The 55,955-nt window shown below is 70.8% G+C and carries 50 protein-coding genes (1 of these 50 running past the window's edge); 27 read left to right on the top strand and 23 right to left on the bottom strand.

All coding sequences use genetic code 11. The annotated features are described in order from the left end of the window. The first annotated feature begins 3 nt into the window (after positions 1-3). The gene (locus tag V4F39_RS25890; RefSeq protein ID WP_332293129.1) at positions 4-291 is read left to right on the top strand and encodes a hypothetical protein; all 288 of its coding nucleotides are present in this window, start codon (positions 4-6) and stop codon (positions 289-291) included. On the opposite strand, the gene pgeF is transcribed toward V4F39_RS25890, so the two are convergent. The 3 genes from pgeF to V4F39_RS25905 are packed head-to-tail and all read right to left on the bottom strand — an operon-like array spanning position 223 to position 2,319. Next, positions 223-981: a peptidoglycan editing factor PgeF gene (pgeF, locus tag V4F39_RS25895; protein WP_332293130.1), complete on the bottom strand. Its 759-nt coding sequence runs from the start codon at positions 979-981 to the stop codon at positions 223-225. The genes V4F39_RS25890 and pgeF overlap by 69 nt on opposite strands. Continuing rightward, positions 971-1,609: a maleylacetoacetate isomerase gene (maiA, locus tag V4F39_RS25900; protein WP_332293131.1), complete on the bottom strand. Its 639-nt coding sequence runs from the start codon at positions 1,607-1,609 to the stop codon at positions 971-973. Before maiA ends, pgeF begins: the two co-directional genes overlap by 11 nt. 17 nt (positions 1,610-1,626) lie before the next feature. Further along, positions 1,627-2,319: a fumarylacetoacetate hydrolase family protein gene (locus V4F39_RS25905; RefSeq protein ID WP_332293132.1), complete on the bottom strand. Its 693-nt coding sequence runs from the start codon at positions 2,317-2,319 to the stop codon at positions 1,627-1,629. 72 nt (positions 2,320-2,391) lie between these two features. Between V4F39_RS25905 and V4F39_RS25910 the strand changes: the two genes are divergently transcribed. Next, complete coding sequence (locus V4F39_RS25910) at positions 2,392-2,943, top strand: NUDIX hydrolase (RefSeq protein WP_332293133.1); 552 nt, start codon at positions 2,392-2,394, stop codon at positions 2,941-2,943. Here V4F39_RS25910 and V4F39_RS25915 read toward each other — a convergent pair. The 5 genes from V4F39_RS25915 to aceE form a co-directional block, all read right to left on the bottom strand. Then, positions 2,940-4,859, bottom strand: coding sequence for a bifunctional diguanylate cyclase/phosphodiesterase (locus V4F39_RS25915; RefSeq protein ID WP_332293134.1), 1,920 nt, complete (start codon positions 4,857-4,859; stop codon positions 2,940-2,942). The genes V4F39_RS25910 and V4F39_RS25915 overlap by 4 nt on opposite strands. 42 nt (positions 4,860-4,901) lie before the next feature. Beyond that, positions 4,902-5,579, bottom strand: coding sequence for a transglutaminase-like cysteine peptidase (locus V4F39_RS25920; protein ID WP_332293135.1), 678 nt, complete (start codon positions 5,577-5,579; stop codon positions 4,902-4,904). Positions 5,580-5,749: 170 nt separating this feature from the next. Further along, the gene (lpdA, locus tag V4F39_RS25925; protein WP_332293136.1) at positions 5,750-7,579 is read right to left on the bottom strand and encodes a dihydrolipoyl dehydrogenase; all 1,830 of its coding nucleotides are present in this window, start codon (positions 7,577-7,579) and stop codon (positions 5,750-5,752) included. 18 nt (positions 7,580-7,597) lie between these two features. Then, complete coding sequence (gene aceF / locus V4F39_RS25930; protein WP_332293137.1) at positions 7,598-9,274, bottom strand: dihydrolipoyllysine-residue acetyltransferase; 1,677 nt, start codon at positions 9,272-9,274, stop codon at positions 7,598-7,600. Between the two features lie 24 nt (positions 9,275-9,298). Beyond that, complete coding sequence (gene aceE / locus V4F39_RS25935) at positions 9,299-12,016, bottom strand: pyruvate dehydrogenase (acetyl-transferring), homodimeric type (protein ID WP_332293138.1); 2,718 nt, start codon at positions 12,014-12,016, stop codon at positions 9,299-9,301. 177 nt (positions 12,017-12,193) lie between these two features. Between aceE and V4F39_RS25940 the strand changes: the two genes are divergently transcribed. From V4F39_RS25940 to V4F39_RS25960, 5 genes are all read left to right on the top strand, one after another. Beyond that, positions 12,194-14,755, top strand: a complete 2,562-nt coding sequence (locus V4F39_RS25940; RefSeq protein WP_332293139.1) for a PAS domain-containing sensor histidine kinase — start codon at positions 12,194-12,196, stop codon at positions 14,753-14,755. After that, the gene (locus V4F39_RS25945; protein ID WP_332293140.1) at positions 14,752-15,375 is read left to right on the top strand and encodes a response regulator transcription factor; all 624 of its coding nucleotides are present in this window, start codon (positions 14,752-14,754) and stop codon (positions 15,373-15,375) included. The genes V4F39_RS25940 and V4F39_RS25945 overlap by 4 nt, the downstream gene beginning before the upstream one ends. Positions 15,376-15,466: 91 nt before the next feature. Beyond that, complete coding sequence (folD, locus tag V4F39_RS25950; RefSeq protein WP_332293141.1) at positions 15,467-16,321, top strand: bifunctional methylenetetrahydrofolate dehydrogenase/methenyltetrahydrofolate cyclohydrolase FolD; 855 nt, start codon at positions 15,467-15,469, stop codon at positions 16,319-16,321. A 25-nt stretch (positions 16,322-16,346) separates the two neighbouring features. Beyond that, on the top strand, positions 16,347-18,377 hold the full coding sequence (locus V4F39_RS25955; RefSeq protein WP_332293142.1) for a M3 family metallopeptidase: 2,031 nt from the start codon (positions 16,347-16,349) through the stop codon (positions 18,375-18,377). Between the two features lie 115 nt (positions 18,378-18,492). Further along, positions 18,493-19,212, top strand: a complete 720-nt coding sequence (locus V4F39_RS25960; RefSeq protein ID WP_332293143.1) for a glutaredoxin family protein — start codon at positions 18,493-18,495, stop codon at positions 19,210-19,212. On the opposite strand, the gene V4F39_RS25965 is transcribed toward V4F39_RS25960, so the two are convergent. Together V4F39_RS25965 and V4F39_RS25970 are read right to left on the bottom strand one after the other, a co-directional pair. Beyond that, positions 19,209-20,426 carry an MFS transporter gene (locus tag V4F39_RS25965; RefSeq protein ID WP_332293144.1) on the bottom strand — a complete coding sequence of 406 codons (1,218 nt, stop codon included), beginning with the start codon at positions 20,424-20,426 and terminating at the stop codon, positions 19,209-19,211. The genes V4F39_RS25960 and V4F39_RS25965 overlap by 4 nt on opposite strands. After that, positions 20,419-21,894, bottom strand: coding sequence for a DNA recombination protein RmuC (locus tag V4F39_RS25970; protein ID WP_332293145.1), 1,476 nt, complete (start codon positions 21,892-21,894; stop codon positions 20,419-20,421). Before V4F39_RS25970 ends, V4F39_RS25965 begins: the two co-directional genes overlap by 8 nt. Before the next feature lie 89 nt (positions 21,895-21,983). Here V4F39_RS25970 and V4F39_RS25975 point away from each other — a divergent pair, with 89 nt between their 5' ends. From V4F39_RS25975 to V4F39_RS25990, 4 genes are all read left to right on the top strand, one after another. Further along, positions 21,984-24,194 carry an ATP-binding protein gene (locus V4F39_RS25975; protein WP_332293146.1) on the top strand — a complete coding sequence of 737 codons (2,211 nt, stop codon included), beginning with the start codon at positions 21,984-21,986 and terminating at the stop codon, positions 24,192-24,194. Positions 24,195-24,275: 81 nt separating this feature from the next. Then, positions 24,276-24,755, top strand: coding sequence for a VOC family protein (locus tag V4F39_RS25980; RefSeq protein ID WP_332293147.1), 480 nt, complete (start codon positions 24,276-24,278; stop codon positions 24,753-24,755). A gap of 21 nt (positions 24,756-24,776) precedes the next feature. Continuing rightward, positions 24,777-25,718: a YihY/virulence factor BrkB family protein gene (locus V4F39_RS25985; RefSeq protein ID WP_332293148.1), complete on the top strand. Its 942-nt coding sequence runs from the start codon at positions 24,777-24,779 to the stop codon at positions 25,716-25,718. After that, positions 25,696-26,280: a response regulator gene (locus V4F39_RS25990; RefSeq protein WP_332293149.1), complete on the top strand. Its 585-nt coding sequence runs from the start codon at positions 25,696-25,698 to the stop codon at positions 26,278-26,280. Before V4F39_RS25985 ends, V4F39_RS25990 begins: the two co-directional genes overlap by 23 nt. A 43-nt stretch (positions 26,281-26,323) precedes the next feature. Here the strand turns inward: V4F39_RS25990 and V4F39_RS25995 are convergent, their stop codons facing one another. Genes V4F39_RS25995 through V4F39_RS26010 form a run of 4 tightly spaced genes read right to left on the bottom strand, consistent with a single transcriptional unit; the run spans position 26,324 to position 29,241 of the window. Further along, positions 26,324-26,797, bottom strand: coding sequence for an OsmC family protein (locus V4F39_RS25995; RefSeq protein WP_332293150.1), 474 nt, complete (start codon positions 26,795-26,797; stop codon positions 26,324-26,326). Next, positions 26,794-27,771 (bottom strand): 2-hydroxyacid dehydrogenase, encoded by a 978-nt coding sequence (locus tag V4F39_RS26000; RefSeq protein ID WP_332293151.1) that lies wholly within the window; start codon positions 27,769-27,771, stop codon positions 26,794-26,796. Before V4F39_RS26000 ends, V4F39_RS25995 begins: the two co-directional genes overlap by 4 nt. 58 nt (positions 27,772-27,829) lie before the next feature. Beyond that, positions 27,830-28,279 (bottom strand): acyl-CoA thioesterase, encoded by a 450-nt coding sequence (locus tag V4F39_RS26005; protein WP_332293152.1) that lies wholly within the window; start codon positions 28,277-28,279, stop codon positions 27,830-27,832. Beyond that, positions 28,276-29,241, bottom strand: a complete 966-nt coding sequence (locus V4F39_RS26010) for a histone deacetylase family protein (RefSeq protein ID WP_332293153.1) — start codon at positions 29,239-29,241, stop codon at positions 28,276-28,278. The genes V4F39_RS26005 and V4F39_RS26010 overlap by 4 nt, the downstream gene beginning before the upstream one ends. Before the next feature lie 200 nt (positions 29,242-29,441). Between V4F39_RS26010 and V4F39_RS26015 the strand changes: the two genes are divergently transcribed. Beyond that, a complete protein-coding gene (locus V4F39_RS26015) occupies positions 29,442-29,999 on the top strand; it encodes a phasin family protein (protein ID WP_332293154.1) in 558 nt (185 codons plus the stop codon). Between the two features lie 171 nt (positions 30,000-30,170). Here V4F39_RS26015 and V4F39_RS26020 read toward each other — a convergent pair whose 3' ends face one another. Then, a complete protein-coding gene (locus V4F39_RS26020) occupies positions 30,171-31,037 on the bottom strand; it encodes a patatin-like phospholipase family protein (RefSeq protein ID WP_332293155.1) in 867 nt (288 codons plus the stop codon). A gap of 160 nt (positions 31,038-31,197) precedes the next feature. Between V4F39_RS26020 and V4F39_RS26025 the strand changes: the two genes are divergently transcribed. The 9 genes from V4F39_RS26025 (at position 31,198) to V4F39_RS26065 (ending at position 39,434) form a co-directional block, all read left to right on the top strand. After that, the gene (locus V4F39_RS26025; RefSeq protein WP_332293156.1) at positions 31,198-31,965 is read left to right on the top strand and encodes a sulfite exporter TauE/SafE family protein; all 768 of its coding nucleotides are present in this window, start codon (positions 31,198-31,200) and stop codon (positions 31,963-31,965) included. A 7-nt stretch (positions 31,966-31,972) separates the two neighbouring features. After that, on the top strand, positions 31,973-33,661 hold the full coding sequence (locus V4F39_RS26030) for a nitrite/sulfite reductase (RefSeq protein WP_332293157.1): 1,689 nt from the start codon (positions 31,973-31,975) through the stop codon (positions 33,659-33,661). A gap of 4 nt (positions 33,662-33,665) precedes the next feature. Next, complete coding sequence (locus V4F39_RS26035) at positions 33,666-34,148, top strand: DUF934 domain-containing protein (RefSeq protein WP_332293158.1); 483 nt, start codon at positions 33,666-33,668, stop codon at positions 34,146-34,148. Positions 34,149-34,151: 3 nt separating this feature from the next. Further along, on the top strand, positions 34,152-34,952 hold the full coding sequence (locus V4F39_RS26040) for a phosphoadenylyl-sulfate reductase (protein ID WP_332293159.1): 801 nt from the start codon (positions 34,152-34,154) through the stop codon (positions 34,950-34,952). Then, the gene (cysD, locus tag V4F39_RS26045) at positions 34,949-35,917 is read left to right on the top strand and encodes a sulfate adenylyltransferase subunit CysD (RefSeq protein ID WP_332293160.1); all 969 of its coding nucleotides are present in this window, start codon (positions 34,949-34,951) and stop codon (positions 35,915-35,917) included. The genes V4F39_RS26040 and cysD overlap by 4 nt, the downstream gene beginning before the upstream one ends. Further along, positions 35,918-37,195, top strand: coding sequence for a sulfate adenylyltransferase subunit 1 (locus V4F39_RS26050; RefSeq protein ID WP_332293161.1), 1,278 nt, complete (start codon positions 35,918-35,920; stop codon positions 37,193-37,195). Positions 37,196-37,202: 7 nt separating this feature from the next. Further along, positions 37,203-37,967: a uroporphyrinogen-III C-methyltransferase gene (gene cobA, locus V4F39_RS26055; RefSeq protein WP_332293162.1), complete on the top strand. Its 765-nt coding sequence runs from the start codon at positions 37,203-37,205 to the stop codon at positions 37,965-37,967. 77 nt (positions 37,968-38,044) lie between these two features. Next, on the top strand, positions 38,045-38,368 hold the full coding sequence (gene fdxA / locus V4F39_RS26060) for a ferredoxin FdxA (RefSeq protein ID WP_332293163.1): 324 nt from the start codon (positions 38,045-38,047) through the stop codon (positions 38,366-38,368). Positions 38,369-38,372: 4 nt separating this feature from the next. Next, a complete protein-coding gene (locus tag V4F39_RS26065; RefSeq protein ID WP_332293164.1) occupies positions 38,373-39,434 on the top strand; it encodes an NAD(P)/FAD-dependent oxidoreductase in 1,062 nt (353 codons plus the stop codon). Positions 39,435-39,464: 30 nt separating this feature from the next. Here V4F39_RS26065 and V4F39_RS26070 read toward each other — a convergent pair whose 3' ends face one another. The 3 genes from V4F39_RS26070 to V4F39_RS26080 form a co-directional block, all read right to left on the bottom strand. Further along, positions 39,465-40,703, bottom strand: coding sequence for an NAD(P)/FAD-dependent oxidoreductase (locus V4F39_RS26070; protein ID WP_332293165.1), 1,239 nt, complete (start codon positions 40,701-40,703; stop codon positions 39,465-39,467). After that, complete coding sequence (locus V4F39_RS26075; protein ID WP_332293166.1) at positions 40,700-41,053, bottom strand: RidA family protein; 354 nt, start codon at positions 41,051-41,053, stop codon at positions 40,700-40,702. Before V4F39_RS26075 ends, V4F39_RS26070 begins: the two co-directional genes overlap by 4 nt. Before the next feature lie 113 nt (positions 41,054-41,166). Further along, positions 41,167-42,111, bottom strand: a complete 945-nt coding sequence (locus V4F39_RS26080; RefSeq protein WP_332293167.1) for a LysR family transcriptional regulator — start codon at positions 42,109-42,111, stop codon at positions 41,167-41,169. Between the two features lie 115 nt (positions 42,112-42,226). Between V4F39_RS26080 and V4F39_RS26085 the strand changes: the two genes are divergently transcribed. From V4F39_RS26085 to V4F39_RS26100, 4 genes are all read left to right on the top strand, one after another. Further along, positions 42,227-43,246, top strand: a complete 1,020-nt coding sequence (locus V4F39_RS26085) for a Bug family tripartite tricarboxylate transporter substrate binding protein (protein ID WP_332293168.1) — start codon at positions 42,227-42,229, stop codon at positions 43,244-43,246. Positions 43,247-43,271: 25 nt separating this feature from the next. Next, the gene (locus V4F39_RS26090) at positions 43,272-44,804 is read left to right on the top strand and encodes an amidase (RefSeq protein WP_332293169.1); all 1,533 of its coding nucleotides are present in this window, start codon (positions 43,272-43,274) and stop codon (positions 44,802-44,804) included. Between the two features lie 384 nt (positions 44,805-45,188). Further along, entirely contained in the window at positions 45,189-46,346 is a 1,158-nt protein-coding gene (locus tag V4F39_RS26095) for an acyl-CoA dehydrogenase family protein (protein WP_332293170.1), read from the top strand. 22 nt (positions 46,347-46,368) lie between these two features. Next, entirely contained in the window at positions 46,369-48,471 is a 2,103-nt protein-coding gene (locus V4F39_RS26100; RefSeq protein WP_332293171.1) for an acetate--CoA ligase family protein, read from the top strand. Between the two features lie 15 nt (positions 48,472-48,486). Here V4F39_RS26100 and gcvA read toward each other — a convergent pair whose 3' ends face one another. Further along, the gene (gene gcvA / locus V4F39_RS26105; protein ID WP_332293172.1) at positions 48,487-49,386 is read right to left on the bottom strand and encodes a transcriptional regulator GcvA; all 900 of its coding nucleotides are present in this window, start codon (positions 49,384-49,386) and stop codon (positions 48,487-48,489) included. Positions 49,387-49,516: 130 nt separating this feature from the next. Between gcvA and V4F39_RS26110 the strand changes: the two genes are divergently transcribed. After that, positions 49,517-50,449 (top strand): SDR family NAD(P)-dependent oxidoreductase, encoded by a 933-nt coding sequence (locus V4F39_RS26110; RefSeq protein WP_332293173.1) that lies wholly within the window; start codon positions 49,517-49,519, stop codon positions 50,447-50,449. A gap of 19 nt (positions 50,450-50,468) precedes the next feature. Continuing rightward, positions 50,469-51,326, top strand: a complete 858-nt coding sequence (locus V4F39_RS26115; RefSeq protein ID WP_332293174.1) for a MaoC/PaaZ C-terminal domain-containing protein — start codon at positions 50,469-50,471, stop codon at positions 51,324-51,326. A gap of 18 nt (positions 51,327-51,344) precedes the next feature. Here V4F39_RS26115 and V4F39_RS26120 read toward each other — a convergent pair whose 3' ends face one another. The 4 genes in view from V4F39_RS26120 to V4F39_RS26135 are tightly spaced (at most 10 nt apart) and all read right to left on the bottom strand, a layout consistent with a single transcriptional unit that may run on beyond the window. Next, positions 51,345-52,121 carry an enoyl-CoA hydratase/isomerase family protein gene (locus tag V4F39_RS26120; protein WP_332293175.1) on the bottom strand — a complete coding sequence of 259 codons (777 nt, stop codon included), beginning with the start codon at positions 52,119-52,121 and terminating at the stop codon, positions 51,345-51,347. Between the two features lie 5 nt (positions 52,122-52,126). Further along, positions 52,127-54,307 (bottom strand): acetate--CoA ligase family protein, encoded by a 2,181-nt coding sequence (locus tag V4F39_RS26125; protein ID WP_332293176.1) that lies wholly within the window; start codon positions 54,305-54,307, stop codon positions 52,127-52,129. A 6-nt stretch (positions 54,308-54,313) separates the two neighbouring features. Then, on the bottom strand, positions 54,314-55,279 hold the full coding sequence (locus V4F39_RS26130) for an NAD(P)H-dependent flavin oxidoreductase (protein ID WP_332293177.1): 966 nt from the start codon (positions 55,277-55,279) through the stop codon (positions 54,314-54,316). Positions 55,280-55,289: 10 nt separating this feature from the next. Further along, a protein-coding gene (locus V4F39_RS26135) for a Bug family tripartite tricarboxylate transporter substrate binding protein (RefSeq protein WP_332293178.1) crosses the window boundary here: on the bottom strand, positions 55,290-55,955 show its 3' portion. It continues 333 nt past the right edge of the window; only the last 666 of its 999 coding nucleotides appear in the window; its start codon lies beyond the right edge, outside the window; the stop codon is at positions 55,290-55,292.

Consider the following 55,955-nt stretch of genomic DNA (forward strand, 5'->3'; position numbering starts at 1 on the left):
TCCATGTACCTCGTCGCCATTGCCTGGATCTATGTTGTTCTGATGATGGCCCTGGCCGAGGCCACCAGCCCGCAGGGCAGCGTGCTGGGCGCGCTGATCACCTTCGGGCTCTACGGCCTGCTGCCGCTGTCGATCGTGATGTACCTGCTGGGCACGCCAATGCGCCGGCGCAAGCGCCGTGAGCGTGAAGCGCAGGAGGCGGCCGGGGCAGCGGCGGCGGCGTCAGTCCCGCCAGACGGCCGCGGCCAGCCGGCCGGTGACGCCGTCGCGCCGGTAGGAAAAGAACCGTGACCGGTCCTCCACCGTGCACCAGGTGCCGCCGCTGACGGTGGCCACGCCCAGGCCGGCCAAGCGGTCGCGGGCCAGGCCCGGCAGGTCCGCGAGCCACGCGGCGCTGCCATCCGCCCGGGCCCTGGGCACGAAGCGCGCATCGGGGCCGTGGGCGGCGAACGCCGCGACCACCTCGGCCCCCACCTCGAACTGCCGCGGACCGATGCACGGACCCAGCCAGGCCTGAACCTCGGCAGGCGCGCAACCGGCCGCCGCGCACAGCGCCTCGAGCGCCGCGTCGAGCACGCCGCCGGCCAGGCCCCGCCAGCCCGCGTGCGCCGCCGCGACGGCCCGCCCCGCCGGCGCGGCGAAGAGCACCGGCAGGCAGTCGGCCACCTGCACCGTGCAGGCCACGCCGCGCTCGGTCGTGACGCAGGCGTCGGCTTCCAGCGGCTCGGTCCGCGCGGCATCCGCGGCGACCACGCGCACGACCCGCGCGCCGTGCACCTGGCGCAGGAACACCGGTTCGGCCCCGATCGCCCGCGCGAAGCGCCGGCGGTTCTCCTGCACCGCCGCGGGCTCGTCGCCGACCGCCGTGCCGAGGTTCAGCGACGCCCACGGCCCGGTGCTGACGCCGCCGTCGCGGGTGCTCATCCAGGCGCCGACGCCCGCCGGCGCCGCCCAGCCGGGCGTCAGGCCGTCAGGCCGCATCCGGGCACTTCGACGGTTGGGTCTCGCTGAAGGCCGGCAGCTTCATGCAGGCATCGAAGACGCGCATGACGGTCGGCACGTGGTCGAGCCGGCATTGCAGGCGTTGTGCATTGAAGATCTGCGGCACCAGCGTGCAGTCGGCCATCGTCGGCGCGTCGCCATGCGCGTAGATGCCCGTCTGCGGCTGCGAGGCAAGCTGCTGCTCCACCGCCAGCAGGCCCGTCTCGACCCAATGGCGGTACCAGCGGTCCTTGTCCTCGTCCGACACCTTCAGGTCGCGCACCAGGTAGCGCAGCACGCGCAGGTTGTTCAGCGGATGGATCTCGCAGGCCACGTCGAGCGACAGCGCACGCACCCGCGCCCGGCCCAGAGCATCGCGCGGCAGCAACGGCGGCTCGGGATGCGTCTCGTCGAGGTACTCGATGATCGCCAGCGACTGCGCGATGACGGCATCGCCGTCGCGCAGCGAGGGCACCAGCCGCGACGGAGCGACCGCCGCATACGACTCGGACTGCTGCTCGTTCTTCAGGAGGTGGATGGCCTTGTAATCGTAGGCCAGGCCCTTGAGCGCGAGCGCGATGCGCACGCGGTACGAGGCCGACGAGCGGAAATAGCTGTAGAGCTCCATCTGCACCGCCCCTGCGTTCAGCGCAGCGCGACGCGCAGCGAGCCCAGTCCTTCGACCGAGCCCTCGAGCACGTCGCCGGCGACCACCGCACCGACGCCCGCGGGGGTGCCGGTGAAGATCAGGTCGCCCGGCTGCAGCGTCCAGGCCTTCGACAGCGTCTCGATCGTCTCCGCGACGCTCCAGATCAGGTCGGCCAGGCGGCCCTGCTGGCGCAGCTGGCCGTTGACCGACAGCGTGATCGCGCCCGCCAGCAGTTCGCCCGTGCGGGCGATCGGGTGGATCGGGCCGATCGGCGCCGACTGCTCGAACGCCTTGCCGATGCACCACGGGCGGCCCTGCTTCTTCATCTCGTTCTGCAGGTCACGGCGGGTCATGTCGAGGCCCACCGCGTAGCCGTAGATGTGCTTGACGGCATCGGCCGCCGCGATGTTCGTGCCGCCGGTGCCGATGGCGACCACGAGCTCGATCTCGTGGTGCAGGTTGCCCGTCAGCGGCGGGTAGTCGATCAACCCGGTTTCGCCTTCCGCCACGGGCACCACCGCATCGGCCGGCTTCATGAAGAAGAACGGCGGCTCGCGGCCGGTGAAGCCCATCTCCTGCGCATGCTCGGCGTAGTTGCGGCCCACGCAGTAGATGCGGTGGACCGGAAACAGCCCGCCGCCGGCCACGGGCACGGCCGCTGTGGCCGGGGGTTGCACGACAAATTGCATGGGTGTCCTTGCTTGCTGGAACGACAGTGGAGCCGGCGATGATGCCACCGGCCACGGCTAAACTCTGCCGCCATGCTGCTGACCGAGCGCGACAAGATCAAGCACTGCCGCGCCTGCGGCAACGCGGTGGCGTACCGCATCCCGGCCGATGACAACCGCGAGCGCGCGGTATGCCCGGCCTGCGGCACCATCCACTACGAGAACCCGCTGAACGTCGTCGGCACAGTGCCCTGGTGGGACGACCAGGTGCTGCTGTGCAAGCGCAACATCGAGCCGCGCTACGGCTTCTGGACGCTGCCGGCAGGCTTCATGGAACTGGGCGAAACCACGGCCCAGGGCGCCGCCCGCGAGACCGACGAAGAGGCCGGCGCCCACATCGAGATGGGCCCCCTGTTCAGCGTGATGAACGTGATGCGGGTCGGCCAGGTGCACATGTACTACCTGGCCCGCCTGCTCGACACCGAGTTCGATCCGGGCCCGGAGAGCATCGAGGCCCGGCTCTTCCGCGAGGACGAGATCCCCTGGGACGAGATCGCCTTCCGCACCGTGCGCGAGACGCTGCGCCGCTACTTTGACGACCGGCGCGCGGGCCGGTTCGGCGTGCACACGGCCGACATCGGCTAGCGCTGGCTGGCCCAGGGGCCGGTCACCGCATCGACGCCGCATTCCCACAGCGTACGCACGTCGGCGTCGTCGGCGACGCCCTCGACCTGCACCGACACCGACAACGCGTGCAGCAGGGCCACCGTGCTGCGCAGGAACTCCTGGCCCGCCGCGCTGGCGGCCACGCCGGTGCAGACGGCGGCATCGAGCTTGACGTAGTCCAGGCCCAGCTCGAACAGCCGATCGATGCGGTGCAGCCGCTCGCCGGCATGCTCCAGCCCGAAGCGCACGCCCAGCGGACGCACGGCCCGGCCGAAGGCCTGCACCGCCTCGAAATGATCGGCCGCCGCGGCCTCCGGCACCTCGAGCCACAACGATCCCGCCAGGCGCGGCCGGTCCTCGAGCCATTGCCGCAGGTGCGCCACGAAGCCGCTGTCCACCACGGATGCCGGCGCGATGTTGACCGCGCGCGGGGCGCCGTCCACCTCGATGGCGCCCAGCGCGAGCGCGACCGCCTCCGCGTCGAACAGCGCCGTCAGCCGGTTGCGCATCGCCAGCGGCAGCCAGCGCGCGGCCGGCTCGAAGGCGCCGCCCGGCTGCAGCTGTACGCGCAGCGGCGATTCGAGGTGCAGCTGCTGGAGCTGCCTGTCCACCACCGGGAAGTCCACCAGGCGCAACCGGGCCGCCTTGTCCTCGATGGCCGACAGCAGCTGCACACGCCAGGCACGCTCGCCCTCGCCGACCGAGCTGTCGCCCGGCGTGCCGTCGAGCACCTCGGCGCTGTAGGGCTTGCCGGCCTCGGCCTGCGCAAGTGCCAGGTCGGCCTGGGCCATCAGCACGCCGGGCGCCGCGTCGCGCGCCCATTCGACCGCGCCGACATAGGCCCGCACGCCCGTGCTGAAGCTGGGCAGGCTGCTGCGCAGCGCCAGCGCGATGGCGCTCGCCGTCTCCGCCGCCAGGCCCGGCGTGGGCAGGGCCAGCGCGAAGTCCGCACCGTTGAGCCGGCCGGCCAGGCAGCCCGCCACGCGCTCGGGATAGGTGCTCAACACCTGGGCGACGGTCTGCAGGATGTGGTCTGTCGTCTCGCGGCCGACGGCGCGGTTGAGCCCGGTGACGTCGGCCAGCCGCACCAGCACCAGCCCGCCGCCGACCACGCCGTCCTCGCGCTGCTGCAGCGCGCCCAGCTGACCCAGGAAATGCGCGCGGTGCGACAGGCCCGTCAGCGCGTCGCAATGCGCCTGCCGCCGCAGCGCCTCCGCGTGCGCGGCCTGCGCCTCGAACAGCGTCTTCATGCGCACCACCATGCCGTTCATCGCCGAGGCCACGCGCCGCAGGTCGGGCATCGCGGGTTCGTCGACGATGACGTAGCGCCCCTGCTCCAGCGCCTGGGCCTGGCGCACGGTGGCCTCCAGCGGCGCCCGGATGCGGCGCACGACCACCAGCGACAGCAGCGCCGCCACCAGCCCCACCCCCAGCATCACCCAGGCTGCGCGGACGCCGCCGCGCCAGAGTTCGTCATACGCATAGGTGTCCTGCGACACCACGGCCACCTGGCCCAGCGAGCGCCAGCCGTCGGAGACCTGCGCGATGCCGGGGGGCGAATCGATCGGCAGCAGCGCCACGAACCACTGCGGAGCCCGCAGCGGCACCGCCGGCCCCTGCTGCTCGATGCCGGGGCGCCCGTCGCTGCGCGTGAAGCGGATGCTGCGGTAGAAACCCGTGTCAGCCTGCGCGGCGACGACCAGCCGCATCAGCTCCTCTTCGCCGCGCTGCTGCGACAGCACCAGCGCGAGCGCCTGTGCACTGTCGTTGTTCTTCACCGCCAGCTGCGTCTGCAGCACGGCGCGGGTCGACAGCAGGTTGACGCTCACCGCTCCCACGATCGCGAGCGCCAGTACCGCGGCCAGCAACAGCCAGAGTTGGCGTATCAACGACATCGAACGATCCTCATCCTGTTGGTGGTTCGCCAGTGTGCATGCTCAGAACCCCTCGGCCCGCGCCTTGGCGAGCACTTCCCGCCAACGGGACAGGCGCGCCACCGGATCCCCTGCGCTCTGCGAGCCGACACCTTGCCACAGGCCTTCACCGTTGAAGCTGAAAACAGGCACGAGATCAGGGCGGCGCGCGGCGGGGCGGACCTCGCCGACCAGGTTGTCCAGGATCAGCGGCTCGGCATCGGGGGTGCCGTAATAGGCCAGCACCATGTGGGCCTGCGGGCCGGGCTGGCCGCGCAGCTGCGCCCGCACGTAGACGAGCCGCAGCCGCTCCACCGGCGTGCCGGCGGCGACGAGGGTGAAGTACTTGGCGATGGCGTAGTCCTCGCAGTCCCCCTCGCCTTTCGACAACGCCTCCAGCGGGCTGGCCCAGTAGTCGACCTGGCCCCACACCGGCAGGTCGTCGCGGAAGCGGATGCGGCGGTTGAAGAAGTCGTTGACGTAGTGCAGCCGATCGGCCTCCGCCAGCTCCGACGCCTGCACGAGCGCCGGCCGCAGCCCCTGCAGTTCGCCCACCGCGCGCGGGCCCAGGCGCTGCGCGGCGGCGGCCATGCGTTCATCGTCCCAGGCCGAGGCATGCAACGCGGCCACCAGCATCGGCACCAGCAGCGCGCGCCCGAGCCCGCGCAGCCGCCGCGGCGGCCGGGCAGGCGCCGCGGACACGCGGTGGCAGGGAGGGGGCAAGGCAGGCACGGGAACGGACGACGCAGGCGGCCGCCCGAGGCGGGCGGCTCGTCCGTGTAGTTTCGTCCTCGCCGGGGGCTGACTTGAGCGGCGCCGGCACATAAAAAAGCCGCCCGAAGGCGGCTTCAGCAGGGAACCACGCCCGCTCTTCAGCGCTTCTGCGGCGGCAGGTCCGTGCAGGTGCCGTGCGCCACCTCTGCCGCCATGCCGATGCTCTCGCCCAGCGTGGGGTGCGGGTGGATGGTCTTGCCGATGTCGACCTCGTCGGCGCCCATCTCGATGGCCAGCGCCACCTCGCCGATCATGTCGCCGGCGTGCGTGCCGACGATGCCGCCGCCCAGGATGCGGTGCGTCTCGGCATCGAACAGCAGCTTGGTGAAGCCTTCGTCGCGGGTGTTGGCGATGGCGCGGCCGGAGGCCGTCCAGGGGAACAGGCCCTTCTTCACCTTGACGCCGCGCGCCTTGGCCTCGTCCTCGGTGAGGCCCACCCAGGCCACCTCGGGGTCGGTGTAGGCCACGCTGGGGATCACGCGGGCGTCGAACTGCGCCTTGGTGTCGCCTGAAGCCACCTCGGCCGCCACGTGCGCCTCGTGCACCGCCTTGTGCGCGAGCATCGGCTGGCCGACGATGTCGCCGATGGCGAAGATGTGCGGTACGTTGGTGCGCATCTGCACGTCGACCGGGATGAAGCCGCGGTCGCCGACGATCACGCCGGCCTTCTCGGCGCCGATCTTCTTGCCGTTGGGTACGCGGCCCACGGCCTGCAGCACCAGGTCGTAGAGCTGCGGCTCGGCCGGCGCGCCTTCGCCCTCGAACTTCACGCGGATGCCTTCGGTGGTGGCCTCGGCCCCCACGGTCTTGGTCTTCAGCATGATGTTGTCGAAGCGCGGCGTGTTCATCTTCTGCCACACCTTCACCAGGTCGCGGTCGGCGCCCTGCATCAGGCCGTCGAGCATCTCGACCACGTCCAGCCGCGCACCGAAGGCGGACGAGTACACCGTGCCCATTTCCAGGCCGATGATGCCGCCGCCGACGATCAGCATGCGCTTGGGCGTCTGGCGCATTTCCAGCGCGCCGGTGGAATCGACGATGCGCGGATCGTCGGGCAGGAACGGCAGGTGCACCGCCTGCGAGCCCGCGGCGATGATGCACTGCTTGAAGCGGATGACCTGCGACTTGCCGGTCTTCTCCTGCGCGCCGCCGGTGGTCTCCTCGACCTGCAGGTGGTGCGGGTCGAGGAAGGTGCCGTTGCCGCGCACGGTGGTGACCTTGCGCATCTTGGCCATCGCCGACAAGCCGCCGGTGAGCTTGCCCACCACCTTGTTCTTGTGCGCCAGCAGCTTGGCGGCGTCGACCTGCGGTTCGCCGTAGCTCACGCCCAGGTCGGCGAAGTGCTTCACCTCGTCCATCACCGCGGCCACGTGCAGCAGCGCCTTGCTGGGGATGCAGCCCACGTTCAGGCACACGCCCCCCAGCGTCGCGTAGCGTTCGACGATCACCGTCTTCATGCCCAGGTCGGCCGCGCGGAAGGCGGCCGAGTAGCCGCCGGGGCCGGCACCGAGCACCAGCATGTCGCACTCGAGGTCGACGGTGCCGGTGTAGGTGTTGGGCACGGGGGCCGGGCCGCCGGCCGGCGCGGGGGCCGGTGCCGCCGCGGCAGGCGCCGGGGCGGGTGACAGTGCCGGCGTGGGAGCGGGAGCCGGCGCCGCCGGAGCCGGCGCGGCAGCCGGGGCCGCGGCGCCCTCGGCCTCCAGCGACAGGATCACCGAGCCTTCGTTGACGGTGTCACCCACCTTCACCTTGAGCTCCTTCACCACGCCGGCGGTCGACGAGGGGATCTCCATCGAGGCCTTGTCGCTCTCCACCGTGATCAGGCTCTGCTCGGCCTTCACCGTGTCGCCGGGCTTGACCAGCACCTCGATGATGGCCACGTCCTTGAAGTCGCCGATGTCCGGCACTTTCACTTCGATCAATGCCATGTGCGTGCTCCTCGGGGCTCAGAGCACGATGCGGCGGAAATCCGCCAGCAGCGATGCGAAGTAGACGTTGAAGCGCGCGGCCGAGGCGCCGTCGATCACGCGGTGGTCCCACGACAGCGACAGCGGCAGGATCAGGCGGGGCGCGAACTGCTTGCCGTCCCAGCTCGGCTCCATCGTGCTCTTGCACACCCCCATGATCGCCACCTCGGGCGCGTTGATGATGGGCGTGAAGTACTTGCCGCCGATGCCGCCCAGCGAGCTGATCGAGAAGCAGCCGCCGGTCATGTCGGCCGGGCCGAGCTTGCCGTCGCGCGCCTTCTTGGCCAGTTCGCTCATCTCCTGGCTGATCTGGAAGATGCCCTTCTTGTCGGCGTCCTTGATCACCGGCACGACCAGGCCGTTGGGCGTGTCCGCCGCGAAGCCGATGTGGAAGTAGTTCTTCAGCACGAGCTGCTCACCGTCGAGCGAGCTGTTGAACTCGGGGAACTTCTTCAGCGCCGCGACGGCCGCCTTGATCATGAAGGCGAGCATCGTGACCTTGACGCCCGACTTCTCGTTCTCCTTGTTCAGCTGCACGCGGAACGCTTCCAGCTCGGTGATGTCCGCGTCGTCGTGGTTGGTGACGTGCGGGATCACGACCCAGTTGCGGTGCAGGTTGGCGCCGCTGATCTTCTTAATGCGCGAGAGGTCCTTGCGCTCGACCGGGCCGAACTTGGCGAAGTCGACCTGCGGCCAGGGCAGCAGACCCGGGAACGCACCGCCGCCGGCCGCCGCGGCCGCCGGCTTGGCCGCTGCGGCCGCCTGGGTTTGCGCGGCGCCCGACATCACGCTCTTGACGAACGACTGCACGTCGTCCTGCGTGATGCGGCCCTTGGGGCCGGAGCCCTTCACTTCGTCCAGCGGCACGCCGAGTTCGCGCGCGAAGCGGCGGATCGACGGCGATGCGTGGGGCAGGTTGCCCTTGGGCGTGGTCGGTTCGTGCGCGGGCAGCGCAGCCGTGGGCGAGGCGCGCTCGGCGGCGGGCGCGGCAGCGGCAGCGGCAGCGGCAGGCGCCGGTGCTGCCGCGGCAGGCGCGGGTGCGGGGGCAGGCGCGGCGGCGGCGCCGCCTGCACCTTCGAGGATCGCGACCAGGGAGCCCTTCGAGACCTTGTCGCCGACCTTGACCTTCAGTTCCTTGACCAGCCCGGCGTGCGACGACGGGATCTCCATCGACGCCTTGTCGCTCTCGACGGTGATCAGGCTCTGCTCGACCTTGACGGTGTCGCCGGCCTTGACCATCACCTCGATCACGGCCACTTCGTCGAAGTCGCCGATGTCGGGCACGGTGACTTCCACGGTGCCGCCCGAGGCGGCGGGCGCTGCGGCCGGTGCCGCAGCCGGCGCGGCGGCAGCGGGTGCCGGCGCGGGGGCTGCGGCGGCAGGTGTCGGCGCAGGTGCGGGTGCCGAAGCGCCGGCATCCGCGGTTTCCAGCATCAGCACCAGCGTGCCTTCGCTCACCTTGTCGCCGACCTTCACCTTCAGCTCCTTGACCACGCCGGCGTGCGACGACGGGATCTCCATCGAGGCCTTGTCGCTCTCGACCGTGATCAGGCTCTGCTCCGCCTTGATGGTGTCGCCGGGCTTGACCATCAGCTCGATGATCTCGACTTCCTTGAAGTCCCCGATGTCGGGCACTTTCACTTCGACCAATGCCATGTTGTGCGTCTCCGTGAGCGTTTGTTATGCGTACAGCGGGTTGATCTTGTCGGGGTTGATGCCGTACTTCTGGATGGCCTCGGCCACCTTGGCGGCCGGCACCGTGCCTTCGTCGGCCAGGGCCTTCAGCGCCGCGACGACGACGTAGTGGCGGTTGACCTCGAAGTGCTCGCGCAGCTTGCTGCGGAAGTCGCTGCGGCCGAAGCCGTCGGTGCCCAGCACGCGGTAGGTGCGGCCCTTCGGGATGAACGCGCGGATCTGCTCGGCGTAGTTCTTCATGTAGTCGGTGCTGGCGATCACCGGGCCCGCGTGCGGCGCGAGCTGCTGCGCCACGAACGGCACGCGCGGCGTGTCGGTCGGGTGCAGCAGGTTCCAGCGGTCGGCGTCCTGGCCGTCGCGGGCCAGCTCGTTGAAGCTCGGGCAGCTCCACACGTTGGCGGCCACGCCCCAGTCGGCGGCCAGCAGCTCGGCGGCGGCCTGCGACTCGCGCAGGATGGTGCCGCTGCCCAGCAGGTTGACGCGCGGCGCGTTGGCGGCGGGCGCCTTGGCCTCGTCCAGCAGGTACATGCCCTTGATGATCTCTTCCTCGGTGCCGGCCTTCAGGCCGGGCATCGGGTAGTTCTCGTTTAGCAGGGTCAGGTAGAAGTAGACGTTGTCCTGGTTCTCGACCATGCGCTTCAGGCCGTGGTGCAGGATCACGCCCACCTCGTGCGCGAAGGTCGGGTCGTAGCTGATGCAGTTCGGGATCGTGCCGGCGAGGATGTGGCTGTGGCCGTCCTCGTGCTGCAGGCCTTCGCCGTTCAGCGTGGTGCGGCCCGAGGTGCCGCCCAGCAGGAAGCCGCGCGCCTGCATGTCACCCGCGGCCCAGGCGAGGTCACCCACGCGCTGGAAACCGAACATCGAGTAGTACACGTAGAACGGCACCATGATGCGGTTGTTCGTCGAGTACGACGTCGCCGCTGCGATCCAGCTGCTCATGCCGCCGGGCTCGTTGATGCCCTCCTGCAACACCTGGCCGGCCTTGTCCTCCTTGTAGTACATGACCTGGTCCTTGTCGACCGGGGTGTACTGCTGGCCTGCCGGGTTGTAGATGCCGATCTGGCGGAAGAGGCCTTCCATGCCGAAGGTGCGGGCCTCGTCGACCAGGATGGGCACCGCGCGCGGGCCGAGGTCCTTGTCGCGCAGCAGCTGCGTCAGGAAGCGCACGAAGGCCTGCGTGGTGCTGATCTCACGGCCTTCCGCGGTGGCTTCGAGCACGGCCTTGAAGGTCTCCAGCGGCGGCACGGCGAGCTGCTCGTCGGCCTTGGTGCGGCGGTGCGGCAGGTAGCCGCCCAACGCCTTGCGGCGCTCGTGAAGGTACTTGGCTTCGGGCGTCTCGTCGGCCGGCTTGATGAACGGGATGTCGGCCAGCTGGTCGTCCGGGATGGGGATGTTGAAGCGGTCGCGGAAGGCCTTCACGTCCTCGTCGATCAGCTTCTTGGTCTGGTGCGCGGTGTTCTTGCCTTCGCCGCTCTTGCCCATGCCGAAGCCCTTGACGGTCTTGATCAGCAGCACCGTCGGCTGGCCCTGGGTGTTCACGGCCTTGTGGAACGCGGCGTACACCTTCTGCGGATCGTGGCCGCCGCGCTGCAGGCGCCAGATGTCGTCGTCGCTCATCTTGGCGACCATCTCCAGCAGCTTGGGATCGCGGCCGAAGAAGTTCTTGCGGACGAAGGCGCCGTCGTTGGCCTTCATGGCCTGGTAGTCGCCGTCGACGGTCTCCATCATCACCTTGCGCAGCGTGCCGTCCTTGTCGCGGGCCAGCAGCGGATCCCAGTAGCTGCCCCACAGCAGCTTGATGACGTTCCAGCCGGAGCCGCGGAATTCGCCTTCCAGCTCCTGGATGATCTTGCCGTTGCCGCGCACCGGGCCATCGAGGCGCTGCAGGTTGCAGTTGATGACGAAGATCAGGTTGTCGAGCTTCTCGCGCGCGGCCAGGCCGATCGCGCCCAGGCTTTCCGGCTCGTCCATCTCGCCGTCGCCGCAGAACACCCAGACCTTGCGCTTGCTCGTGTCGGCGATGCCGCGGGCGTGCAGGTACTTCAGGAAGCGGGCCTGGTAGATCGCCATCAAGGGACCCAGGCCCATCGAGACGGTCGGGAACTGCCAGAACTCAGGCATCAGCTTCGGGTGCGGGTAGCTGGAGATGCCCTTGCCGTCGACTTCCTGGCGGAAGTTCAGCAGCTGCTCCTCGCTGATGCGGCCTTCCAGGTAGGCGCGGGCGTAGATGCCGGGCGCGCTGTGGCCCTGGATGTAGAGCAGGTCGCCGCCGTGCACGCCGTCGTCGGCGTGCCAGAAATGGTTGAAGCCGGTGCCAAACATCGTCGCCAGCGAGGCGAAGCTGGAGATGTGGCCGCCGAGGTCGCCGCCGTCGGCAGGGTGCAGGCGGTTGGCCTTGACCACCATCGCCATCGCGTTCCAGCGCATGTAGGCGCGCAGGCGCTCTTCGATCTCGATGTTGCCGGGGCTGCGCTCTTCCTGGTCGGTCGGGATGGTGTTGACGTACGCGGTGTTGGCCGAGAACGGCATGTCGATGCCGGCCTGGCGCGCGTGATCGATCAGCTGCTCGAGCAGGAAATGCGCGCGGTCGCCGCCTTCGGCGCCGATGACGGCGGACAGCGCGTCCAGCCACTCGCGGGTCTCCTGGGCGTCGGAATCATTGGCGGCGGCGCCAGCAGGGAAGGAATCGGGCACTGCAGACATGGTTGTCTCCTGTTTTTGAACGCAGAACGGGCGGGCCTGAACGGGCAAGCGGGCGAAGTTTGGCACAACTCGATTTTTTTTCAAATAGTGCGAGTTCATTTCTCAATGTGAAATTCCAAGGGAACATCCGCCCCGTGCCAGGGCATTCCCTCGTCTTATCGCTCGGATAATCCGGCAATGCAGCCGCGCCATGACCTCTTTGCTTCCGGCAACACCTCCTTCAGCCGGGGCCAGCGGCTCCTGAACCGCTGGTGGCGCCGCCAGTCGCCTGCGCGGCAGGACCGCTTCGTCACCATCGGCCCGCTCGTCTCGGTCCTGCTCTTCCTCGCAGCCATCATCTCGGCGTTCTGGTACCTGCGCAACGAGGAGATCGAGCGCGAGATCGAGTCGGTCAAACGCGACACCGAGATCGTCCAGCAGCAGATGCGGCTGCGGTTGATCGAGAGCCAGGAACAGCTGATCCGCCTGGCCGGCCAGATGACCCGCCGCCCGACGGACGCCGTCGACTTCATCGAGGAAGCCGCCTCGCTCGCGCGCGAGCGCCCCGAGATCACGCAGATCACCTGGCTCGCCGCCGACCGGGAGCGCAGGGCGAGCCACTCGGTCTCCGGCTACCCGATGGAGACCAACCCGACGCTCGACCCGTCGATGCCCGGCCTCGGGCGCGCGAGCGAACCGGAGCGCGCCTTCGTGGCGGCCCGCGACCTGCGCCAGCCGGTGTATTCACGCGCGTTCCCGAACGTCGTCACGGCGCCGGTGTTCCAGCTGCAGGTGCCGCTGTTCGAGGGCAGCCGCTTCGCCGGCGTCGTCCTGGCGGAGTATTCGGTCGCGACCCTGCTACGGCTGACCGTGCCGGACGTCGTGTCCAGCCGCCACACGATCGCCGTGCTCGACGACCTCGCCCGCGAGGTCGCGACCAGTGAACCCGCCTCGCCCGGCCAGCTGATCCACCGGGCGGCCATCGTGCACGACGCACCGCTCACGCCCACCGCCAACGGCCTGATCGTGCGCGGCCAGGGCTGGCGCACCTCGATCGGCCTGATCAGCAACACGTTGTTCTGGATGGTGGTGGCCCTGTCGGGGCTGACGGTCTGGATGCTGCTCGCCACCTGGCGCCACATGCGGCGGCGCGGGCAGATCCAGTCGGCGCTGGTGCAGGAGACCAACTTCCGGCGCGCGATGGAGAACTCCATGCTCACCGGGATGCGGGCGCTCGACCTCGAGGGCCGCATCACCTACGTCAACCCGGCCTTCTGCGCGATGACGGGCTTCTCCGAAGCCGACCTGATTGGCGCGCGCCCGCCCTTCCCCCACTGGCCGCCGACCATGATCGACGAGAACATGCGCCTGCTGCAGCAGGAGTTGCAGGGCCGCAGCCCGGCCGGCGGCATCGAGGTGAAGGTCATCCGCAAGGACGGCACGCTGTTCGACGCGCGCATGTACGTCTCGCCGCTGATCGACTCCAAGGGCCACCAGACGGGCTGGATGACCTCGATGACCAACATCACCGAGGCCAAGCGCATCCGCGACCAGCTTTCGGCCTCCCACGAGCGCTTCACCACGGTGCTCGAGGGGCTGGACGCCGCGGTGTCGGTGCTGTCGGTGCAGCAGAGCGAGCTGCTGTTCGCCAACCGCTCGTACCGCCTTTGGTTCGGGGCCGAGGCGCACGGCCACGACATGCTGGCGGGGCCGAACGCCGCCCTGCCCTTCCGCGCCGACCAGGACGACATGGTCGACAGCTTCTCGGGCCTGCCCACCGAGGAACTGACCGAAGCCGGCTCCGACCCGCGCGAGGTCTACGTCGAGCCGCTCGGCAAGTGGTTCGATGTGCGCTCGCGCTACCTGCAGTGGACGGACGGGCGCCTCGCGCAGATGCTCATCGCCACCGACATCACGGCCCGCCGGCGGGCCGAGGAACAGGCATCGCGCCAGGCGGAGAAGGCCCAGGTCACCAGCCGCCTGGTGACGATGGGCGAGATGGCGTCGTCGGTGGCGCACGAACTCAACCAGCCCCTGACGGCCATCGCCAACTACTGCAACGGCATGGTCTCGCGGGTGAAGAACGACGCCATCGGCAAGGACGATTTGATCGCCGCGCTCGAGAAGACCTCCAAGCAGGCGCAGCGCGCCGGGCAGATCATCCACCGCATCCGCTCGTTCGTGAAGCGCAGCGAACCGCAGCGGCAGCGCTCCGAGGCCAAGACCATCGTCGAGGAGGCGGTCGAACTGGCCAACATCGAGCTGCGGCGGCGCAACGTCTCGCTGCACACCTACGTCGCCCAGCGGCTGCCGCCGCTGATGTGCGACCCCATCCTGATCGAGCAGGTGGTGCTCAACCTGGTGAAGAACGCGGCCGAGGCGATCGACGTCGCGCAGATGCCGCCCCAGCGCCGCCACATCGAGCTGCGCGTGGTGCCGCGCCACACGCCCGACGAGGGCGGCGTGATCGAGTTCAGCATCACCGACATGGGCCCCGGCATGAAGGAGGAAGTGCTGTCGCGGATGTACGAGGCCTTCTTCTCCACCAAGGCCGACGGACTGGGCATCGGACTGGGCTTGTGCCGCTCGATCATCGAGTCCCACAGGGGCCGGATCAAGGCGCAGAACCTTTACAATGGAGAGGCCATCGTCGGCTGCAGGTTCTCCTTCACGCTGCCGGTGGACATCACCCTCGCCCGCGGCGAATTCCCGCCTTCGGCGCCTTCCCCGGCCCCAGCCAACAACACCGTCGCCTCATGAGTCTGATCCCCAAGAAAGGTACCGTGTATGTCGTCGACGATGACGAGGCCGTGCGCGATTCGCTGCAGTGGCTGCTGGAGGGCAAGGACTACCGGGTCAAGTGCTTCGACTCGGCCGAATCGTTCCTCTCGCGCTTCGAGCCGCGCGAGGTCGCCTGCCTGATCGCGGACATCCGCATGGACGGCATGAGCGGCCTCGAACTGCAGGACCGCCTGGTCGAGCGCCGTTCGCCCCTGCCCATCGTCTTCATCACCGGCCACGGCGACGTGCCGATGGCCGTCACCACGATGAAGAAGGGCGCGATGGACTTCATCGAGAAGCCCTTCAAGGAAGACGAGCTGCTGGGCCTGGTCGAGCGCATGCTCGATTCCGCCCGCTCCGCGTTCTCGCAGCACCAGGAGCAGGCGAGCCGCGATGCGCTGCTGTCGCGCCTGACCACGCGCGAGGCGCAGGTGCTCGAGCGCATCGTCGCCGGCCGCCTGAACAAGCAGATCGCGGACGACCTGGGCATCAGCATCAAGACGGTGGAGGCGCACCGCGCCAACATCATGGAAAAGCTCAACGCCAACACCGTGGCCGATCTGCTGAAGATCGCGCTCGGCGCCCATTCCAAGACCTGACGCAGCACCGCCGCGCGCCGCCGCGGCGACCCGATCGCCCCTCCACGAGGCCGCTGCTGAAGCGGCCTTTTTGCCTTCCGGACCACGTTTCATGACCGCACAGATCATCGACGGCACCGCCCTCTCCCATCAGATCCGCAGCCAGGTCGCGCGCGAAGCCGCCGCGCTGACCGCCCAGGGGGCCCAGCCCGGGCTCGCCGTCATCCTGGTCGGCGAGGACCCGGCCAGCGCCGTCTACGTGCGCAACAAGGTCAAGGCCTGCCGTGAACACGGCCTGCATTCGGTGCTGGAGCAGTACCCCGCCGACATGGCCGAGGCCGACCTGCTCGCCCGCATCGCCGCGCTGAACGCCGACCCGGCGATCCACGGCATCCTGGTGCAGATGCCGCTGCCGAAGCACCTCGATCCGCACAAGGTCATCGAGGCCATCGCCACCGAGAAGGACGTCGACGGTTTCTCGGTGCAAAGCGCCGGCGAGCTGATGAGCGGCCTGCCCGGCCTGCGCCCGGCCACGCCCTTCGGCTGCATGAAGCTGATCGAGAGCACCGGCGTCAGCCTCAAGGGCAAGCACGCCGTGGTCATCGGCCGCAGCAACACCGTGGGCAAGCCGATGGCCCTGCTGCTCTTGCAGGCCAACGCCACCGTCACCATCTGCCACAGTGGAACGCCCGACCTGGCCGTGCACACGCGGCAGGCCGACATCGTGGTGGCGGCCGTGGGCCGCCGCAACACGCTGACCGCCGACATGGTCAAGCCGGGCGCCATCGTGATCGACGTGGGCATCAACCGCAATGAGCAGGGCAAGCTGTGCGGCGACGTGGACTTCGCGTCCGTCAAGGAAGTCGCCGGCCACCTCACGCCCGTGCCCGGCGGCGTCGGCCCGATGACGATCGCGATGCTGCTCGTCAACACGCTCGAAGCGGCCCGCGCGGCGGCCGCCCGCTGACAGCGCCCTACCGCGAGGACCCGCGATGACCGATCTCCCGACCAATCCCCTGCTGCAGACCGGCCACCTGCCGGCCTTCGACACGATCGCGCCCGAGCACGTCGCCCCGGCGGTGGAGCACCTGCTCGCCGACGCCTCGGCGGCGCTGGAGCGTGCGGTCAGCGACGAGGTGCCGCCCGACTACGACGCCATCTCGGCCGTGCTCGACGTCGCGACCGAACGGCTGGGCACCAGCTGGGGCGCCGTCGCGCACCTCAACCACGTGATGGACACGCCCGCGCTGCGTGCCGCGTACACCGAGAGCCTGCCCAAGATCAGCGAGTTCTACACCCGCCTGGGCGCCGACGAGCGGCTGTACGCCAAGTACAAGGCGATCGCGCAGGCCCCTGCCGCGGCCGCCCTCAGCGCGCCGCGGCGCAAGGCGCTGGCCAATGCGATGCGCAACTTCGTGCTGTCCGGCGCCGAACTGCAGGGCGAGGCCAAGCAGCGCTTCGCGAAGATCCAGGAGCGGCTGTCGGAGCTCAGCCAGCAGTACCGCGAGCACGTGCTCGACGCCACCGATGCGTTCAGCTACTACGCGACCGACGAGGAAATGGCCGGCGTGCCGGCCGACGTGCGCGAAGCCGCCCGCAACGCCGCGCAGGCCGAAGGACGCGAAGGCCACAAGATCACGCTGCAGTTCCCGAGCTACTTCCCGGTCATGCAGTACGCCACCGACCGCAGCCTGCGCGAGAAGCTCTACACCGCCTATGTCACGCGCGCCAGCGAGTTCGGCCCGCCGGAACGCGACAACACCGCCGTGATGACCGAGCTGCTGCAGCTGCGCCAGGAGGAGGCGAAGCTGCTGGGCTACGGCAGCTATGCCGACGTCTCGCTGGTGCCCAAGATGGCGGCGTCGCCGGCCGAGGTCTCCGGCTTCCTGAACGACCTGGCACGCCGCGCCCGCCCGTTCGCCGAGCGCGACCTGGCCGAGCTGCGGCAGTTCGCCGCCGACGAACTCGGCCTGCCGGATCTCAAGCCCTGGGACACGGCCTTCGCCGGCGAGCGGCTGAAGCAGGCGCGCTACGCGTTCAGCGACAACGAGGTGAAGCAGTACTTCACCGAGCCCAAGGTGCTCGACGGCCTGTTCCGCATCGTCGAGACGGTGTTCGAGGTGCAGATCCGCTCCGACACCGCGCCGGTCTGGCACGAACACGTGCGCTTCTTCCGCGTGGAGCGCCAGGGTGCGCTGCTCGCGCAGTTCTACCTCGACCCGTATGCACGCCAGGGCAAGCAGGGCGGCGCCTGGATGGACGACGTGCGCGTGCGCTGGGCCCGGCCCGAGGGCGGGCTGCAGACGCCGGTCGCGCACCTGGTCTGCAATTTCCCGCCGCCGCAGCCCGGCAAGCCGGCGTTGCTGACGCACGACGACGTCATCACCCTGTTCCACGAGTTCGGCCACGGGTTGCACCTGATGCTGACGCAGGTGGCCGACATCGGCGTGTCGGGCCTGTCCGGCGTCGAGTGGGATGCCGTGGAGCTGCCGAGCCAGTTCATGGAGAACTTCGCGTGGGAGTGGGAGGTGCTGCAGCAGCTCACCGCCCACATCGACACCGGCGCGCCGCTGCCGCGCGCGCTGTTCGACAAGATGATCGCGGCGAAGAACTTCCAGAGCGGCATGGCGACGCTGCGGCAGATCGAGTTCGCGCTGTTCGACATGCGGCTGCACCACGAGCCGTCCGCCGCGACGCGTGTGCAGCAGGTGCTCGACGAAGTCCGCCAGGAAGTGGCCGTGCTGGAGGCGACGCCGTTCAACCGTTCGCAGCACACCTTCTCGCACATCTTCGCGGGCGGTTATGCCGCGGGCTACTACAGCTACAAGTGGGCCGAGGTGCTGTCGGCGGATGCCTGGAGCGCCTTCGAGGAGAACGGCGTGCTCGACGTCGAGACCGGGCGGCGCCTGCGGCGCGAGGTGCTCGAGGTCGGCGGCAGCCGGCCGGCGATGGAGAGCTTCAAGGCCTTCCGCGGCCGCGCGCCGACGATCGACGCGCTGCTGCGCCACCAGGGCATGGCCTGACGCCGGGCCAGGCGGGCCGGCGGCGCGGCAGGCCCCGCGCCGTCGCTTGCGGCGCCTGCCGGCATGGTTGTTGTATGGTCGCTTCGAAATGCAGCACTCCACCGGGTACGCCGCCATGACCTACCGCCTGAAGCCCCCGTCCGATCACGACCGCGGCGGCCCGCCACGCAGGCCCGGCCGACCGCCCCACCCGGCGCTCCGCCTGTGCACGGCATGCGGCTTCGCCGCCGCCACGCTGCTCGCCGGGTACGCCCACGCCCAGGCCCCCGCCGCGGCGCTCTACAAGATCGTCGAGCCCGACGGCCGCATCACCTACACCGACCGCCCCATCACCAGCGGCCCTGGTCGCGTGACGGCGGTCAACGACAAGGCCGGCACGGTGCTGCTCGACGACACCACCGCAGCCCTGCCGCTGCCCTTGCGCACGGCGGCGTCGCGCTTCCCGGTGACGCTGTTCGCGGCGACCGACTGCGTGCCGTGTGAGCGCGGCCGCGAGTTCCTGCGCCAGCGCGGCGTGCCGTTCCGCGAGCGGCTGGCCAGCACCGATGCCGACCGCGAGGCGTGGCAGCGCGTGGTGGGCGCGCCCGAAGCGCCCGCGCTGGCCATCGGGGGGCAGCTGCTGCGCGGCTTCGCGCCCGATGCGTGGAACGAGTACCTCGACGTGGCAGGCTACCCGCGCGACGCACGCCTGCCGGCGAGTTACCGCGCGCCGCCCCCCCTGCCCCTGGCCGAGGTGAGGCCGGTGGCACCGCCGGCCGCGGCGGCTTCTGCACCGGCTGATTCGCCCACGCCGGCCGAGGCGGTGCCGCCCGCGGCGTCGGGCATCCGCTTCTAGCCCAAGCCGCGCAGGCGGCGCGTGATCTGCGAGCCCGCTGCCACCGCCGCGCCCATCACCCAGAACACCGGCGCCACCCCCATCGCGGCGCCGGCCGCGCCGAACAGCAGCGGCATCAGCGTGCTGGCGGCATTGATGGTCATCGAGCGCAGCGCGATCGCCTCGCCGTGCCGGTCGTGCGGCGTCAGGTGGTGCAGCGTCGACATGATCATCGGCTGCACCGAGCCCAGCGCCAGGCCCAGCAGCACCGCGCAGCCGCCCATCAGCCAGGGCGAGCTGACCAGCGGGTAGACCGCGAACATCAGCGCCGTGCACAGCATCGCGCCCCTGAGCACCTGGGCGGCCTGCAGCCGTGCCGCGAGCAGCGGGATCAGCAGCCGGACCCCCGTCACCGCGAGCGGGAACACGCCCAGGATCAGCCCGATCACCGAGGCGCTGAAGCCGCGCTCGTGGCCGAGGACGGGCACCGCGAAGCTGTGCACGTCCCAGCAGGCCGACATCAGCCAGTTCACCACCAGCAGGCTGCGCATGCCGGGCGTGGCCAGCAAGTCCCACGCCGTGCGACGGCGGCCCGGCACGGCGGCGGGCGGCTCGGGCACCTCGCGCGGAACGTAGCGCGCACACAGCCCGGCAGCCAGCGGCAGCAGCAACAGGAAGACGTAGGCGCCCCGGAAGCCCACCGCGTCGATCAGCAGGCCGGCCGAGGTCGCGCCCACCACGTTCGACAGCGCGGGCGCCAGCCCCAGCCAGCTGAACACGCGCATGCGCTCGACCGTGCTGCGTGCGCTGCGGCCCGCGGTGCGCTGGATGGTGATGAGCCCGATGTTGGCGCCGCCGCCGCCCAGCACGGCGGCCACGCACAGCACCGCGAAGCGCGGCCCGGCGTCCAGCCAGGTGGAGGCCACGGCCAGCAGCGCACCAAGGGCCGTCATCGCCACCGCGATGTGCATCGGCGGGTGGTAGCCGCGCCGGTCGGCCATGCGGCCCGCCTGCAGCGCCAGCAGCACCGGCGCCAGCGCGAAGAGCGCCATCAGCGCACCGACCCCGGCCACGCTCTGGCCCTCGTGCAGCACCTGGAGCGGGGCAGCGAGGCGGATGCCGGCCATCGCGCTGTGCAGGCCGATCTGGCCCGCGATCAACGCGGCCAGCAGGCGCTGGATGGACACCCCGTCGGTGGCGGCGGCCGCGGGGCCGCTGGCAGTCGCCTCAGGCATCCGGCGCCGGCTCGGCTTCCTCGAGGTCCAGCGCGCCGGGCAGCAACTGCTGCGCGCGCGCTTCGGGCAGCGCCTCCACCGTCTTGAGCTGACGCGCCATCGCGCGGGTGCGCACCGCGGCCTGGTCGATGGTGTTGCTGGCCTCGTCGAGCTTCTTCTTGGTCTTGGCCAGCACGTCGCCGAACTTGGCAAACTCGGTCTTCACCGCGCCCAGCACCTCCCACACCTCGGCCGAGCGCTTCTCCAGCGCCAGCGTGCGAAAACCCATCTGCAGGCTGCTGAGCGTGGCCAGCAGCGTGGTGGGGCCGGCCAGCATCACCTTGTGCTCGCGCTGCAGCGACTCGACCAGCCCGGGCCGGCGCAACGCCTCCGCATAGAGGCCCTCGGTGGGCACGAAGAGGATGCCGAAGTCGGTGGTGTGGGGCGGCGCCACGTATTTCTCGCGGATGGTGCGTGCCTCCTTGCGCAGCTGCATCTCGATGGCCTTGGCCGCCACCTCCACCGCCACCGGATCGGCCCGCTCCTGCGCCTCGAGCAGGCGCTCGTAGTCCTCCCGCGGGAACTTGGCGTCGATCGGCAGCCACAGCGGTGCGCCGTCGTCGCGGCGGCCGGGCAGGCGGATCGCGAACTCCACCCGTGCGCCGGTGCCCACGAGGGTCTCGACGTTGGTCGCGTACTGGTCGGGCGTGAACACCTGCTCCAGCAGGCCGGCGAGCTGCACCTCGCCGAAGATGCCGCGCGTCTTCACGTTGGTGAGCACGCGATTGAGCGAGCCCACGTCGCGCGCCAGCGTCTGCATCTCGCCCAGGCCCTTGTGCACCTGCTCCAGCCGCTCGGCCACCTGCTTGAAGCTTTCGCCCAGGCGCTGTTCGAGCGTGGCGTGCAGCTTCTCGTCGACCGTGGCGCGCATCTGCTCGAGCTTCTTCTCGTTGTCGCCCTGGATGGCGGTGAGCTTGGCTTCCACGGTCAGGCGCACCTCGGACAGCCGCTTGTCGTTGGCGTCGGACAGGGCCCGGAGCTGCTCGCCCAGCGTGTCGCCGAAGCGGCGCAGCGCAGCGTCCTGCGCTTCACGGCCAGCCAGCAGCGCGGCGTTCAAGCCCTGCTGCAGCGCACCGAGCTGGGCGCGGAAGGTGTCCATCTGCTCGTTCTGCGTGCGCGCCACGTCGCCGGACTGCGCAAGCAGCGTCTGCTGGAACGTGGCCAGCGTCTGCGCCAGTTCCTGCCGCGTGCCGCCGAGTTCTCGCGCCAGCTCCTGCCGGGTGCCGCTGCTGCTGCGGGCGACCTCGTCGCGCAGCTCGCGCTCGAGCCGCTGGCCGTCGGCGCGGCCCTGCCGGGCGAGTTCCTCCAGCAGCGGCGCCGGGTCGGCCGGGGCGCGGCTGCGGGCCAGCAGCACCGCCAGCAGGACCAATTGGAGGACGGCGAGGACGACGAGCGCAAGGACGATCAGGGACGGTTCGATGGGGGGCATCCGGCGATTGTCCGACGTTCGCATCGCGCGGCGCCGGCGCTCCGCGATCGAGCCGGGCGGTGGCAGGTCTTCGCTATGCTCGCGTGAGGATGAGCATCCGCCTACGCCTGCTGACACTGGTTTTCGCCGTGTGGCTCCCCGCCGCAGCCGGGTTCGGGCTGCTCGCCTGGTACACCCACGAGGAGCAGGCGGCGGCGACGCTCGAGCAGGTCGAGCAGTTCGGGCTCGCGGTCAGCACCGTCGTCGAGCGGGAGCTGGACAAGCGGGTCATCCTGGCCCGGGCGCTGGCCGCATCGAACGCCGCGCGCGACGGCGACTTCGCCCAGTTCCACGAAGAGGCACGGAACGCCACCCAGGGCACCTCCGACTGGGCCTTGCTGGCGGAGGCGGACCGGCACCTCGTCAACACGCGCGCTCCCCTGCCCTTCGACCCCGTCCCGCGCGTCAAGCCGGCGCCGCTGACGCAGCGCGAGCCGCACGTCATGTTCGTGCAGCAGGGGCCCGTGGCACGCAAGCCTGTCATCACCATCTTCGTGCCGATCCCCGGCGCCTCGCCGCAGCGCTACAACGTGGGGGTGTCGTTCGAGCCCGCGGTGCTCCAGCAGATCCTCGATGCCACGCCGCCGCCCTTCCGTGGGCTGGTCGTCGTGGTCGACAACGAGCAGGTGATCATGGCGCGCAGCCGGGATCCCGAGAAGTGGTTCGGCGTGTCGGCATCGCCCGGCTTCCAACAGCGGATCCTGCGCAACGGCACGGGCTTCGCCGCCTCGACGACGCTGGACGGCGTGCCGTCGATGACGTACCTGACACCGCGCAGCGCCTACGGCTGGTCGGTCGTCGTCTCGGTGCCCATGACCGAGCTCGACGCCGCAGCGCAGCGCGCCTCCGCCAAGGCGGTGGCCGCGGCGGCGGTGCTACTGGTCATCGGCCTGGGCCTGGCGCTGCTGGGTGCCCGGCGGATCAGCCACACGGTCGACGCCCTGCGGACCTCCGCGGCGCTGCTCGGCGACAACCGGGTGCCGGAGCGGTTGAACACCGGGCTGTCGGAGGTGGACGAAGTGGGCGAGACCCTCCATGCCGCCGGCATGAAGGCCAGCGAGGCCAACCAGGTCCTGGAGCGGCGCGTGCTCGAGGCCGTGCAGCAGGCGCAGGAGGCGCAGACCAGGCTCCTGCAGGGACAGAAGCTGGAGGCGATAGGGCGCCTGACCGCCGGTGTCGCGCACGACTTCAACAACCTGCTGCAGACCATCAAGACGGCCCATCACGTGCTTGGCCGGAGCATTGCGCACGAGCGCGATCGGCGGGTGCTCGAAGGAGCGGTGCGCGCCACCTCGAAGGCCAGCGACCTCGTCAAGCAGTTGATGACCTTCGGCCGCGTGCAGACGCTGCTGCCCACGGCCGTCAACCTCGCGGACGTCGTGCTCAAGGGCCACGAGCTGACCCGCACGGCGGTGGGCAGCAGCATCGTGCTGTCCGCGTCGCTGGAACCCGGCCTGCCGGACGTGCACGCCGACCCGGTCCAGCTCGAGATGGCCCTGCTCAACCTGGTCTTCAACGCACGGGACGCGTTGCCGTCGGGCGGCCGCATCACCATCGGCGCCCGGCAGGCCGCTCCTGAAGAGACGCAACACCTCGGCGAGGGCCGCTTCGTCCGCCTGGAGGTGGCGGACGACGGCGCCGGCATGAGCGAGGAGGTGCGCACGCGGGCCTTCGAGCCCTACTTCACCACCAAGCCGGTGGGCTCGGGCAGCGGCATCGGCCTCGCGCAAGTGCACGCCTTCGCCCGGCAGTCGGGCGGCGACATCACGCTCAGCAGCGAACTGGGCGCGGGCACGCGCGTGTGCCTGTTCCTGCCCGTCGCGGCCTGCGGCGCGGCGGCGCCCGCGCCGTCTCCCAGCGGAGCGCCGTTGCATTCGGCGCTGCACCTGCTGGTGGTGGAGGACGATGCGCTGATCGCCTCGGTGACGACCGGCGCGCTCGAGGCCGAGGGCTACGCGGTGCGCCTGTGCACGACGGCCGACGAGGCGATGGCCGTGCTGCGCGGCGGGGAGCAGTTCGATGTGCTCTTCACCGACGTGGTGATGCCGGGCAAGCTCAACGGCCTCGACCTGGTCCGGTGGTGCGCCGCCGAACGGCCCGGGCTGCCCGTGGTCGTCACCACCGGCTATGCAGAGAACCTGAACAGCATCTCGGCGGAGATCCTGCGCAAGCCGTACGACATCGAAGCCCTGATCGCGTCGCTCGAGCGGGCCCATGCCGGGCCGGCCGCGCCCCCGCCGCGCGGCGCCGCCGGCCGCTGACCTGTGGCGCAGGAACGCCGATTGCCACCAGGTGCATCCGGCCCGCCCGCGGCGTGCGTGGCGCACCCATCGAGTGAAGACATGCCCAGCAAGAACACCATCTGCCTCTGGTACGACGGCACCGCGCAGGAAGCCGCCGAGTTTTATGCCGCGACATTTCCCGACAGCGCGGTCGGCGCGATCCTGCGGGCGCCCGGCGACTACCCTGCCGGCCAGGAGGGCGACGTCCTGACGGTGGAGTTCACCGTGCTCGGCATCCCCTGCCTGGGCCTCAACGGCGGCCCGGCGTTCCGGCACAACGAGGCCTTCTCGTTCCAGGTCGCCACCGACGACCAGGCCGAAACCGACCGGTTGTGGCATGCGATCGTCGGCCACGGCGGCGAGGAGAGCGCCTGCGGCTGGTGCAAGGACAAGTGGGGCCTGTCCTGGCAGATCACCCCGCGCGCGCTCACTGCGGCGATCAACGATCCGGACCGCGCAGCGGCCAAGCGGGCCTTCGACGCGATGATGCAGATGCGCAAGATCGACATCGCCGCGATCGAGGCCGCGCGGCGCGGCTGACGCGCCACGCGGCGCAGAATGATGTGGTCTCCGCGAGGCACCGGGCTCGGGCCGCCAGCGGCCAGCGTGCCGGCCGAAGGCCGGCCGGCGGGCTGGTGGCAACGCCTGCAGCGCGCGGCGCTGGCGGCGCCGGTCCTGCGCATCGTCCTGCCAGCCATCTGGAACTACATCCAGCACCAGAGCGCGAACCAGGCCGGCAGCCTGGCCTTCTCGTCGGTGCTGGCGATGTTCCCGCTGCTGATCCTGCTGTCCTCGGCGGCGGCGTACGTGGGCGAACCCGGCAGCGCCGCCGCGCTGGCCGCCCGGGTGCTCGAATACGCACCGCCGGTCGTGCGGGAGGCGCTGCAGCCCGTCGTGCGGCAGGTGCTCGCCCAGCGCAACCAGGCGCTGCTGGCCATCGGCGTGTTGATCACCTTGTGGACGGCGTCGTCCGGCATGCAGGCCGTGCGCTCGGCGCTGAACCGGGCGTACGGCGTGGAGCGCGGCCTCCCGTTCTGGAAGGCCCGGATCAAGGTCACCGCGTTCACGCTCATCGTGGGCCTCGGCATCCTGGCGGTCTTCAGCTCGGTCATCATCCTGCCTTACCTGTGGCATTTCCTGGAGAGCCGCGTGGGCGTCGGCCGGGAGACGCCCTGGATGCGCAACGGCGTCCGCTACGGCTCGGCCTTCCTGGTGATGGCCACGCTGTACGCGCTGCTGTACGGCTGGTTGCCGGACATCCGCCAGCGGCTCAAGACCGTCCTGCCCGGTGCGCTGGTGGGCGCAGCGCTGTGGGTGGCGGCTGCGGCCACGCTGTCGTACACGCTGCGCTCGGCGGGCAAGCTGGCGTTGATCTACGGCGGCTTCGCAGGGGTCGTCGCGACGCTGGTCTTCCTCTACGTCAGCGCCACCACGCTCATCTTCGGCGCGGAAGTCAATGCCGTCCTTCGGGATCGCGCCCATGGCCAGCCCGCGAGCCGGTAGCCCGGCGCCCCGAGGCTTCGCCCGGCGCGGGAACCGGATCGAGGCTGCCCGGCTCGAACGGGTTCCTCGTCCGCACTCCCTTCAACCCGCCAGCCTGTCCCTCACCGTGCAGCTCAGTCAAAAAGAACGACCGCCCTTCGCGGGTGCCGCCGCCGAAGCGCCCGACGCCCCCAGATGGACCCGGGGCCCGGGCGCGCGCCGTGTCTTGATCATCGAGGATGAGCCCGAGGTGGCCGAGACCCTCGCCACCTGGCTGGAGATGGAGAACTACGAAGTCCGCACCGTCGGCGACGGTGCCAGCGGGCTGGCCGAATCGGTCAACTTCGATCCCCACTTCGTGCTGCTCGACATCCGGCTTCCGCTGATGCAAGGCACGGAGGTCGCCCGCCACCTGCGCCTCAACGAGGAAGGCGTGCGGCGGGTCATCGTGGCCACGACCGGCTTGCCCGGCATCACCGCCAGCACGGCGCCATGGGACCACCTGCTGCCCAAGCCGATCGACCTGCAGCGGCTCGTCGCGGTGCTGGAGCAGGAGTGGCGCGACCGTTTCGAGGTGGCCTGAGGTCCGCGGCGGCGCGGCGCGGCCGCCCCAGTCAGGACGCCGCTCAGGCGCAGGGTTCGCAGCGCACCTCGGCCGTCACCGAGTTGGCGATGTAGCAGGCCTCATGCGCCGCGTGGTGCATGGCCGCCAGTTCGTCGGCCCCGGGCCGGCGATCACCCGAGAAGACCGCCTCCGGGCGCAGCGTCACCACCGTGATGGCCATGCGGCCGGCCGCGTTGACGGCCATCGTGCCGACGGCGGCATCGCGGTAGCGGTCCACACGGAAGCCTCGCTGCGCCGCGATCGACAGGAACCACAGCATGTGGCAGCTCGACAGGGACGCGACGAACGCCTCCTCCGGGTCGACCGCGGACGGATCGGAGAACGGCACCCGCACCGAATGCGGCGAGGACGAGGCCGGCACCTCGGCCCCGCCGTCGAAGCGCCAGGCGTGGCGGCGCGGGTAGCGGTTGTCGGTGAACACCGCCTCGCCGCGCTCCCAGACCACCTCGGCGACGTGCTCGGTCGCCGCGCTCATCGCTGCAGTACTTCGGGGTTGAGCGGCGTGGGCGGCGTGCCGCCGGTCAGCGCGGCGATGAGGTTGTCGGCGGCCAGGTCGGCCATCGCGCGGCGGGTGCGGGTGGTGGCGCTGGCGATGTGCGGCGTCAGCACGACGTTGGGCACGGTCAGCAGGTCCGGGTGCACGCTCGGCTCGCCCTCGAAGACGTCGAGGCCTGCCGCGGCGATGCGCCGGTCGCGCAGCGCCCGGGCCAGCGCCGCGTCGTCGACGATGCCGCCGCGGGCGATGTTCGTCAGCGTCGCGGTGGGCTTCATCTGCGCCAGCTCGGCCGCGCCGATCGCATGGTGGCTGCTGGCGGAGTAAGGCAGCACCAGCACCAGGTGGTCGGCCTCGCGCAGCAGCACCTCCTTGCTCACGTACTCGGCACCGATCGGCGCTTCCTGCTCGGCCGGCAGCCGGCTGCGGTTGTGGTAGATCACCTTCATGCCGAAGCCCAGCGCGCCGCGCCGCGCGATGCCCTGGCCGATGCGGCCCATGCCGAGGATGCCCAGCGTGGCGCCGTGCACGTCGGTGCCGGTGAAGAGGTCATAGGACCACCGCGTCCATTGCCCCGCGCGCAGGTAATGCTCGCTCTCGGCGATGCGGCGTGCGGTGGCCATCATCAGCGCGAAGCCGAAGTCGGCGGTGGTCTCGGTGAGCACGTCGGGCGTGTTGCTCGCCAGCACGCCGCGGGCCGTGCAGGCGGGCACGTCGATGTTGTTGTAACCGACGGCCATGTTGCAGACGGCCTTCAACTGCGGATGCGCCTCGAGCAGCGCCGCGTCGATGCGCTCGCCGCTCGCCACCAGAACGCCGGCGTGGCCCTCCAGCCGCGCGCTCAGCTCGGCGGGCGAATACGACACGTCGCCTTCGTTGGTGGTGACCTCGAAATGCCGCCGCAGGCGCTCGATGGTTTCGGGAAAGATCTCGCGGGTGACGAGTACGGAAGTCATCGGGAGGGCCTTGTACTTCGGTGGAGGGGTCTGCGTATTCTCGGCCGCCGGCCGCACCTCAGGGGAGGGCCAGGGGTTGCAGCGCCGCCGACAGGGCCGCGGGCAGCGCGACGGGCCGGCGCGTCAGCCGGTCGACATAGACATGGATGAAATGGCCGGCGGCGGCCGACAGGGGTTCGCCCTGGGCGAACAGCCCGACCTCGTAACGCACGCTGCTGCGGCCGATGTGCGCCACGCGCAGCCCCGCGTCGACCCCTTGCGGAAACGACAGCGGGGCGAAGTAGTTGCAGCCGGTCTCGATCACCAGGCCGATCGCCTCGCCCGCGTGCGGATCGAGGGCGCCGGCCTCGATCAGGTAGCGGTTCACCGCGGTGTCGAAGTAGCTGTAGTAGACGACGTTGTTGACGTGGCCGTAGACGTCGTTGTCCATCCAGCGCGTGGGCACGGCGCTGAAGTGGCGGTAGGCGTCGCGGGTTTCGGGCCGGGCCCGGCGGGGTTCGCTGCTCATGGCAGCGATTCTTCCATCGGCGGCGCCGGCAGCGCCGCCTGCCAGGCGAGCCACGCGCGATGCGCCTCGCGCAGCGTCTGCAGGTGCACGGCGACCGAATCGTCGATCACGCGGCCATAGCCGCCCGCCATGCTGATCGCCACCGGGACGCCGCGCGCGCGGCAGGCCCCGAGCACCCGGCGGTCGCGCTCGGCCAGGCCGGCGGCGCTGACCTTGAGGCGGCCCAGGCGGTCGCCCTCGTGCGGATCGGCGCCGGCGAGGTAGAACACCAGCCCGGGCGGGGCCGAGCCATGGCGCGCCCACAGCGCGGCCAGCGCGCCGTCGAGCGCGGCCAGGTAGTCCTCGTCGCCGCAGCCGTCGGCCAGCTCGACGTCCAGGTCGCTCGCCTCCTTGCGGAAGGGGAAGTTGCGCGCGCCGTGCAGCGACAGCGTGAACACGCTCGGGTCGTCGGCGAAGATCGCCGCGGTGCCGTTGCCCTGGTGCACATCGAGGTCGATCACCGCGACCCGCAGCAGCCGGCGCCAGCGGCGGTGCACCTCGGCCTGCATCAGCCTGGCAGCGACCGCCACGTCGTTGAACACGCAGTAGCCGCTGCCCTTGTGCGCATACGCATGGTGGGTGCCGCCGGCCAGCTGGGCGGCCACGCCGTGGGCCAGTGCCGCGCGCGCCGCCGCCCCCGTGGCACCGACCGAGCGGCGTGCACGCTCGACCATGGCTGGCGACCAGGGAAACCCGATCTCCCGCTGCTCGGCGGCCGACAGCAGGCCCTCCGCCACCGAGGTGACGTAGTGCGGCGTGTGGGCCAGCGCCAGCTCGCCGTCGGTCGCCGCGGGCGCTTCGGCGAGCTGAACCCCGGGCGCCTCCGCCTCGACCCGGTCGCGCAGCAGCCGGTACTTCGGCATCGAAAAGCGGTGCCCCGGCGGCAGTGGCAGCACGAAGTGATCGGAGTAGTACGCCTGCATTGCCGGCATTCTGACGGGCAGCCCCGCCACGCTCGCCGTACCGGGTTTTTTAGAGCGGGCCCCCTAAATTGCTGCAACGCAACAAAAACGCCTTGCAAAGGCGGCTCCCACCCCTATACTCCTGTTCATGGTGCAGTGCAGCAAAAAGCTTCCAGTCACCAACCTTGCCCGAAACCAGTCTGATGACGGAGATTTTTGACATGCTGACCCCCGAACAAGTCCTCGCCGCCCACAAGGCCAACGTCGAAACGCTGTTTGGCCTGACCAACAAGGCGTTCGAAGGCGTCGAAAAACTGGTCGAGCTGAACCTGCAAGTGGCCAAGACCGCCCTGGGCGAGGCTGCCGAGACGACCAACGCCGTGCTGTCCGTCAAGGACGCGCAGGAACTGATCGCGCTGCAGACCTCGCTGCTGCAGCCCGCCGCCGAAAAGGCCGCCGCCTACAACCGCCATGTGTACGACATCGCCGCCGCCACCGGCGCCGAAGTGACCAAGGCCGCCGAAGCCCAGTTCGCCGACGCCCAGAAGAAGTTCATGGCCGTCGTCGACACCGCCGCCAAGAATGCCCCGGCCGGCAGCGAAAACGCCGTCGCGCTGGTCAAGTCGGCCGTCGCCGCCGCGAACAACGCGTTCGAAAGCGTGCACAAGGCTGCCAAGCAGGCCGCCGACGTCGCCGAAGCCAACCTCACCGCGCTGACCAACACCGCCGTGAAGGCTGCCTCGACGACCGCCGTCAAGGCCAAGCGCGCCGCTGCCTGATTGCACGGCAGGGCTTGAAGCCCTGCCTGGCGCCTCCAGCTGCGGATGACGCGGGCCCCGGCCCGCAGTGCTCGCAGACAGGTTGTCTCCTCGGTACCTCTCGAACCTGGTTCGACGTGCCGTTCAAAAGGCCCGGTGCAATGCCGGGCCTCTTTCTTTCTGGGCCGCGTTTCAGCGCGTGGCCTGCGCCAGCCGCTGCTTCAGCGCAGGCAGCTGTGCCAACGCGGCCTCCCGGCCCGCGGCGATCGCGCGCTTGCGCACCGTGAAGTCCGCGCTCGACACGCCGACCAGCTTCGGCCGGATCACCACGTCCGCGTCACGCAGCTCGAAGGTGTTGATGCTGCGGCTCATGATCGCGAAGGTCTGCAGCAGCATGCGCATCGCATCGCCCGTCGGGTTGCCGTCGGGTGCCGTGGAGATGTCGACGGCGACGACCAGTTCCGCGCCCATCTGCCGCGCGAACCGCACCGGCACCGGCGACGCCAGGCCGCCGTCGACGTACTCCCGCCCCCCGATCGTCACCGGCTGGAACACGGCCGGCACCGCGCTGGACGCCCGCACCGCGGTGCCCGCGTCGCCGCGCTGGAACAGCACCGGCTGGCCGCTGTCGAGATCGGTGGCCACGATGCCCAGCGGCACCGGCAGCTGCTCGATGGGACGGCCACCGGTCTGCGCACGCACGTAGCGCGCCAGCGCCTCGCCGCGGATCAGCCCGCGGCCGGGAAAGGCCCAGTCGGTGATCGCCGACTCGTCCATCGCCAGGGCCACCGTCGCGAGCTCCGCGCCACTGCGGCCGGCCGCGTACATCGAGGCCACCAGGCTGCCCGCCGACGTGCCGACCACGAGATCCGGCTTGATGCCGGCTTCCTCCAGCACCTGGATCACGCCGATGTGCGCGAACCCACGCGCCGCCCCGCCGCCCAGGGCCAGGCCGACGCGCGGGGGCCTGGCCGGGGCGGGCGGCGGCGGCGGGGGTGGCGGAGGAACCGGCGGCGCAGGCGGTGGCGCGGTCGCGCAGCCCGCCAGCACGGCGGCCATCAGCAGCAATGCCTGGCGGCGGCGGGCGGCCGGGCCGCTTAATTCCTGATGAGCATTAGCAAGCAACTTATTCGTTCTTCTCAAATATATATGCGGTCACTAAAGTGCCGTCTCCTGCACGGGATGGTCCCGCGCATGCTATTGGAGAAGCGGAGCAGCGATGGATTGGATGGCGATAGCCAGCGGCTTCGGCGTCGGTGCCATCGTCGGCATGACGGGTGTCGGCGGCGGTTCGCTGATGACGCCGCTGCTGATGGGCGTCTTCAAGCTGAACCCCGCGGTCGCCATCGGCACCGACCTGTGGTTCGCGGCCCTCACGAAGACCGGCGGGGCCGTCGCGCACCACCGCCACGGCCATGTCGACTACCGCATCACCGCGCTGCTGCTGGCCGGCAGCCTGCCTGCGGCGGTGGCGACCATCGCGTTCATGCACCTCACGGGCGTCACCAAGGCCTGGGCCGGCACGCTCACCTTCGCGCTCGGCATCGCACTGCTGCTCACTGCCGTGACGGTGGCCTACCGCCAGGCCTGGCTGACGATCGGCCTGCGGCTGGAGCGGTGGATCCCGGAGCGCCGCAAGCCCGCGCTGACGGTGCTGTGCGGCCTGTTGCTGGGCGTGCTGGTGTCGCTCAGCTCGATCGGCGCCGGCGCCATCGGCGCGACGCTCATCCTCCTGCTGTACCCTCGCCTGCCCGCGCACCGGCTCGTGGGCACCGACATCGCCCACGCGGTGCCGCTGACGCTGGTGGCCGGCATCGGCCACGCCACGCTCGGCCACGTGGACTGGGCGCTGCTGGCGGCCCTGCTCGTCGGCTCCCTGCCGGGCATCTGGCTCGGCGCCAGGCTCACCAAATCCATGCCCGAGAAGCTCGTGCGTGCGCTGCTCGCAGCCGCGCTCGTCACCGCGGGCCTCAAAGTGATTCACTGAACCCAGCATGTACCAGTACACCGACTTCGACCGCCAGTTCGTCCGCGCGCGCGCGGCGCAGTTCCGCGACCAGCTCGAGCGCAACCAGAAGGGCGAGCTCGGCGACGACGAGTTCCGCCCGCTGCGGCTGCAGAACGGGTGGTACATCCAGCGCCACGCCCCGATGCTGCGCGTGGCCGTTCCGTACGGCGAGCTCAGCAGCCGCCAGCTGCGCCAGCTCGGCCGCATCGCCCGCGAGTACGACCGCGACTACGGCCACTTCACCACGCGGCAGAACCTGCAGTACAACTGGATCCCGCTCGACAAGAGCGCCGACGTGATGGACCTGCTGGCCGATGTCGACATGCACGGCATCCAGACCAGCGGCAACTGCATCCGCAACATCACGAGCGACGCGCTGGTGGGCATCGCGCGCGACGAGATCGTCGATCCGCGGCCGTACTGCGAGATCCTGCGCCAGTGGAGCACGCTGCACCCCGAGTTCGCGTTCCTGCCGCGCAAGTTCAAGATCGCCGTCAGCGGCGCGAAGGAAGACCGCGCCGCGACGCTGTGGCACGACGTCGGCCTGCACCTGCTGAAGAACGAGGCCGGCGAGGTCGGCTTCAAGGTGTTCGTCGGTGGCGGCATGGGCCGCACGCCGATCATCGGCAGCCTGGTCAACGCCTTCGTGCCCTGGCAGCAGATCCTCGTGTACCTCGAGGCGATCGTGCGCGTCTACAACCGCTACGGCCGGCGCGACAACATGTACAAGGCGCGCATCAAGATCCTGGTGAAGGCCGAGGGCCAGAAGTTCTTCGACGCGGTGAACGCGGAGTTCCAGGCGATCCTGAACCACGACACCGACGGCGACGCGCAGATCATCCCGCAGGCCGAGCTGGACCGCGTCTCGGCCTCCTTCGTGCTGCCGGCCGGCGTTGCGCCCGCCGCCGAGGCGCCCGCCCCGGCCGACGCACCGCCCGCCTACACCCGCTGGCTGGAACGCAACGTCGTGCCCCACCGCATCGACGGCTACCGCGCGGTGCAGCTCTCGCTGAAGCGACCGGGCCAGGCGCCGGGCGACATCACCGGCACGCAGATGGACCTGGCCGCCGACCTGGCCGACCGCTTCAGCCACGGCGAGCTTCGCGTCACGCACGACCAGAACCTGCTGCTGCCCTGGGTGCGCCAGGCCGACCTGTTCGCGCTGTGGGAAGCCGCCAAGGCCGCCTCGTTCGCCTCGCCCAACATCGGCCTCTTCACCGACATGATCGCCTGCCCCGGCGGCGACTTCTGCGCGCTGGCCAACGCCCGCTCGATCCCGGTGGCCGAAGAGCTGACCGAGCGCTACCAGGACCTCGATGAGCTGTACGACATCGGCGACATCGACCTGCACATCAGCGGCTGCATCAACTCCTGCGGCCACCACCACAGCGGCCACATCGGCATCCTCGGCGTCGACAAGGACGGCGCCGAGTGGTACCAGATCAGCGTGGGCGGCTCCGACGGCTCCACGCTCAGCGGCGGCGCGGTGCCTGGCAAGGTCATCGGCCCGTCGTTCGCGGCCGACGAGATCGCCGACGCGGTGGAAGCCGTGATCACCACCTACAAGCAGCAGCGCCAGCCTTCCGAGCGCTTCATCGACACCGCCAAGCGCCTGGGCGTGCCGCCCTTCCGCGCCGCCACCGACGCCGTGCGCCGCAGCACCGCAAGAGCCTGAAGCCATGAAATTCATCGATCCCAGCCGCGACCCCTGGCACCTGGTGGTGGGCGAAGACGGCCCGATGCCGCACCCCGACCCCGCGCCGAACCGCCTGCTCACGCTCGAGCAGTGGCACGCCGTGCGCGAGCACTGGCCCGCCGACGTGCCGGCCGGCGTCGTCGTGCCGAACGACGTCGACATCGAGACCATCGAGCAGTGCCTGCCGCGCCTGGCGCTGGTGGTGCTGCAGTTCCCCAAGTGGGTGGACGGCCGCGCCTACAGCCAGGCCCGCATCCTGCGCCGCCGCTTCCGCTTCGCCGGCGAGGTGCGCGCCACCGGCGACGTGGTGGTCGACATGCTGCCGCTGCTGCAGCGCACCGGCTTCGACGCCGTGGCGCTGCGCGGTGACCAGAAGATCGAGTCGGCCCAGCGCGCGCTGCAGTTCTTCCCGTCGCACTACCAGGGCGACGTGGTCCACCACGAGCCGCATTTCGCCAAGGCCTGAACCGTGAGCGCCATCGACCTCAACGCCCGCGCCAGCGCCGATTTCGACGCCAAGCTGGCGCGCACGCTCGACGTGCTGCGCCAGGCCGCGGCCGACCATCCCGGCAGCGTGGTGCAAGGCACCAGCCTCGGCGCCGAGGACATGGTGATCACCGACCTGATCGCGCGCCACCAGCTGCCCATCGCGCTGGCCACGCTCGACACCAAGGCCCTGCACGACGAGACGGTCGCGCTGATCGGCCGCATCGAATCGCACTACGGCGTGCCGGTGGAGGTGTTCAGCCCGCCCGAAACCGCGGTGATCCGCTTCGTCTCGCAGCACGGCCCTAAGGCCATGTACGAGAGCGTCGAGCTGCGCAAGGCCTGCTGCGCCGTGCGCAAGCTCGAGCCGCTGGGCCGCATGATGCAAGGCCGCGACGCGTGGATCACCGGCCTGCGCCGCGAGCAGTCGAACGACCGCGCCAGCGTGGAGTTCGTCGAGCGCGAGCCCAACGGCCGCACCAAGTACGCACCGCTGGCCGAATGGACCTGGGGCGACGTGTGGCACTACATCGGCCTGCACCAGGTGCCCTACAACCCGCTGCACGACCAGTTCTTCCCGAGCATCGGCTGCGCGCCCTGCACCCGCGCCGTGGCGATGGGCGAGGACTTCCGCGCGGGCCGCTGGTGGTGGGAGCAGGACGGCGCCAAGGAATGCGGCCTGCACGTCCATGAATCCGCCCCTGGCGCCGTCTCGGCCCTGCGTCAGCCCGAACCCGCCGCGCCTGCCGCGCCGTCGTCTTCTTTTTCCCCGGTGAACCGATGAACGCCCCCGTCTCCGTCGACCAGCTGCTGCCGCAGCTCGATCACGCCCACCTCGACCACCTCGAGGAAGAGGCCATCTTCATCCTGCGCGAGGTCGCCGCCAGCTTCGAGCGCCCGGCGCTGCTGTTCTCGGGCGGCAAGGATTCGTGCGTGGTGCTGCGCCTGGCCGAGAAGGCTTTCAAGCTGCGCCCCGACCGCAACGCACCCAACACGTTCAAGGGCAAGCTGCCCTTCCCGCTGCTGCACGTGGACACCGGCCACAACTTCCCCGAGGTGATCGAGTTCCGCGACCGCCGCGTGGCCGAGATGGGCGAGCGCCTCGTCGTGGGCCACCTGGAAGATTCCATCAAGCGCGGCACCATCCGCCTCGCGCACCCGCTCGAATCGCGCAACGGCCACCAGACAGTGACGCTGCTGGAGGCGATCGAGGAGCACCGCTTCGACTGCCTGATCGGCGGCGCCCGCCGCGACGAGGAGAAAGCGCGCGCGAAGGAGCGCATCTTCAGCCACCGCGACGGCTTCGGCCAATGGCAGCCGAAGGAGCAGCGGCCCGAGCTGTGGACGCTCTTCAACACGCGCCACAAGCCCGGCGAGCACTTCCGCGCGTTCCCGATCAGCAACTGGACCGAACTCGACGTGTGGCTCTACATCGCCCGCGAGCAGATCCCGCTGCCGAACCTGTACTACGCGCACGACCGCCAGGTGATCCGCCGCAAGGGCCTGCTGGTGCCGCTGACCGAGGTGACGCCGCCCGAGGCCGGCGAGACGGTCGAGACCGCGCAGGTGCGCTTCCGCACCGTGGGCGACATGACCTGCACCTGCCCCGTCGAGAGCCCGGCCGCCAACGCCGCCGACATCGTCGCCGAGACCTTGACCGTCACCGTCAGCGAGCGCGGCGCGACCCGCATGGACGACCGCACGTCGGACGCATCGATGGAACGCCGCAAGAAGGAAGGGTACTTTTAAATGTCAGTCTGCACCGACCACCGCGCGCTGCGCTTCCTGACGGCCGGCAGCGTCGACGACGGCAAGAGCACGCTGATCGGCCGCCTGCTGTTCGACAGCCGCGCCATCCTGGCCGACCAGCTCGACACGCTGGAGAAGAAGGCGGCCGGCCAGGCGATCGATCTGTCGCTGCTGACCGACGGCCTGGAGGCCGAGCGCGAGCAGGGCATCACCATCGACGTCGCCTACCGCTACTTCGCCACGAAGCAGCGCAAGTTCATCATCGCCGACGCGCCGGGCCACGAGCAGTACACCCGCAACATGGTCACCGCCGCCGCCGGCAGCGACGCCGCCGTGGTGCTGGTCGACATCACCAAGATCGACTGGCAGGCCCGGCCGGTGCAGCTGCTGCCCCAGACGCGCCGCCACACGCTGCTGGCCAAGCTGCTGCGCGTGCCGAGCATCGTGTTCGCGGTCAACAAGATCGACGCGATCGAGGAGATCCGCCCGGCCTTCGAGGCCGTGAAGCACGCGCTGGAGGCCTTTGCCGCCGAAGCCGGCGTCGAGGTGGCGGGCATCATCCCCGTGTCCGCGCTGCGCGGCGACAACGTGACGCAGCCGCTGGCCGCGGCCTGGTATGCCGGCCCGTCGCTGCTGCAGCTGCTGGAGAGCCTGCCCACCACGCAGGAACGCACCGAGGGCGATCTGCTGCTGCCGGTGCAGTACGTGGCACGCGACGACGGCGAAGGCACTGGCCACCAGCCGCGCACGCTGTGGGGCCGCATCGCCCACGGCGGCGTGAAGGCCGGCGACACGGTGCAGCTCTTCCCGAGCGGCGAAACCGCCACGGTCGCCCAGGTGCGCCTGGCCGGCGAGGTGGTGGACGCGGCGCACGCGGGCCAGTCGGCCGGCGTGGTGCTCGACCGCCAGATCGACGTGTCGCGCGGCGACTGGATCGCCACGCCCCGGAGCCTGCACGCGACGCAGAAGTTCTCGGCCACGCTCGCCTGGCTCGACACCGAGCCCGCCATCGTCGGCCGCAAGTACTGGGTGCGCCACGGCAACCGCTGGGTGCAGGCGCGCATCAGCTCGATCGACCACCGGCTCGACATTCACACGCTGGCCGAGACCGACGCGCACGAACTGGCCGTCAACGAGATCGGCGCCGTCACCGTCGAGACGCAGCAGCCTCTGCCGGTGGAGCCCTATGGGGCCAACCGCGTGGGCGGCGCGCTGATCGTGGTCGACCCCACCAGCAACCGCACCAGCGGCGCGCTGCTGGTCCAGCAGGCAGCTTGAGGCCCGTATGACCCTCGGCAAGGTGATCTTCATCGGCGCCGGCCCCGGTGCGGCCGACCTGATCACCGTACGCGGCGCGCGCCTGCTGGCGCAGGCCGACGTGGTGCTGTTCGATGCGCTCACCGACCCGGCGCTGCGCGAGCTGGCGCCCGGCGCGCGCTGGCTCGACGTCGGCAAGCGCGGCTTCTGCCATGCACCCAAGCAGGCCGAGATCAACGCGCTGCTGGTGCGCATGGCCGGCGAGCACCGCACGGTGGTGCGGCTCAAGGGCGGCGATCCGAGCGTGTTCGGCCGGCTGGAGGAAGAGCTGATGGCGCTGGCCGAGGCCGGCATCGCCAGCGAGGTGGTGCCCGGCGTCACCGCCGCGATCGCCGCCGCGGCCGCCACGCAGCGCCCGTTGACGCGCCGCGGCCGGGGCCGCAGCGTCAGCCTGTCGACCGCGATGACACAGGAAGGCAGCCTCGCCGACGCCACGCCGCCGCGCGCCGATACCGAGGTGTTCTACATGGCCGGCCGCCAGCTCGGTGCGCTGTCGCGCCGCCTGCTCGCCGCGGGCTGGCCCGGCGACACGCCGGTGCTGGTGGTGTCGAACGCCGGCATGCCCGACCAGCGCGCGAGCGACCACACCTTGGCCCACCTGGCCGCCGCCAGCATGCTGCACGCCGGCCGACCGGCGATCGTCACCGTGGGCGCCGGCGCCGTGCCGGTCGAAGGTGTTTCGTCCGGCCGCACGGCTGCCCGCACAACCCCCGTGGAAACCCCGGCGCCTTAGAATCCCAGGTTCTCATGGAGCGGCCGCCACATGAACCCAGGCGCTGCCGCACTCAACATTTCCAGAGGCTGAAGCCCATGACCCACGTCGTCACCGAAGCGTGCATTCGCTGCAAGTACACCGATTGCGTCGACGTCTGCCCCGTCGACTGTTTCCGCGAAGGCCCGAACTTCCTGGCGATCGATCCGGACGAATGCATCGACTGCGCCGTCTGCATCCCGGAGTGCCCGGTCAACGCGATCCTGCCCGAGGAAGACGTGCCCGGCGACCAGCAGCAGTACATCCAGCTCAACGCCGAGCTGGCCAAGAAGTGGCCCAGCATCACGAAGCGCAAGGCCTCGCTGCCCGACGCCGACGAGTGGAAGGACCGCACGGGCAAGCTGCCCGAGCTGATCCGCTGAGACGATGATCGAGACCGACGCGCTGATCGTCGGTGCCGGGCCCGTCGGGCTGTTCCAGGTCTTCGAACTGGGCCTGCTGGAGATCGGGGCGCACGTCGTCGACTCGCTGCCCCAGCCGGGCGGCCAGTGCATCGAGCTGTATCCCGACAAGCCCATCTACGACATCCCGGGCCTGCTCGCGACGAGCGGGCGCGAGCTGGTGGCACGGCTGCTGCAGCAGATCGCGCCTTTCAAGGCGCCGCTGCACCTCGACCAGGAAGTGAGCCTCGTGCAGCGTCAGCCGGACGGGCGGTTCCGCGTCGAGACGCGGCGCGGCCTGCAGTTCATGGCGAAGACTGTGTTCATCGCCGGCGGCGTGGGCGCCTTCCAGCCCAAGCCGCTGCGTGTGGACGGCCTGGCCGCCTTCGAAGGCAGCCAGCTCCACTACCGCGTCCAGGATCCGGCCCGCTTCGCCGGCCGCCACATCGTCGTGGTGGGCGGCGGTGATTCGGCGCTCGACTGGGCCAACCATCTTGCCGACCCGGCCAGCCCGCACCGCGCGGCCAGCGTCACGCTGCTGCACCGGCGCGACGCGTTCCAGGCCCTGCCCGCCGGGGTCGCCCGCATGCGGGCGCTCTGCGAAGCGGGGCAGATGCAGTTCGCGACCGGCCAGGTGGCCGGCATCGAGGTGCAGCAGGGCCGGCTCGTGGCCGCCAAGGTGCTGGGCGGCGACGGCGTGACGCGCGTGGTGCCGCTCGACGACCTGCTCGTCTTCTTCGGCCTCAGCCCGCGCCTGGGGCCCATCGCCGACTGGGGCCTCGCCATCGAGCGCAAGCAGCTGGTGGTCGACACCGAGAAGTTCGAGACCAGCGAACCCGGCATCTTCGCCGTCGGCGACATCAACACGTATCCCGGCAAGAAGAAGCTGATCCTCTGCGGCTTCCACGAGGCCACGCTCGCCGCCTTCGGCGCATTGCGCCATGTGCACCCGGACAAGCCGGGCCACCTGCAGTACACGACGACCAGCCCCCGGCTGCACGAGCTGCTGGGCGTCGAGACGCCCCTGCACGACGACGGCGGCACCTGAGCCGCCCTCGCTCCGGGCCCGGGCTGCGTCTCAGCCGAACCGCCGCGGCGCGTAGGGCGCGGCGTCCACCACCGGCGCCTCGCCGTCGACCAGTTCGGCCAGCAGGCGCCCGCTGACCGGGCCCAGCGTGAAGCCCTGGTGCCCATGGCCGAAGTTGAACCACAGCCCCCGGTGCCTTGGAGCGGGGCCGATCACCGGCTTCATGTCGACGACGCATGGCCGCGCGCCCAGCCAGGGCTGCGGCTCCACCGCGTCGGGCAGGTCCAGCAGCTCCCGTGCACTGGCCTCGGCCAGGTCGAGCTGCCTCGGCGTGGCCGGCGCGTCGCGTTGCGCGAACTCCGCCCCGCTGGTGATGCGCACGCCCTGCCGCATCGGCGCGATGACGAGGCCGCGGTCCACGTCGTACAGCGGCAGCCTCGGCCCCGCGCCACCCCGGTAGTGCCGGTGGTAGCCGCGCTTGACGAAGAGCGGCAGCCGGTAGCCGAGCGGCCCCAGCACCTGCTCGGACCAGGGGCCGAGCGCGATCACGGCCTGTTCGGCATCGAGCGTGCCGTCGGCCGTCGTCACGCGCCAGCCGGCGGGCGTCTGCTGCAGCGTGGCCGCATCGCCCTGCGCGATCGTGCCGCCGAGCTGCCGGAAGTGCCGCGCGTAGCGGGCGACCAGTTCGCCCGGATCGCTGACGCTCCACGGGTCGAGCCAGTGGATCGCGCCCGCAAGCCGCTGCCGCAGCGCGGGTTCTGCGGCCGCCAGCGCCTCGGGGCCGAGCACCTCGTGGCGCAGGCCGTGGCTGCGTTGCAGCGCCTGGGCCTTCTCCACCGCAGGGGCGAGGCCGGCGGCGTCGCGGTAGATGTGGAAGTAGCCGTCGCGCCGCACGAGGTCGTCGGCGCCCGCGGCGGCGATCAGCGGCGCGTGCTCGCTGGTCGCGTGCTCGATCAGGCGGGTATAGGCCGCGGCGATGGCCGGGTAGCGGCCGGCGCCCGAGTGCTGCCAGTAGCCGGCCAGGCGGGGCGCCACGGCCGGCAGCGCCGCCAGGTGGTAGTTGACATCCGCGCCGCGCCTGAAGGCCACCTCCACCAGCTTGGCCATGCTGCGCGGGAACGCATAGGGTTCGACGGCCTCGCGCTGGATGATGCCCGCGTTGCCGTACGAGGTCTCGCGGCCGGGCTCGCGACGGTCGACGAGGACGACGGCATGGCCGCGCCGGGCCAGGTGCAACGCGGTGCAGGTGCCGACCATGCCGGCACCGAGCACGACGACCGTGCCGCTCACTGCGGCCTGCCGGCGACGACGGTCAGTTCGACGAGCGCGCCGGGCAGCACCAGGTCGGCGCGCACGGTGGTGCGCACCGGCCGCGGCTCGGCGAATGCGTCGGCGTAGACGCGGTTGAAGGCGGCAAAGTCGTCCGCATTCACGAGGTGGACGGTGACGGACACGACGTCGGCCAGCGCCAGGCCTTCGGTGCGCAGCGTCGCCTCGATGCGGCTCAGCGCCAGCGCCGTCTGCGCCTCGATCCCGGCAGGGACCGAGCCGTCGGGCGCGATGCCCAGTTCCCCGGACAGGAAGACCAAGTTGCCGAGCGTGCGGGTCTTGGAGAACGGGAGTGCGGATGCCTGTGTCATGCCGTCAGGGAAGTGCGTGGCCGGATGGAAAATTATTCGTCAATGGGGGGTCGGCGACAATCTCATAATCCGAACAAGGCGTTGCCAATAACGCAACGCAACGCGCCGGCGTCTCATCCCTCGCGCGACAGCGTCTCGCGCAGGTGCTCGATGAAGGCGCGTGCGGCATCGGGCAGGTGGCGGCCGGCCATGGTCTGCACCTCGAAGTGGCGCTCGTTCATCTCGCGGTCGCGCAGCGCGATCGCGACGACGCTGCGGTTGTGCAGCTGCTGGCGCAGGGCCAGCTCGCCGCAGAAGGTCACGGCGCTGGTGTGCGCGACGTAGTGGATCAGCGGGTAGAGGTGGCTGCCGGTGATGACGGGTTCGAGCGTCAGCTCCTGGCGGCTGCAGCTGATGTCGAGCAGGCGGCGCAGCGTCGAGGTGGCGTCGGGCAGCGCCAGCGGAAACGCCAGCACCTGCGACAGCGACACCTGCCGGCGCTGTGCCAGCGGATGGCCCGGCGCCACCACCGCCAGGATGGGCGAGGGATGCCGAAGCTCCACCCGCAGGCCACTTTCGGAGCTCAGGCTGACGGTGATGCCGACGTCGGCGACGCCTTCGCGCACGCGCCGCGCCACCTCCTGCTGCAGGCACATGTCGAGCGTGAAGCGGATGCCCGGGCAGCGTGCCTGGAAATCGGCCACCACCGCCGGCAGGAACTCGTAGGCGAAGCCCTCGGTCGCGGCAAGCCGCACCTCGCCCTGGCGCAGGCCGCGCAGCGCGAGGATGTCGTCCGTCACCCGCTCGATGTCGAGCCAGGCGCGGCGCGCGTGCGCGGCCAGCAGCTCGCCGGCCGAGTTCAGCGCCATGCCGCGCGCGCGGCGCTCGAACAGCAGCGTGTCAAGCTCGCGCTCCAGCCGGCCGATCTGGCGGCTCACCGCGGAGGGCGCCACCTCCAGCCGCGCAGCCGCCTCGGTCACCGAACCGGCCCGCGCCACCTCGAGGAAGTAGCGGATCGCCACCTCTTGCAGCACACGTTGGTTGACCGGACGGCGCGCGCCGGTTCGGGCGGTAGGCATGTCGGAGGCGCGATGAAGATTGCTGAAACGGCAACGGAACTTTATGAACATTATGCTTGCTGCACAGGTGACCGCTCCCTAGCATGAGTTTGCCAACCCCTGCAGCACCCGCCTCATGCACACCACGCCATCGCAACACCCCGGCGCCACGCGGCGCCGCCTCTTCGCACTGACGGCCGGAGGCCTGGCGACGGCGCTGTGCGCTGCGCTGCCGGCGCCCGTGCTGGCCGATCCGGCCTACCCCGCCAAGCCCATCACGCTGGTGATCCCGTTCCCGCCCGGCGGCAGTGCCGACACCATCGGCCGGCTGGTGGGCCAGCGCCTGTCGCAGGAACTCGGTCAGACCGTGGTCATCGACAACCGGCCCGGCGCGGGCACGGCGATCGCGGCCGGCTTCGTCGCCAAGGCCGCCCCCGACGGGTACACGCTCTTCGTCAGCTCCGGATCCACCTTCACCGCCAACCCGGCCATCCGCAGCAACCTGCCCTACGACGCGGTCAAGAGCTTCGACCCGATCGCGATCGTCGCGCGCATCCCGCTGATCGTGCTGGCCAACAAGGAGGTGCCGGTGAACACCATCCAGGAGTTCACCGCGGCGATCAAGGCCACGCCCGACAAGTATTCCTACGCCTCGTTCGGCAACGGCACGACGGCGCACTTCGCCGGCGAGATCCTGCTGGGCAGGCTGGGCGCGAAGATCCTGCACGTGCCCTACAAGGGCAGCGGCCCCGCGATGACCGACCTCATCGGGGGCCAGGTCACCTTCTCGGTCGACACGGTCACGGCCGCGATCCCGCAGGTGAAGGCGGGCAAGGTCAAGGCCATCGGCGTCACCACGATCGCCCGGTCGTCGCAGCTGCCCGACGTGCCCACCTTCGCGGAAGCCGGCCACCCCGGCATCAACATCGACACGTGGATCATGATGGTCGCGCCCAAGGGCACGCCCGCGGCGATCCGCGAAAAGCTCGAGAAGACGCTGGCGAAGATCGGCGCGTCGGCCGACGCGCAGGCCAGGATGCGCGCCCAGGGCGCGGAGCCGGCCTTCGCCGGTTCGGCCGCAGCAGCCGCCCAGATCGAGCAGGAACTGCCGCTGATGCGGGCGGTGGCGCAGCGCGCCAACATCAAGTCCGACTGAAGCGCGAAGCACCCCTGGAGCCGCGATGTCCTCGCTCGTCGAAACCCCTGCCGTCGAACTGCGCCGCCTGATCGGTGCCCGGCAGGTCTCCCCTGTCGAACTGCTGGAGGCGTGCATCGCGCGCATCGAGCAGGTGAACCCCTTCGTCAACGCCGTGACGGCCACCTGCTTCGAGCGTGCCCGCACCGAAGCGAAGGCGGCCGAGCAGGCGGTGATGCGCGGCGAGCCGCTCGGCCTGCTGCACGGCCTGCCGCTGGGCGTGAAGGACCTGGAGCCCACCGCGGGCCTGCTCTCGACGATGGGCACGCCTTCACTGCGCAACCACGTGCCCTCGGCCGACGTCGAACTGGTGCGACGCCTGCGCGCCGCGGGCGCCATCGTCGCCGGCAAGACCAACGTGCCCGAGATGGGGGCCGGCGCGAACAGCCGCAACCCGGTCTGGGGCGCCACCGGCAACCCCTTCGACCCGAACCTCAACGCGGGCGGCTCGTCGGGCGGCTCGGCCGCCGCGCTGGCGCTGGACATGCTGCCCGTGTGCACCGGCTCCGACACCGGCGGCTCGCTGCGCATTCCGGCGGCCAAGTGCGGCGTGGTGGGCTTCCGGCCTTCACCCGGCGTGGTGCCCAGCGTGCGCAAGCCGCTCGGCTGGTCGCCGATCTCGGTGGTGGGCCCGATGGGACGCACGGTGGCCGACGCCTGCCTGCAACTGGCCGCCAGTGCCGGCCCGCACGCCGGCGACCCGCTGAGCCATCCGCTCGATGCCCGCGCCTTCCTCGATCCGAAGCCGCTGGACCTGTCGCGCCTGCGCGTGGCCTGGACGGAAGACTTCGGCCTGTGCGACGTCGACCCGGTCGTGCGCCGGGCGATGCGCGAGCGTGTCGATGCGATGGGCGGCCTTTTTTCGGCCTGCGACCCGGTGCGCGTCGACTTGGGCGCGCCCGCCGACGTGCACCGCTGCTTCGACGTGCTGCGCGCCGAGGCCTTCGTGGCCGGCATGCGCGAGGCCTATGAGAAGGACCCGTCGAGCCTTGGCCCGAACCCGCGTGCCAACTACGAGATGGGCGTGCGCATGAGCCTGCTCGACAGCGCCTGGGCGCTGGCCGAGCAGACGCGGATCATCGCTCGCTTCCAGCGGCTCTTCGACGACTACGACCTGGTGCTGTCGCCCACCACGCCGGTGTCGCCGTTCCCATGGACGCTCGCCTACGCGGCCGAGATCGACGGCCGCGCCCAGGAGAACTACTACCGCTGGCTCGCACTGACCTATGTCATCACACTGACCACGCACCCCGCCATCAGCCTGCCGTGCGGCGTGGACGAGCGCGGCCTGCCGTTCGGCCTGCAGGTGGTGGGCCCCTTCCGCGGCGACCTGCGGCTGCTCGCCGCGGCGCAGGCGATGGAGCAGGCGTTCGCCGCCCGCCCGCTGCTGCGCCGTCCGCGGCCCGACGTGGCGCGCCTGCGCGCGGCCACGCCGGCGCTGGACTCGATCGTGACGGCGCCGCCGGCCGACCGGCACGCCAGCACGCCGACGGTGGCTGCCGCCCCGTCGGTGGTCTGAGGCGCCTGCGCCCTGCCCTCGGCAGCGGCGCGCAACGCCCGCCCCTGGAGCGCCCGGCGCCTGCCCGGCCGGGGGCGCTTGGCATGCGCAAACCTCATCCCTCCTTCCTGATTTGGAAGTGCTCGCGCCTTGGGGCGCCTCCTACCATCGTTTGACTCGCCGGTGCCGCGTGGACGGCACCGGCGGCCGAGAAGACGGTTGAGGCGACTGCGACAAGGAGACGCGCGCATGAACAAGGTTGCACGATGGCTGGCCTGCCTCGCCTCGCCGATGTCCGGCTACATCACCGGCAAGGTGCTCGAAGTCAGCGGCGGCTTGTCGCCGATGGCCTGATCGGGCCGCGCCAGCCACACACAAGCCAACCGTGCCCAGGGGAGATTTCCGATGAATTTCGAGTTGAGCGAGGAACACACGTCCTTCGCGGATGCCGTGCGGCGCTTCGCACGCGACCGGCTTGCCGACGGTGCGCTGGAGCGCGCCCATTCGCCGCACTATCCGTGGGAGACCGCACAGGCCATCGCCGAGCAGGGCCTGCTGGGGATCACCTTCCCTGAAAACGAAGGCGGCCAGGGCGGCACGCTGATGCACGCCGTGCTGGCCATCCAGGAGGTGGCGCTGGTCTGCCCCAAGAGCGCCGACATCGTGCAGGCCGGCAACTTCGGCCCGATCCGCACCTTCGCCGAATACGCGACGCCCGAGCAGAAGGACCGCTTCCTGCCCGACCTGCTCAGCGGCCGCAAGCTCATCGCGCTGGGCATGAGCGAGCCCGACGCCGGCTCGGCCGTGACGGAGCTCAAGACCTCGGCCCGCATCGACGGCGACGAAGTGGTGATCAACGGCAGCAAGGTCTTCTCGACCCACAGCCCCGAGGCCGAGCTGTTCCTGATCTACGTGCGCTTCGGCCCGGGCGTGGGCGGCATCGGCTCGGTGCTGGTGGAGCGCGGCGCGCCGGGCTTCCAGGTCGGCCAGCCTTCGGCCTTCATGAGCGGCGAAACCTGGTGCCAGCTCTACTTCGAGAACTGCCGCATCCCGAAGAGGAACATCCTGCTGGGCGAAGGCGGTTTCAAGAAGCAGATCGCGGGCTTCAACGTTGAGCGGCTGGGCAACTCGTCGCGCTCGCTCGCGCTGGGCCGGCACGCCTTCCTCGTGGCGCGCGAACACGCGATGACACGCAAGCAGTTCGGCCGCGACCTCTGCGAGTTCCAGGGCATCCAGTGGAAGTTCGCCGAGATGAAGCTGAAGCTCGAGGCGGCGCAACTGCTGCTCTACAAGGCCGCGCTCGAAGGCGACCACGGCCTGCCTTCGGCGCAGAGCACCGCGCTGGCCAAGCTGGCCTGCAACCAGGCCGGCTGGGACGTGGCCAACGAAGCGCTGCAGGTGATGGGCGGCCTCGGCTACAGCCAGGAATCCATGATCGAATACTGCGTCCGCCGCATCCGGGGCTGGATGATCGCCGGAGGCTCGATCGAGATGCTGAAGAACCGCATCGCGGAAGGCGTCTTCGACCGCACGTTCTCGCAACGTCCCACCCCCGCCCGCTGACCCGGCAGCCCGACCGAGACCGATGACGACCTCCCGCCGCACCGAGGGCAGCGCACTCGCCCGAGCCTTGTCGAACCCGTCCAGCATCGCGCTGGTGGGCATTTCGGACGATCCCTCGAAGACGGCCGGAAGGCCGCTGAAGTTCCTGCGGGCCGCGGGCTTCGAAGGCACGCTGTACCCGATCAACCCCAACCGCGCGACGGTGCAGGGCGAGAAGGCCTACGCCAGCCTCGATGCGCTGCCCGAGGTGCCCGAACACGTGTTCACGCTGGCCCCCACCAACACCGTGCTCGACACGGCCCGGGCCTGCGCGCGGCTGGGCGTCAAGGTGCTCACGGTGCTGGCCAGCGGCTTCTCCGAATCGGGCGAGGAAGGCGCACGCCGCGAGGCCGAGCTGCGCGAGATCGGCCGCACCACCGGGCTGCGCGTGCTGGGGCCGAGCAGCCTGGGCGTCATCAACCCTTCGGCGCGGCTGGTGCTCACCGCCAACGCGGCCTTCGCCGAACCCGACATCCCGCGCGGGCGTGTGTTCGTGGCCTCGCACAGCGGCAGCATGATCGGCGCGCTGGTGTCGCGCGGCAAGGCGCGCGGCATCGGCTTCGCGGGGCTGGTGTCGGTGGGCAGCGAGTCGGACCTGAGCATCGGCGAGATCTGCAGCGCCACGCTGGACGACCCGGCCATCGAAGGCTACCTGCTGTTCCTGGAGAGCCTGCGCCACGGCAGCGCGCTGCGTGCCTTCGCGCGCGACGCGGCGCGCCGCGGCAAGCCTGTGATCGTCTACAAGCTGGGCCGCTCCGCATCGGCCGCCGAGATGGCGGCCACCCACACCGGCGCGCTGGCGGGCGAGGACGACGTGGCCGACGCGATGTTCCGCGACCTGGGCATGGCGCGGGTCGGCGTGCTGGACTCGCTGCTGGAGAGCTTCCCGCTCGCACGGCGGCTGCCGCTGGACCGGACACCGTCGCGCCCGCAACGGGTGGGCGTGGTCACCACCACCGGCGGCGGCGCGGCGATGGCCGTCGACCAGCTCGGCATCCGCGACGTGATCGTCGAGCCGGCCTCGCCGCAGACGCTGGCGCGCCTGCATGCGGCGGGCATCGCCGTGTCGGCCGGGCGGGTGCTCGACCTCACGCTCGCCGGCACCAAGTACGAGGTGATGAAGGCCACGCTCGACATCATGATCGACGCGCCCGAGTTCGACCTCGTGCTCGCCGTGGTGGGTTCGTCGGCCCGCTTCCAGCCGCAACTGGCGGTGCGCCCGATCATCGATTGCCAGGGCAGCGCCAAGCCAGTGGCAGCGATGCTGGTGCCGGATGCGCCGCAGGCGCTGGCCCAGCTCACGCAGGCGGGCATCCCCTGCTTCCGGTCGCCCGAGGCCTGCGCCGACAGCATCGCGGCGGTGTTCGCCCGGCGGCAGCCGGCGGTAGTTCCGGCACCGACGGGCCAGCCCGCCACGCCGCGGCACGGCAGTGCACGGGCGTTGAGCGAATCGCAGGCCTACGGCGTGCTCGAACGCCTGGGCGTGCCGCACGCGCCGGCGGTCACGATGCCGCTGTCCGGGCCCGCGCCCGCCCTGCCCTTCGGCTTCCCCGTGGTCGCGAAGGTCTGCTCCGCGCAGATCCCGCACAAGACCGAAGTGGGCGGCGTGGTGCTGGGCATCCGCAGCCCGGCCGAGCTCGATGCCGCGCTCGCCACGCTGCGCGCCAACCTCGCGGCGCGGGCACCTTCGGCGCGTTGCGACGACGCGCTGGTGCAGCCGATGCGCAAGGGCCTGGCGGAAGTGCTGATCGGCTACCGCGACGACCCCGAGGCGGGCCCGCTGGTGATGCTGGCCGCCGGCGGCATCTGGGCCGAGATCGCGCGCGACCGCAGCATCCGCCTTGCGCCGGTGAGCCTCGACACCGCCCGGGAGATGATCTCCGAGGTGAAGGCGCTCCAGGCCGTCTCCGGCCTTCGCGGCAAGGAGAAGGGTGACCTCGATGCACTGGCCAGGGCCCTCGCGGCGCTGTCCCAGCTCGCCTGCCGGCCGGAGCTGGGCATCCGCGAGGCGGAAGTGAACCCGATGATGGTGATGCCCGAGGGCGAAGGCGTGCTGGCGGTCGACGCGCTCGTCATGGCGTCGTGACCTCGGCGCGCCTGCCTAGACAAGCGCGCCGCATTCGGCCAGCAGCCAGTCGCGGAACACGCTGACCTTGCGGCTTTCTCGCTGCTGCTGCGGCCGCACGAGGTAGTAGCCCATCTCCCGGCGCAGCGGCCGCGCGAACGGCCGCACCAGCTTGCGGGACCGCAGCTCGGCGCCGAGCAATGCCGATTGCCCCATCGCCAGCCCCAGGCCGTCGGCCGCGGCCTGCCAGGTGAGGAAGGTGCTGCCGAAGCTCATGCGCTCCGACGCCTTCGCCTCGTCCGCCAGGCCTGCCGCCTGCAGCCAGTCGCTCCAGTCGGTGCGGCGGTAGCGGGACTCCAGCAAGCGCTGGCGCAGCAGCGATTCGGGGTACTTGGCGTTGGGCGCATGCTCGGCCAAGTATTCCGGCGAGCACACCGGCTCGATCTCGTCGAAGAACAGCAGCTCGGCGCGCACGTCGGGCCAGCGGCCGTCGCCGAACTGCACGGCCACGTCGACCATGTCGCGGTCGAAGTCGACGTCGGGCACGGCGTTGGTGATGCGGATCTCGATGTTGGGATGCTGCTCGCGGAAGCGCGCCAGTCGGGGCACCAGCCACTTGGTGGCGAAGGTGGTGTAGGTGCGCACGCGCAGCGCGCCCTGGCGCGACGACTTGGTCAGCTTGTCGGTGGCATCGGCGATCACGTCGAACGCCGGCAGGATCTGGTCGGCATACGTCTGCCCGGCGCGGGTGAGCGACACGCCGTGCCGCTCGCGCTTGAAGAGCTGCAGGCCCAGGTATTCCTCCAGTGTCGCGATCTGCCGGCTCACGGCCGACTGGGTCACGTGGAGCTGCTGCGCGGCTGCGGTGAGGTTCTCGGTGCGGGCCACGGCCTCGAACACACGAAGAGGATTGAGCGGGGGGATACGGCGGACCATCGCACCAGCCTTGGGACAGCGATTTCAGGGGCTCGAGGGATGATTTTTCAGTATAGCTACGGGTGCAATCGGCAGACCTCCAGACGAACCCGCGCCGCACAATCGTCGGCAGACATCTGAAGGAGACTCCATGGACAACACCCGCAACGACCTGCTCGCCGACAAGGTCGTGATCGTCACCGGCGCCGGCGGCGGCGTGGGCAAGGCGGTGGCGATCGAGATGGCCCGCCAGGGCGCCAAGGTCGTGGTCAACGACCTTGGCGTTTCATTGACAGGCGAGAAGGAAGGCGACTCGCCGGCCGAGCAGGTGGTGGCCGAGATCCGCGCCGCCGGCGGCCAGGCCGTGGCCGACGGCGAGAGCGTGGCCGAATGGGCGTCGGCGCACCGCATCGTCGAGCGCGCCGTGTCCACCTTCGGACGCATCGACGCGGTGGTCAACAGCGCCGGCATCCTGCGCGACGCGATCTTCCACAAGCTCGGCCCGGACGAATTCGAAGCGGTGGTGCGCGTGCACCTCTTCGGCGCCTTCCACATGAGCCGTGCCGCGGCCACGCACTTCCGCGAGCAGGGCGGCGGCGCGCTGGTGCACATGACCTCGACAGCAGGCCTGATCGGCTCGATCGGCCAGGCCAACTATGCGGCCGCCAAGATGGGCATCGTGGGGCTGTCGCGCTCGATTTCGATGGACATGGCGCGCTTCGGCGTGCGCTCCAACTGCATCGCGCCGCATGCCTTCAGCCGCATGATCGAGAGCGTGCCGGGCCTGTCGCCCGAAGACCAGGAGCGCTACCTCGAGAAGCGGCGGCAGACCACGCGGCCCGACCAGATCGCACCGCTCGCCGTCTTCCTCTGCGCCGACGCGGCCAAGGACGTCACCGGCCAGATCTTCGGCGCCCGCGGCAACGAGGTCTACCTGTACAACCAGCCGCGGCCCGTTCGCACGCTGCACCGCGCCGAAGGCTGGACGCCCGGCACGCTGGCGCAGCAGCTGGTGCCGGCCTGGCGCAGCAGCTTCACCCCCGCCGAACGCACGCGCGACGTGTTCGGCTGGGAAGCGATCTGAGCGGCACGGGAGCCTGACGATGCCACTCAACGCCGCCGCTCTGCGCGATTGGGCCTTCGACGAACGCCACCAGGCCATCACCGACCGCGACACGATGCTCTATGCGCTGAGCATCGGCTTCGGCGCCGACCCGATGGACGAGCGCGAGCTGCCCTTCGTCTACGAGCCGCACCTGCAGGCCGTGCCCACGATGGGCGCCACGCTGTGCCACCTGGGCGCATGGACCAAGGACGCCCGCACCGGCATCACCGTCGCGAAGGTGGTCCACGGCGAACAGCGCATGCAGTTCCACGCACCGCTGCCCCCCGCGGCGCGGCTGGTGGGGCGCGCGCGCGTGGCGGGCCTGGAGGACAAGGGCGCCGACAAGGGCGCGCTGATGCACGTGGAGCGGACGATCTCCGACGCCGACAGTGGCCAGCCGCTGGTGACCATCGTCCAGACCTCGTTCTGCCGTGCCGACGGCGGCTTCGGGGAGGGCTTCGGCAGCACCTTCACCCCCCACGTGCTGCCCGAGCGCGCACCGGACTTGCAGGTCGACGTGCCCACGCGGCCCGATGCCGCCCTGCTCTACCGCCTGAACGTGGACCGCAACCCGCTGCACGCCGACCCGGCGTTCGCGAAGCGCGCGGGCTTCGAGCGCCCGATCCTGCACGGCCTGTGCACCTACGGCATCGCCGCGCGGGTGCTGCTGGCCTCGCTGCTCGGCTACCAGCCCGCGCGCCTGCGCAGCCTGGATGCGCGCTTCTCGTCGGCCGTGCTGCCGGGCGAGACGCTGTCGTTCGACATCTGGCGCGACGGCGACGTCGCGAGCTTCCGCGCCTTCGTGCGGGCCCGCGGCAAGCAGGTGTTGGACAACGGCCGGGCGCTGGTCGCCTGACCGCCGCCCGCGGCCCAGCTATCGGCCCACGAAGCGCGGGTCGCGCTTCTCCTGGAAGGACGCGATGCCCTCCCGGAAATCCTGCGTCTGGTGGATCTGCGGCTGGATCAGCGCCTCGTACTCGAGGAAGTGGTCCAGCGTCGGGGACTGCGCGAACTGGAACATTTTCTTGGCCATCGCCAGCGCATAGGTGGGCTGCCGCGCGATCGAGGCGGCCAGCTCGGCCACGGCCGCTTCCAGCTCGCCGTCGGGCACCACGCGGTTCACCACGCCCATGCCCAGCGCCTCCTGCGCGGAGAAGAAGCGCGTCGTGAAGACCAGCTCCTTGGCCCGCGCGGCGCCGAGCAGGCGCGTCAGGAAGAACACCGCGCCCGAATCGGGCGCCAGGCCGCGGCGCGCGAACACGCACGAGAAGCGCGCCGTCTCCGAAGCGATCACCATGTCGCACGCCAGCATCATGCTCAGCCCGATGCCCACCGTGGCGCCCCGCACTGCGGCGATCACCGGCTTCTCGATGTGGTACAGGCTGCGGATCAGCACGTGGCTGGTGCGCTGCAGCTTGTTGCGCGAGCCCTTCACGTCCAGCGGCACCATGCGCGACACGTCCGCGCCGGCGCAGAAGGTGTCGCCGGTGCCGGTGAGCACCACGGCGCGCACCTCGTCGTCGGCATCGGCGGTGCGGAAGGCGTCGGCCAGCTGCTGCCGCATGTCGTTGGCCAGCGCGTTCTTGCGCTCGGGCCGGTTCAGCACGATGCGCGCGATGGCGCCTTCCTTCTGGTAGTCGATCTCGGCCATGTCCGTCAGCTCCTTTGCTTGTCCTGCGCCTGCATGGCGGGCGGTTGCGGCACGATCAGCGCATCCACCACCACCGCGCCCTGCCCGGCCGGATACACCAGCACGGGGTTGAGGTCCATCTCGGCGATCTCGCCGGCACCGGCCGCCGCCAGTTCGGAAACCGCGACCAGCAGCCCGACCAGCGCGTCCACGTCGGCAGCCGGCTGGCCGCGCACGCCGTCGAGCAGCGCGCGGGCCGCCAGGCGGTCGACCATGCCGCGCGCCTCGCCGGCATCGAGCGGCGCCAGCGCGAACACCACGTCGCGCAGCACCTCCACGTAGATGCCGCCCAGGCCCAGCATCACCATCGGCCCGAAGTCCGGGTCGTTCACGGTGCCGACCACCATCTCGCGACCGGGCGGCATCATCTTCTGCACCTGGATGCCGTCGATGCGTGCGCACGGCGCCTTCGCGGCAACGCTGGCCATCACGCGTTCGAACGCCGTCCTCACGGCGTCGGCGTCGCGCAGGTCGAGCGCGACACCGCCAGCTTCCGTCTTGTGCGCGATGTCGGGCGAGGCGATCTTGAGCACCACCGGCCAGCCCATGGCTTCGGCAGCGCGCACAGCTTCGTCCGCCTGCGTGGCCAGGGACTCGGGCGGCATCGGCACGTGCCACGCATCCAGCAGCGCGCGGGTGGCGGCGATGTCCAGCGGACCCTGGCCGGCCAGGCGCGGCATCGCTGGCCGCGTCCGATCCGTAGAGGCCGCGCCATGGCGCCCCTGTCGACGCTCGCGGAACAGCCGGTAGTCGTCGAGCGCGCGCATCGCGAACGCGAACGAGCGCAACTCCACATGCGCAGTCCCCACGCGGGCCAATGCCGCCCGCTCGTCGGGCGACGCCGCGCCGGGCGAATGGAACAGCAGCGGCCGCTTGGCTTGGGCCATCAAGGCCTTCAGCTCGGGCTCGATCGACGTGATGCGCCCCGGCGCCACCAGCGACATGATGACCAGGCCGATGTCGATGCCCGACGCCTCGCCCAGCCGCGCGAGGATGGCCAGCAGCGTGCTGCCGCCGTCCTCCGCCACGCGGGCCGTCACGTCCACCGGGTTCTCGGTGGAGCCGTAGTCGGGCACCACGCGGGCCAGCTCGCGCTTGAAGGCCTCGTCGAACGCAGGCACATCCAGGCCGGCCTGCTCGCAGATGTCGGCCGCCCAGCCGCCGGCACCGCCCGAGGTGGTGACGATGGCCACGCGCCGGCCTTGCGGCCACATGCCCGCACTGGCCGCCGCGGCGACGGCCAGCATCTGCTCGGGGTCGTCGACGCGGATCACGCCGTGGCGGCGGAAGGCGGCGTCGTACGCCGTGTCGGCGCCGGTGAGGTGCGCGGTGTGCGACACCGCCGCCCGCTGGCCCGCCGTCGACCGGCCGACCTTGGCCACGACCAGCGGTACGCCGGCATCGGCCGCGCGCGCCGCCACGGGCGCGAGCCGCTCGGGGTGGTGCAAGCCTTCGACGAAGAGCAGGATCGCCCGCGAACCGCCGCGCGCGATCAGGTGGTCGACCACTTCCAGCAGCTCCACGTCGGACTCGTTGCCGGTGGAAACCAGGTGCCGCACCGGCACGTGCTCGGCATGCGCGCGGCTGTAGAGCGCGAAGGCCATGGCGCCCGATTGCGAGACGATGCTGATGCCGCCGCGCGTGCCGTCCTCGCGCCGCGGCGGCAGCGTTTCGATGGTCGGGCTGAAGGTCGCGAGCAGGCCGGTGGTCGCGTCGATGAAGCCTTCCGCATTCGGCCCCAGCACGCGGATGCCGGTGCGCCGGGCAAAGGCGGCCACCTGGTCCTGCAGCCGCTCGCCGACCGGCACGCCGTTGGCGCCGGCGGAAAGCACCGCTGCGGCCCGCACGCCGCGCTGCTCGCATTCGGCCAGCACCTCCATCACCTGGTCCGCGGCCACGGCGATCAGGGCCAGGTCGACGGGTTCGGGCAGGTCGCGCACGCTCGGGTAGGCACGCAGGCCCTGGATCTGGGCGCGGCTCGGGTTGACGGGATGGACCGGGCCGCCGAAGCCGCCGTCGATCAGCAGCTTGAGCAGGCGGCCGCGGATGCGGCGAATGTCATGCGACGCGCCGACCACCGCGATGCTGCGCGGCGCGAAGAGCGCATCGAGGCCGCGGCTGGCCGGGAGGTGGGGAGTGGATGCCATGGTCGATCAGCCTTGCGCCAGGCGCTCGCGCCACGTGCCGCGGGCCGCGTGGTAGTCGCGGTCGAGGCGATCGACCAGTTCGGCCGTAGGCGGCAGGTCGTGGATCGAGCCCACGCCCTGCCCCGCGCCCCAGATGTCCTTCCAGCGCTGCTGCCGTTCGCCCGCCGCGCGCACGGCCACCGCGTCCACCACCGGCAGGTTGGCCGGGTCGAGCCCGCAGGCCTCGATGCTGCCCTTCAGGTAGTTGGCCGGGATGCCCGAGAAGTGCGGCGTGTAGACGACGTCGGCCGCCGACGAGGCCACCAGCATCGCCTTGTAGTCCGGCGCCGCGGCCGACTCCTGCGTCGCGATGAAGCGCGTGCCCATGTAGACGAAGTCGGCGCCCATCACCTCCGCCGCCAGGATCGAGCGGCCGTCGGAAATCGCGCCAGCCAGCACCACAGGGCCGTCGTAGAACGCACGCACCTCGGCCAGCAGCGCAAAGGGGCTGGTGGCGCCGGCGTGCCCGCCCGCGCCCGCGCACACGAGGATCAGGCCGTCGACGCCGGCCTCCAGCGCCCTGCGCGCATGGCGCACCGTCGTCACGTCGTGGAAGACCAGGCCGCCGTAGCCGTGCACCTGCTCCACCACCGCCGCGGGCGAGCCCAGGCTCGTGATGACCAGCGGCACACGGTGCGCCACGCAAGTGGCGAGGTCGGCCTCAAAGCGCTCGTGGTTCGGGCGGATCACCAGGTTCGCGCCATGCGGCGCCACGGGGTGCAGGCCGCTCGCCCGCGCGCTCTCGAGCGCCTGCTCGATGCGCGTCAGCCAGGCATCCAGCGCCGGCTGCGGGCGCGCGTTCAGCACCGGCAGCGTGCCGACGATGCCGGCGCGGCACTGCGCGATCACCATCTCCGGGTTGGAGACGATGAACATCGGGGAGCAGATGACGGGCAGCCGCAGGCGGCTGCGCAGCGTGGTCGCAACGGTCATGGTCGGGAGCCTACTTGTTGTCCATCGGACCCATCACGCGGGCGAGCAGCGGCGTCACCGTCTTCAGCTCGGTGGCGATGCGCTGGGCCATCGCGTCCGGCGAGCCGCCGAGCACCACGTAGCCCGAGGCGACGAGCTGCTCGCGGTTCTTCTCCAGCGCGAAGGCGAGCGCCTGGTGCAGGCGCTGCACGATCGCCGGCGGCGTGCCGGCGGGCACGGCCAGGCCGGTCCAGGTATCGGCGTCGTAGCCCTTGTGGCCCGTGACCTCGGCCACCGTCGGCACGTCCTGGATGATGGGCAGGCGTTGCGGGCTGCCGATGGCCAGCATGCGCGTCTTGCCTGCCTTGACCTGCGGCAGCACCGAGCCGACGTACGAGAACATGATGTCGACCTGGCCGCCGAGGAAGTCGTTCACGGCGGGGCCGGCGCCCTTGTAGGGCACGTGCAGCAGGTCGACGCCCGCGGCGTCCTTGAACATCTCGCCCGACTGGTGCAGCGAGGTGCCGTTGCCGGCCGAGCCGTAGGTGAGCTTGCCGGGGTGCTTCTTCGCGTAGGCGATCAGGTCTTGCGCGGTCTTGAAGGGCGAGTCGGCGCGCACCACCATCACCAGCGGCGCCGAGATGATCTGCCCCACCGGCACGAAGCTCTTCACCGGGTCGTAGGGCAGCTTGGCGTA

Origin of the sequence: Aquincola agrisoli (assembly GCF_036621135.1) — a bacterium.
Taxonomy (GTDB): Bacteria; Pseudomonadota; Gammaproteobacteria; order Burkholderiales; family Burkholderiaceae_C; genus Aquincola; species Aquincola agrisoli.

What these genes read in the sequence shown, in the direction of transcription:
- V4F39_RS25890 (WP_332293129.1), top strand. Translation starts at nt 4, where the DNA reads ATGTACCTCGTCGCCATTGCCTGGATCTATGTTGTTCTGATGATGGCC.
- pgeF (WP_332293130.1), bottom strand. Translation starts at nt 981, where the DNA reads ATGCGGCCTGACGGCCTGACGCCCGGCTGGGCGGCGCCGGCGGGCGTC.
- maiA (WP_332293131.1), bottom strand. Translation starts at nt 1,609, where the DNA reads ATGGAGCTCTACAGCTATTTCCGCTCGTCGGCCTCGTACCGCGTGCGC.
- V4F39_RS25905 (WP_332293132.1), bottom strand. Translation starts at nt 2,319, where the DNA reads ATGCAATTTGTCGTGCAACCCCCGGCCACAGCGGCCGTGCCCGTGGCC.
- V4F39_RS25910 (WP_332293133.1), top strand. Translation starts at nt 2,392, where the DNA reads ATGCTGCTGACCGAGCGCGACAAGATCAAGCACTGCCGCGCCTGCGGC.
- V4F39_RS25915 (WP_332293134.1), bottom strand. Translation starts at nt 4,859, where the DNA reads ATGTCGTTGATACGCCAACTCTGGCTGTTGCTGGCCGCGGTACTGGCG.
- lpdA (WP_332293136.1), bottom strand. Translation starts at nt 7,579, where the DNA reads ATGGCATTGATCGAAGTGAAAGTGCCGGACATCGGCGACTTCAAGGAC.
- aceF (WP_332293137.1), bottom strand. Translation starts at nt 9,274, where the DNA reads ATGGCATTGGTCGAAGTGAAAGTGCCCGACATCGGGGACTTCAAGGAA.
- aceE (WP_332293138.1), bottom strand. Translation starts at nt 12,016, where the DNA reads ATGTCTGCAGTGCCCGATTCCTTCCCTGCTGGCGCCGCCGCCAATGAT.
- V4F39_RS25940 (WP_332293139.1), top strand. Translation starts at nt 12,194, where the DNA reads ATGCAGCCGCGCCATGACCTCTTTGCTTCCGGCAACACCTCCTTCAGC.
- V4F39_RS25945 (WP_332293140.1), top strand. Translation starts at nt 14,752, where the DNA reads ATGAGTCTGATCCCCAAGAAAGGTACCGTGTATGTCGTCGACGATGAC.
- folD (WP_332293141.1), top strand. Translation starts at nt 15,467, where the DNA reads ATGACCGCACAGATCATCGACGGCACCGCCCTCTCCCATCAGATCCGC.
- V4F39_RS25955 (WP_332293142.1), top strand. Translation starts at nt 16,347, where the DNA reads ATGACCGATCTCCCGACCAATCCCCTGCTGCAGACCGGCCACCTGCCG.
- V4F39_RS25960 (WP_332293143.1), top strand. Translation starts at nt 18,493, where the DNA reads ATGACCTACCGCCTGAAGCCCCCGTCCGATCACGACCGCGGCGGCCCG.
- V4F39_RS25965 (WP_332293144.1), bottom strand. Translation starts at nt 20,426, where the DNA reads ATGCCTGAGGCGACTGCCAGCGGCCCCGCGGCCGCCGCCACCGACGGG.
- V4F39_RS25970 (WP_332293145.1), bottom strand. Translation starts at nt 21,894, where the DNA reads ATGCCCCCCATCGAACCGTCCCTGATCGTCCTTGCGCTCGTCGTCCTC.
- V4F39_RS25975 (WP_332293146.1), top strand. Translation starts at nt 21,984, where the DNA reads ATGAGCATCCGCCTACGCCTGCTGACACTGGTTTTCGCCGTGTGGCTC.
- V4F39_RS25980 (WP_332293147.1), top strand. Translation starts at nt 24,276, where the DNA reads ATGCCCAGCAAGAACACCATCTGCCTCTGGTACGACGGCACCGCGCAG.
- V4F39_RS25985 (WP_332293148.1), top strand. Translation starts at nt 24,777, where the DNA reads ATGTGGTCTCCGCGAGGCACCGGGCTCGGGCCGCCAGCGGCCAGCGTG.
- V4F39_RS25990 (WP_332293149.1), top strand. Translation starts at nt 25,696, where the DNA reads ATGGCCAGCCCGCGAGCCGGTAGCCCGGCGCCCCGAGGCTTCGCCCGG.
- V4F39_RS25995 (WP_332293150.1), bottom strand. Translation starts at nt 26,797, where the DNA reads ATGAGCGCGGCGACCGAGCACGTCGCCGAGGTGGTCTGGGAGCGCGGC.
- V4F39_RS26000 (WP_332293151.1), bottom strand. Translation starts at nt 27,771, where the DNA reads ATGACTTCCGTACTCGTCACCCGCGAGATCTTTCCCGAAACCATCGAG.
- V4F39_RS26005 (WP_332293152.1), bottom strand. Translation starts at nt 28,279, where the DNA reads ATGAGCAGCGAACCCCGCCGGGCCCGGCCCGAAACCCGCGACGCCTAC.
- V4F39_RS26010 (WP_332293153.1), bottom strand. Translation starts at nt 29,241, where the DNA reads ATGCAGGCGTACTACTCCGATCACTTCGTGCTGCCACTGCCGCCGGGG.
- V4F39_RS26015 (WP_332293154.1), top strand. Translation starts at nt 29,442, where the DNA reads ATGCTGACCCCCGAACAAGTCCTCGCCGCCCACAAGGCCAACGTCGAA.
- V4F39_RS26020 (WP_332293155.1), bottom strand. Translation starts at nt 31,037, where the DNA reads ATGGCCGCCGTGCTGGCGGGCTGCGCGACCGCGCCACCGCCTGCGCCG.
- V4F39_RS26025 (WP_332293156.1), top strand. Translation starts at nt 31,198, where the DNA reads ATGGATTGGATGGCGATAGCCAGCGGCTTCGGCGTCGGTGCCATCGTC.
- V4F39_RS26030 (WP_332293157.1), top strand. Translation starts at nt 31,973, where the DNA reads ATGTACCAGTACACCGACTTCGACCGCCAGTTCGTCCGCGCGCGCGCG.
- V4F39_RS26035 (WP_332293158.1), top strand. Translation starts at nt 33,666, where the DNA reads ATGAAATTCATCGATCCCAGCCGCGACCCCTGGCACCTGGTGGTGGGC.
- cysD (WP_332293160.1), top strand. Translation starts at nt 34,949, where the DNA reads ATGAACGCCCCCGTCTCCGTCGACCAGCTGCTGCCGCAGCTCGATCAC.
- V4F39_RS26050 (WP_332293161.1), top strand. Translation starts at nt 35,918, where the DNA reads ATGTCAGTCTGCACCGACCACCGCGCGCTGCGCTTCCTGACGGCCGGC.
- cobA (WP_332293162.1), top strand. Translation starts at nt 37,203, where the DNA reads ATGACCCTCGGCAAGGTGATCTTCATCGGCGCCGGCCCCGGTGCGGCC.
- fdxA (WP_332293163.1), top strand. Translation starts at nt 38,045, where the DNA reads ATGACCCACGTCGTCACCGAAGCGTGCATTCGCTGCAAGTACACCGAT.
- V4F39_RS26065 (WP_332293164.1), top strand. Translation starts at nt 38,373, where the DNA reads ATGATCGAGACCGACGCGCTGATCGTCGGTGCCGGGCCCGTCGGGCTG.
- V4F39_RS26075 (WP_332293166.1), bottom strand. Translation starts at nt 41,053, where the DNA reads ATGACACAGGCATCCGCACTCCCGTTCTCCAAGACCCGCACGCTCGGC.
- V4F39_RS26080 (WP_332293167.1), bottom strand. Translation starts at nt 42,111, where the DNA reads ATGCCTACCGCCCGAACCGGCGCGCGCCGTCCGGTCAACCAACGTGTG.
- V4F39_RS26085 (WP_332293168.1), top strand. Translation starts at nt 42,227, where the DNA reads ATGCACACCACGCCATCGCAACACCCCGGCGCCACGCGGCGCCGCCTC.
- V4F39_RS26090 (WP_332293169.1), top strand. Translation starts at nt 43,272, where the DNA reads ATGTCCTCGCTCGTCGAAACCCCTGCCGTCGAACTGCGCCGCCTGATC.
- V4F39_RS26095 (WP_332293170.1), top strand. Translation starts at nt 45,189, where the DNA reads ATGAATTTCGAGTTGAGCGAGGAACACACGTCCTTCGCGGATGCCGTG.
- V4F39_RS26100 (WP_332293171.1), top strand. Translation starts at nt 46,369, where the DNA reads ATGACGACCTCCCGCCGCACCGAGGGCAGCGCACTCGCCCGAGCCTTG.
- gcvA (WP_332293172.1), bottom strand. Translation starts at nt 49,386, where the DNA reads ATGGTCCGCCGTATCCCCCCGCTCAATCCTCTTCGTGTGTTCGAGGCC.
- V4F39_RS26110 (WP_332293173.1), top strand. Translation starts at nt 49,517, where the DNA reads ATGGACAACACCCGCAACGACCTGCTCGCCGACAAGGTCGTGATCGTC.
- V4F39_RS26115 (WP_332293174.1), top strand. Translation starts at nt 50,469, where the DNA reads ATGCCACTCAACGCCGCCGCTCTGCGCGATTGGGCCTTCGACGAACGC.
- V4F39_RS26120 (WP_332293175.1), bottom strand. Translation starts at nt 52,121, where the DNA reads ATGGCCGAGATCGACTACCAGAAGGAAGGCGCCATCGCGCGCATCGTG.
- V4F39_RS26125 (WP_332293176.1), bottom strand. Translation starts at nt 54,307, where the DNA reads ATGGCATCCACTCCCCACCTCCCGGCCAGCCGCGGCCTCGATGCGCTC.
- V4F39_RS26130 (WP_332293177.1), bottom strand. Translation starts at nt 55,279, where the DNA reads ATGACCGTTGCGACCACGCTGCGCAGCCGCCTGCGGCTGCCCGTCATC.